This is a genomic window from Streptomyces sp. NPDC037126, assembly GCF_055605965.1.
In genome coordinates this window covers 270842-327354 of record NZ_JBVJTD010000008.1, presented here as the reverse complement: position 1 = coordinate 327354, position 56513 = coordinate 270842, and the positions used below count along the sequence as shown (strand labels likewise).

General features: G+C 73.5%; 52 protein-coding genes and 1 pseudogene (2 of these 53 running past the window's edge). 29 read left to right on the top strand and 24 right to left on the bottom strand.

Features of this window, described 5'->3' with window-relative positions; all coding sequences use genetic code 11:
* Nucleotides 1–517, top strand: partial view of a phosphotransferase enzyme family protein gene (locus tag ACZ7FF_RS20510; protein ID WP_470813654.1) — the 3' portion only. Its footprint begins 347 nt before the window's first position; 517 of the gene's 864 nt are visible here — the last part of the coding sequence; the start codon falls outside the window, past its left edge; its stop codon occupies nucleotides 515–517.
* Nucleotides 518–533: 16 nt separating this feature from the next.
* Here the strand turns inward: ACZ7FF_RS20510 and ACZ7FF_RS20505 are convergent, their stop codons facing one another.
* Nucleotides 534–1256, bottom strand: a complete 723-nt coding sequence (locus ACZ7FF_RS20505) for an exonuclease domain-containing protein (RefSeq protein WP_470813653.1) — start codon at nucleotides 1254–1256, stop codon at nucleotides 534–536.
* Nucleotides 1257–1356: 100 nt separating this feature from the next.
* Nucleotides 1357–2595, bottom strand: coding sequence for an SAV2148 family HEPN domain-containing protein (locus tag ACZ7FF_RS20500; protein ID WP_470813652.1), 1239 nt, complete (start codon nucleotides 2593–2595; stop codon nucleotides 1357–1359).
* Between the two features lie 359 nt (nucleotides 2596–2954).
* Between ACZ7FF_RS20500 and glgX the strand changes: the two genes are divergently transcribed.
* From glgX to ACZ7FF_RS20485, 3 genes are all read left to right on the top strand, one after another.
* A complete protein-coding gene (gene glgX, locus ACZ7FF_RS20495) occupies nucleotides 2955–5063 on the top strand; it encodes a glycogen debranching protein GlgX (protein WP_470813651.1) in 2109 nt (702 codons plus the stop codon).
* Nucleotides 5064–5280: 217 nt separating this feature from the next.
* Nucleotides 5281–7650 (top strand): malto-oligosyltrehalose synthase, encoded by a 2370-nt coding sequence (treY, locus tag ACZ7FF_RS20490; RefSeq protein WP_470813650.1) that lies wholly within the window; start codon nucleotides 5281–5283, stop codon nucleotides 7648–7650.
* Nucleotides 7651–7980: 330 nt separating this feature from the next.
* Nucleotides 7981–9231 (top strand): M14 family zinc carboxypeptidase, encoded by a 1251-nt coding sequence (locus ACZ7FF_RS20485; RefSeq protein WP_470813649.1) that lies wholly within the window; start codon nucleotides 7981–7983, stop codon nucleotides 9229–9231.
* A 15-nt stretch (nucleotides 9232–9246) separates the two neighbouring features.
* Here the strand turns inward: ACZ7FF_RS20485 and ACZ7FF_RS20480 are convergent, their stop codons facing one another.
* The gene (locus ACZ7FF_RS20480) at nucleotides 9247–9663 is read right to left on the bottom strand and encodes an SSI family serine proteinase inhibitor (RefSeq protein ID WP_470813648.1); all 417 of its coding nucleotides are present in this window, start codon (nucleotides 9661–9663) and stop codon (nucleotides 9247–9249) included.
* Between the two features lie 102 nt (nucleotides 9664–9765).
* A complete protein-coding gene (locus ACZ7FF_RS20475) occupies nucleotides 9766–10317 on the bottom strand; it encodes a DUF1707 and FHA domain-containing protein (RefSeq protein ID WP_470813647.1) in 552 nt (183 codons plus the stop codon).
* 199 nt (nucleotides 10318–10516) lie between these two features.
* Here ACZ7FF_RS20475 and treZ point away from each other — a divergent pair, with 199 nt between their 5' ends.
* A complete protein-coding gene (gene treZ / locus ACZ7FF_RS20470) occupies nucleotides 10517–12262 on the top strand; it encodes a malto-oligosyltrehalose trehalohydrolase (protein ID WP_470813646.1) in 1746 nt (581 codons plus the stop codon).
* Nucleotides 12263–12270: 8 nt separating this feature from the next.
* Here the strand turns inward: treZ and ACZ7FF_RS20465 are convergent, their stop codons facing one another.
* The 4 genes from ACZ7FF_RS20465 to cyc2 all read right to left on the bottom strand — a co-directional run bounded on the left by ACZ7FF_RS20465 (nucleotide 12271) and on the right by cyc2 (nucleotide 17564).
* Nucleotides 12271–13206: an aminoglycoside phosphotransferase family protein gene (locus tag ACZ7FF_RS20465; RefSeq protein ID WP_470813645.1), complete on the bottom strand. Its 936-nt coding sequence runs from the start codon at nucleotides 13204–13206 to the stop codon at nucleotides 12271–12273.
* A 53-nt stretch (nucleotides 13207–13259) separates the two neighbouring features.
* A complete protein-coding gene (locus ACZ7FF_RS20460) occupies nucleotides 13260–14387 on the bottom strand; it encodes a M24 family metallopeptidase (protein WP_470813644.1) in 1128 nt (375 codons plus the stop codon).
* 266 nt (nucleotides 14388–14653) lie between these two features.
* Nucleotides 14654–15217, bottom strand: coding sequence for a PDZ domain-containing protein (locus tag ACZ7FF_RS20455; RefSeq protein ID WP_470813643.1), 564 nt, complete (start codon nucleotides 15215–15217; stop codon nucleotides 14654–14656).
* A gap of 184 nt (nucleotides 15218–15401) precedes the next feature.
* Nucleotides 15402–17564, bottom strand: coding sequence for a germacradienol/geosmin synthase Cyc2 (cyc2, locus tag ACZ7FF_RS20450; RefSeq protein ID WP_470813642.1), 2163 nt, complete (start codon nucleotides 17562–17564; stop codon nucleotides 15402–15404).
* A gap of 134 nt (nucleotides 17565–17698) precedes the next feature.
* On the opposite strand from cyc2, the gene ACZ7FF_RS20445 reads away from it, so the two are divergent.
* Both ACZ7FF_RS20445 and ACZ7FF_RS20440 read left to right on the top strand, forming a co-directional pair.
* Nucleotides 17699–17845, top strand: coding sequence for a hypothetical protein (locus ACZ7FF_RS20445; RefSeq protein WP_470813641.1), 147 nt, complete (start codon nucleotides 17699–17701; stop codon nucleotides 17843–17845).
* Nucleotides 17842–19104, top strand: coding sequence for a cytochrome P450 (locus ACZ7FF_RS20440; protein WP_470813640.1), 1263 nt, complete (start codon nucleotides 17842–17844; stop codon nucleotides 19102–19104). Before ACZ7FF_RS20445 ends, ACZ7FF_RS20440 begins: the two co-directional genes overlap by 4 nt.
* Here ACZ7FF_RS20440 and ACZ7FF_RS20435 read toward each other — a convergent pair.
* A complete protein-coding gene (locus ACZ7FF_RS20435) occupies nucleotides 19081–20280 on the bottom strand; it encodes a damage-control phosphatase ARMT1 family protein (RefSeq protein WP_470813639.1) in 1200 nt (399 codons plus the stop codon). The genes ACZ7FF_RS20440 and ACZ7FF_RS20435 overlap by 24 nt on opposite strands.
* Before the next feature lie 22 nt (nucleotides 20281–20302).
* Nucleotides 20303–20947, bottom strand: coding sequence for a ScbR family autoregulator-binding transcription factor (locus ACZ7FF_RS20430; protein WP_470813638.1), 645 nt, complete (start codon nucleotides 20945–20947; stop codon nucleotides 20303–20305).
* A 379-nt stretch (nucleotides 20948–21326) separates the two neighbouring features.
* Between ACZ7FF_RS20430 and ACZ7FF_RS20425 the strand changes: the two genes are divergently transcribed.
* A complete protein-coding gene (locus tag ACZ7FF_RS20425) occupies nucleotides 21327–22148 on the top strand; it encodes a lytic polysaccharide monooxygenase (protein ID WP_470813637.1) in 822 nt (273 codons plus the stop codon).
* A gap of 18 nt (nucleotides 22149–22166) precedes the next feature.
* Here the strand turns inward: ACZ7FF_RS20425 and ACZ7FF_RS20420 are convergent, their stop codons facing one another.
* Nucleotides 22167–22820: a Tat pathway signal sequence domain protein gene (locus ACZ7FF_RS20420; protein WP_470813636.1), complete on the bottom strand. Its 654-nt coding sequence runs from the start codon at nucleotides 22818–22820 to the stop codon at nucleotides 22167–22169.
* Nucleotides 22821–23508: 688 nt separating this feature from the next.
* On the opposite strand from ACZ7FF_RS20420, the gene ACZ7FF_RS20415 reads away from it, so the two are divergent.
* The 3 genes from ACZ7FF_RS20415 to ACZ7FF_RS20405 all read left to right on the top strand — a co-directional run bounded on the left by ACZ7FF_RS20415 (nucleotide 23509) and on the right by ACZ7FF_RS20405 (nucleotide 25206).
* Nucleotides 23509–24192, top strand: coding sequence for a DUF6230 family protein (locus ACZ7FF_RS20415; RefSeq protein ID WP_470813635.1), 684 nt, complete (start codon nucleotides 23509–23511; stop codon nucleotides 24190–24192).
* 5 nt (nucleotides 24193–24197) lie between these two features.
* The gene (locus ACZ7FF_RS20410) at nucleotides 24198–24638 is read left to right on the top strand and encodes a DUF6114 domain-containing protein (RefSeq protein ID WP_470813634.1); all 441 of its coding nucleotides are present in this window, start codon (nucleotides 24198–24200) and stop codon (nucleotides 24636–24638) included.
* Between the two features lie 112 nt (nucleotides 24639–24750).
* The gene (locus ACZ7FF_RS20405) at nucleotides 24751–25206 is read left to right on the top strand and encodes a tellurite resistance TerB family protein (RefSeq protein ID WP_470813633.1); all 456 of its coding nucleotides are present in this window, start codon (nucleotides 24751–24753) and stop codon (nucleotides 25204–25206) included.
* A 129-nt stretch (nucleotides 25207–25335) separates the two neighbouring features.
* On the opposite strand, the gene ACZ7FF_RS20400 is transcribed toward ACZ7FF_RS20405, so the two are convergent.
* The 9 genes from ACZ7FF_RS20400 to ACZ7FF_RS20360 form a co-directional block, all read right to left on the bottom strand.
* Nucleotides 25336–26292 carry an ABC transporter substrate-binding protein gene (locus ACZ7FF_RS20400; protein WP_470813632.1) on the bottom strand — a complete coding sequence of 319 codons (957 nt, stop codon included), beginning with the start codon at nucleotides 26290–26292 and terminating at the stop codon, nucleotides 25336–25338.
* Nucleotides 26293–26370: 78 nt separating this feature from the next.
* Nucleotides 26371–27039 (bottom strand): ABC transporter permease, encoded by a 669-nt coding sequence (locus ACZ7FF_RS20395; protein ID WP_470813631.1) that lies wholly within the window; start codon nucleotides 27037–27039, stop codon nucleotides 26371–26373.
* Complete coding sequence (locus ACZ7FF_RS20390; RefSeq protein ID WP_470813630.1) at nucleotides 27036–27689, bottom strand: ABC transporter permease; 654 nt, start codon at nucleotides 27687–27689, stop codon at nucleotides 27036–27038. Before ACZ7FF_RS20390 ends, ACZ7FF_RS20395 begins: the two co-directional genes overlap by 4 nt.
* Nucleotides 27686–28816 (bottom strand): ABC transporter ATP-binding protein, encoded by a 1131-nt coding sequence (locus tag ACZ7FF_RS20385; RefSeq protein WP_470813629.1) that lies wholly within the window; start codon nucleotides 28814–28816, stop codon nucleotides 27686–27688. The genes ACZ7FF_RS20390 and ACZ7FF_RS20385 overlap by 4 nt, the downstream gene beginning before the upstream one ends.
* Before the next feature lie 158 nt (nucleotides 28817–28974).
* Nucleotides 28975–30246 carry a PP2C family protein-serine/threonine phosphatase gene (locus tag ACZ7FF_RS20380; protein ID WP_470813628.1) on the bottom strand — a complete coding sequence of 424 codons (1272 nt, stop codon included), beginning with the start codon at nucleotides 30244–30246 and terminating at the stop codon, nucleotides 28975–28977.
* Nucleotides 30247–30359: 113 nt separating this feature from the next.
* Nucleotides 30360–30767 (bottom strand): peptide-methionine (R)-S-oxide reductase MsrB, encoded by a 408-nt coding sequence (msrB, locus tag ACZ7FF_RS20375; RefSeq protein ID WP_470813627.1) that lies wholly within the window; start codon nucleotides 30765–30767, stop codon nucleotides 30360–30362.
* A gap of 13 nt (nucleotides 30768–30780) precedes the next feature.
* Nucleotides 30781–32169, bottom strand: a complete 1389-nt coding sequence (gene murC / locus ACZ7FF_RS20370; protein WP_470813626.1) for a UDP-N-acetylmuramate--L-alanine ligase — start codon at nucleotides 32167–32169, stop codon at nucleotides 30781–30783.
* 98 nt (nucleotides 32170–32267) lie between these two features.
* Nucleotides 32268–32741: an indole-3-glycerol phosphate synthase gene (locus tag ACZ7FF_RS20365; RefSeq protein ID WP_470813625.1), complete on the bottom strand. Its 474-nt coding sequence runs from the start codon at nucleotides 32739–32741 to the stop codon at nucleotides 32268–32270.
* 130 nt (nucleotides 32742–32871) lie between these two features.
* Nucleotides 32872–33732 carry a pyrimidine reductase family protein gene (locus ACZ7FF_RS20360; protein WP_470813624.1) on the bottom strand — a complete coding sequence of 287 codons (861 nt, stop codon included), beginning with the start codon at nucleotides 33730–33732 and terminating at the stop codon, nucleotides 32872–32874.
* Between the two features lie 37 nt (nucleotides 33733–33769).
* On the opposite strand from ACZ7FF_RS20360, the gene zapE reads away from it, so the two are divergent.
* The 12 genes from zapE to ACZ7FF_RS20300 all read left to right on the top strand — a co-directional run bounded on the left by zapE (nucleotide 33770) and on the right by ACZ7FF_RS20300 (nucleotide 47486).
* Nucleotides 33770–34876, top strand: a complete 1107-nt coding sequence (gene zapE, locus ACZ7FF_RS20355; protein WP_470813623.1) for a cell division protein ZapE — start codon at nucleotides 33770–33772, stop codon at nucleotides 34874–34876.
* A gap of 138 nt (nucleotides 34877–35014) precedes the next feature.
* Complete coding sequence (locus tag ACZ7FF_RS20350; RefSeq protein WP_470813622.1) at nucleotides 35015–35593, top strand: carbonic anhydrase; 579 nt, start codon at nucleotides 35015–35017, stop codon at nucleotides 35591–35593.
* Between the two features lie 137 nt (nucleotides 35594–35730).
* Nucleotides 35731–36684 (top strand): slipin family protein, encoded by a 954-nt coding sequence (locus ACZ7FF_RS20345; protein WP_470813621.1) that lies wholly within the window; start codon nucleotides 35731–35733, stop codon nucleotides 36682–36684.
* A 388-nt stretch (nucleotides 36685–37072) separates the two neighbouring features.
* Nucleotides 37073–37624: a YbhB/YbcL family Raf kinase inhibitor-like protein gene (locus ACZ7FF_RS20340; RefSeq protein ID WP_470813620.1), complete on the top strand. Its 552-nt coding sequence runs from the start codon at nucleotides 37073–37075 to the stop codon at nucleotides 37622–37624.
* Nucleotides 37625–37712: 88 nt separating this feature from the next.
* Nucleotides 37713–38567, top strand: a complete 855-nt coding sequence (locus ACZ7FF_RS20335; protein ID WP_470813619.1) for a PPK2 family polyphosphate kinase — start codon at nucleotides 37713–37715, stop codon at nucleotides 38565–38567.
* A gap of 28 nt (nucleotides 38568–38595) precedes the next feature.
* A complete protein-coding gene (locus ACZ7FF_RS20330) occupies nucleotides 38596–40122 on the top strand; it encodes an FAD-dependent oxidoreductase (protein ID WP_470813618.1) in 1527 nt (508 codons plus the stop codon).
* Nucleotides 40123–40214: 92 nt separating this feature from the next.
* Nucleotides 40215–41069 (top strand): polysaccharide deacetylase family protein, encoded by an 855-nt coding sequence (locus ACZ7FF_RS20325; RefSeq protein ID WP_470813617.1) that lies wholly within the window; start codon nucleotides 40215–40217, stop codon nucleotides 41067–41069.
* 408 nt (nucleotides 41070–41477) lie between these two features.
* A complete protein-coding gene (locus ACZ7FF_RS20320; protein WP_470813616.1) occupies nucleotides 41478–42191 on the top strand; it encodes a peptidyl-tRNA hydrolase in 714 nt (237 codons plus the stop codon).
* A gap of 128 nt (nucleotides 42192–42319) precedes the next feature.
* On the top strand, nucleotides 42320–43693 hold the full coding sequence (locus ACZ7FF_RS20315) for an MbnB/TglH/ChrH family RiPP precursor modification enzyme (RefSeq protein WP_470813615.1): 1374 nt from the start codon (nucleotides 42320–42322) through the stop codon (nucleotides 43691–43693).
* 312 nt (nucleotides 43694–44005) lie between these two features.
* Nucleotides 44006–44770 (top strand): DUF4142 domain-containing protein, encoded by a 765-nt coding sequence (locus ACZ7FF_RS20310; RefSeq protein WP_470813614.1) that lies wholly within the window; start codon nucleotides 44006–44008, stop codon nucleotides 44768–44770.
* Between the two features lie 125 nt (nucleotides 44771–44895).
* Nucleotides 44896–45675 (top strand): TIGR04222 domain-containing membrane protein, encoded by a 780-nt coding sequence (locus tag ACZ7FF_RS20305; protein WP_470813613.1) that lies wholly within the window; start codon nucleotides 44896–44898, stop codon nucleotides 45673–45675.
* 146 nt (nucleotides 45676–45821) lie between these two features.
* Nucleotides 45822–47486, top strand: a complete 1665-nt coding sequence (locus ACZ7FF_RS20300; protein WP_470813612.1) for an alpha/beta hydrolase — start codon at nucleotides 45822–45824, stop codon at nucleotides 47484–47486.
* Between the two features lie 3 nt (nucleotides 47487–47489).
* Here ACZ7FF_RS20300 and hemQ read toward each other — a convergent pair whose 3' ends face one another.
* Together hemQ and hemG are read right to left on the bottom strand one after the other, a co-directional pair.
* Nucleotides 47490–48221: a hydrogen peroxide-dependent heme synthase gene (hemQ, locus tag ACZ7FF_RS20295; protein WP_470813611.1), complete on the bottom strand. Its 732-nt coding sequence runs from the start codon at nucleotides 48219–48221 to the stop codon at nucleotides 47490–47492.
* 5 nt (nucleotides 48222–48226) lie between these two features.
* Nucleotides 48227–49711 (bottom strand): annotated as a pseudogene (gene hemG / locus ACZ7FF_RS20290) (protoporphyrinogen oxidase).
* Nucleotides 49712–49867: 156 nt separating this feature from the next.
* On the opposite strand from hemG, the gene ACZ7FF_RS20285 reads away from it, so the two are divergent.
* Both ACZ7FF_RS20285 and ACZ7FF_RS20280 read left to right on the top strand, forming a co-directional pair.
* On the top strand, nucleotides 49868–50842 hold the full coding sequence (locus ACZ7FF_RS20285; protein WP_470813610.1) for a DUF4349 domain-containing protein: 975 nt from the start codon (nucleotides 49868–49870) through the stop codon (nucleotides 50840–50842).
* Nucleotides 50843–50869: 27 nt separating this feature from the next.
* Nucleotides 50870–52258, top strand: coding sequence for an FAD-dependent oxidoreductase (locus ACZ7FF_RS20280; protein WP_470813609.1), 1389 nt, complete (start codon nucleotides 50870–50872; stop codon nucleotides 52256–52258).
* Here the strand turns inward: ACZ7FF_RS20280 and ACZ7FF_RS20275 are convergent.
* Entirely contained in the window at nucleotides 52255–52521 is a 267-nt protein-coding gene (locus tag ACZ7FF_RS20275) for a hypothetical protein (protein ID WP_470813608.1), read from the bottom strand. The genes ACZ7FF_RS20280 and ACZ7FF_RS20275 overlap by 4 nt on opposite strands.
* A gap of 92 nt (nucleotides 52522–52613) precedes the next feature.
* Between ACZ7FF_RS20275 and ACZ7FF_RS20270 the strand changes: the two genes are divergently transcribed.
* Entirely contained in the window at nucleotides 52614–53438 is an 825-nt protein-coding gene (locus ACZ7FF_RS20270) for a rhomboid family intramembrane serine protease (RefSeq protein WP_470813607.1), read from the top strand.
* A 1-nt stretch (nucleotide 53439) separates the two neighbouring features.
* Here the strand turns inward: ACZ7FF_RS20270 and hemE are convergent, their stop codons facing one another.
* Nucleotides 53440–54507 carry a uroporphyrinogen decarboxylase gene (gene hemE, locus ACZ7FF_RS20265; protein ID WP_470813606.1) on the bottom strand — a complete coding sequence of 356 codons (1068 nt, stop codon included), beginning with the start codon at nucleotides 54505–54507 and terminating at the stop codon, nucleotides 53440–53442.
* 109 nt (nucleotides 54508–54616) lie between these two features.
* Between hemE and ACZ7FF_RS20260 the strand changes: the two genes are divergently transcribed.
* The 3 genes from ACZ7FF_RS20260 to ACZ7FF_RS20250 all read left to right on the top strand — a co-directional run.
* The gene (locus ACZ7FF_RS20260) at nucleotides 54617–55294 is read left to right on the top strand and encodes a DUF3000 domain-containing protein (protein ID WP_470813605.1); all 678 of its coding nucleotides are present in this window, start codon (nucleotides 54617–54619) and stop codon (nucleotides 55292–55294) included.
* Nucleotides 55295–55577: 283 nt separating this feature from the next.
* The gene (locus ACZ7FF_RS20255; protein ID WP_387512466.1) at nucleotides 55578–56237 is read left to right on the top strand and encodes a helix-turn-helix transcriptional regulator; all 660 of its coding nucleotides are present in this window, start codon (nucleotides 55578–55580) and stop codon (nucleotides 56235–56237) included.
* Nucleotides 56238–56431: 194 nt separating this feature from the next.
* Nucleotides 56432–56513: the 5' portion of a ribonuclease D gene (locus tag ACZ7FF_RS20250; RefSeq protein WP_470813604.1), read on the top strand. 1214 nt of this gene lie beyond the right edge of the window; the window shows 82 of its 1296 coding nt (coding positions 1–82); the start codon lies at nucleotides 56432–56434; the stop codon falls past the right edge of the window.

Below are 56513 nucleotides of genomic sequence, written 5' to 3'. Positions count from 1 at the left end.
TCCCCCCTTCGCGCTGCCGCCCCGCGAACTGCTGGGCGGTGTGGAGCGCTGGCTGCGGCTCGCGGGCGACGCGATCGACCCGGCGGACGCGGACTACCTGCGCGAGCGCCGGGACGGCTTCGCGGCGGCCGCCGCCGCGCTGACGCCCCGTCTGGTCCCTGGCCCGATCCACGGCGACGCGCTGCCCCGCAACGTGCACGTCGGACCCGACGGACCGGTCCTGGTCGACCTGGAGACCTTCTCCGCCGACCTGCGCGAGCACGACCTGGTGGTGATGGCCCTCTCCCGCGACCGGTACGGGCTGCCGGCCGAGGCGTACGACTCCTTCACCGAGGCCTACGGCTGGGACGTGCGCGAGTGGGAGGGGTGCGCGGTGCTGCGGGGCGCCCGCGAGACGGCCAGCTGTGCCTGGGTGGCCCAGCACGCACCCGGCAACCCCGAGGCACTGGCCGAGTTCCGCCGCCGGGTGACGTCGCTGCGGGACGGGGACGAGTCGGTGCGCTGGTATCCCTTCTGAGCCGGACCCGTCCGGCTCACACCGTCTCGGCGGCGGGCTCCCGCAGCGGCCATGTGCCGTCCACCACGGCCGCCGGATCCCCCTTGCGGCGCAGGAACGCCTGGAAGTCCGCCGCCCACAGCGCGTACCACTCGATCTGGCTGCGGTGCAGCTCCGCCGGGCCGAGGGCGGCGATCTTGGGGTGACGGTCGGCTATCGCGGTGGCGAGACGGGCCGCGGCGAGGGCGTCCGCACCGGCGTCATGGGCCGCGCCGAGCACTATCCCGTATTCGGCGCACACCGCTTCGAGGTTCCGCTTGCCGCGGCGGTAGCGGTCCACCCAGCGGTCGATGGTGTACGGGTCGACGACCGGGGCGGGGGCGAGGCCGCCCAGGCGGTCGGCGAGGGACGGCAGGCCGTGGCGCCGCAGTTCGGCCGAGAGCAGGGTGAGGTCGAAGGCCGCGTTGTAGGCGACGACCGGGACGCCCGCCCTCCAGTAGGAGACCAGGACCTCCGCGATGGCGTCGGCCACCTGGTCGGCCGGTCTGCCCTCGGCCGCCGCGCGTTCGTTGCTGATGCCGTGCACGGCCACCGCGTCGGCCGGGATCTCCACGCCCGGATCGGCCAGCCATTCCCTGCGTCCCACGGGCTCGCCGGCCCTGACCTCTATCACGGCGCCCGTGACGATGCGCGCCTCGCGCGGATCCGTTCCGGTCGTCTCCAGGTCGAAGCCGATCAGCAGCTCCCGGTGCCAGCCCATGGCGGCCCCCCTTCTCGGTGGTGCTTTCCCCCAGTGCTCCTAACCCTCGCACGCGGCACTGACAATCCGGGGGCCGCGTTCCGCCTGCCCCCGGGACAGTTCAGGACACCGGGCGCGAATCCACCCATGTCAGCTCGAATTCCTCGCGGTATGTCGGGAAGAGTCCGGCCTCGACCACGTCGTCCGACTTGACCAGCCTGCTGCCGTTGCGCAGCACCAGGACCGGCGACTCCATCCCGCGCGCCCCGCGCAGATAGGACTGGACCACGGCGATGCCGTCGGCGTTGTCGCCGTCCACCAGATAGGCGGTGAAGCGGGGCGTCTCGTCGTAGACCTGGATCTCGAAGGCGCCCGGGTCCCGCAGCCGGGACCGCACCCGGCGCATGTGCAGGATGTTCATCTCGACGGAGCGGCTCAGTTCGCCCCGTTTCATCCCGAGTTCGCGCTCGCGGCGCTTGACCGAACTGGAGGCCGGGTTGAGGAAGAGCAGCCGCACCCGGCAGCCGGACTCGGCGAGCCGGACCAGGCGCCGCCCGGAGAAGTTCTGCACCAGCAGGTTGAGCCCGATGCCGATGGCGTCGAGCCGGCGGGCGCCGCCGAAGATGTCCTCGGCCGGGAACTGGCGCAGCAGCCGCACCCGGTCGGGATGGACGGCCACGACGTCGGCGTACCGGTCGCCGACCAGGTCCTCGACCGCGTCGACCGGCAGCCGGCGGGCGGAGGGCACGTCGCCGCCCGCGCCGAGCATCTCCAGGAGCCGGGCCGAGGCCCGCTCGGCCTGGTTCAGGACCGCCTCGGACAGGGCCCGGTTGCGGGAGACGACATTGCGGGTCACCTCCAGCTCGTCCAGGGCGAGTTCGAGGTCGCGGCGCTCGTCGAAGTACGGCTCGAAGCACGGCCAGTGCTGCACCATCAGCTCGCGCAGCTGCGGCAGGGTCAGGAAACTCAGCACGTTGTCGTCGGCCGGGTCCAGCAAGTAGCCCTTGCGGCGGCTGACTTCGCGGACGGCGACCGCGCGCTGCACCCACTCCTGCCCGGCCGGCCCGGCCGCGGCGACCACCCAGTCGTCGGCATGGACCGGCTCGTAGATGGGGCGCAGGACCGCGGCCACGACCGCACGCAGCCGCTGTTCGACGAGGTTCAGCCAGATGTAGGCCCGGCCCGCTCGCTGGGCGCGGGTGCGCACCTCGTGCCAGGCGTCGGCGTCCCAGTCCAGCTCCGGCCCGATGGAACCCGCGTCCATCGGCCGGGCCAGGGACACCGCGCCGGGCGGGACGTCCGCGGAGTTACCCTCGCGACCCTCGTCACCAGGGGGCAGCTCCAGCCCTCCCGAGCCCACCCGTGCACCGCCTTCCGCCCCCCGGGCCTACCCGTCTCAACGATCAAGGAAGGGTACTCCGGGAGCGCTGCGCGGTGCAGCCGGATGGACAGGTCGGTTTCCCAACTGCTTCCCTCAACTTACCGCTCTTTCATGCCCGTTCCGTGCAGCCTGTGCGCGGGGAGTGAGCGGTTTCATAACGCGGGCCGCCCGGCACGGTCCGCGGGGCCCGTCCCGCGGTCCCGATCGCGGTGCGGTGCCCCTCCCCGCGCCCCGCCGACCGCCGCGCCGGATCGTGATGCGGGGTCGCCCCACTTTTCGGGGAGACTCGACGGGGAACGCGACCCCAGTCGGGGTACACACCTGGGAGAGTCGTATCCATGCAGGTCTGGCCTGGAGAGGCGTATCCGCTCGGCGCCACGTACGACGGCGCGGGAACCAACTTCGCGGTCTTCACGGAGGCCGCGGACCGAGTAGAGCTGTGTCTGCTGCACGACGACGGCTCGGAGACGGCGGTGGAACTGCGCGAGAGCGACGCGTTCGTGCGGCACGCGTACGTGCCGGGGGTGATGCCGGGACAGCGGTACGGGTTCCGGATCCACGGCCCGTACGACCCCGGGCGCGGGCTTCGCTGCAACTCGGCGAAGCTGCTGCTCGACCCGTACGCGAAGGCGGTCAGCGGGTCGGTGCGGTGGGGCGAGGAGGTGTACGGCTACCACTTCGGCGCGCCCGACGAGCGCAACGACCTGGACTCGGCGCCGCACACCATGACCTCGGTGGTGATCAACCCGTACTTCGACTGGGGCGACGACCGTCCCCCGCGCACCGACTACCACCACACGGTGATCTACGAGGCCCACGTCAAGGGCCTGACCATGCGCCACCCGGGGCTGCCCGAGGAACTGCGCGGCACCTACGCCGGGCTCGCCCACCCCGCGGTCATCGAACACCTGACCAAGCTCGGGGTGACGGCCCTCGAACTGATGCCCGTGCACCAGTTCGTGAACGACCACCGGCTGGCCGACATGGGCCTGGGCAACTACTGGGGCTACAACACCATCGGCTTCTTCGCCCCGCACAACGCGTACGCCTCCTGGGGCGACCGCGGCCAGCAGGTGCTGGAGTTCAAGTCGGCGGTCCGCGCGCTGCACGAGGCCGGGATCGAGGTCATCCTGGACGTCGTCTACAACCACACCGCCGAGGGCAACCACCTCGGCCCGACGCTGTCCTTCAAGGGCATCGACAACCCGTCGTACTACCGGCTCACCGACGATCCGCGCTACTACATGGACACCACGGGCACCGGGAACTCGCTGCTCATGCGGTCGCCGCACGTGCTCCAGCTGATCATGGACTCGTTGCGGTACTGGGTCACCGAGATGCATGTCGACGGCTTCCGCTTCGACCTCGCGGCGACCTTGGCGCGGCAGTTCCACGAGGTGGACCGGCTGTCGTCGTTCTTCGACCTGGTGCAGCAGGACCCGGTGGTCTCCCAGGTGAAGCTGATCGCCGAGCCGTGGGACGTCGGCGAGGGCGGCTACCAGGTGGGCAACTTCCCGCCGCTGTGGACCGAGTGGAACGGCAAGTACCGCGACACGGTGCGGGACCTGTGGCGGGGCGAGCCTCGGGCGCTCGCGGAGTTCGCCTCCCGGCTGACCGGCTCCTCCGACCTCTACCAGGACGACGGCCGCCGCCCGCTCGCCTCGATCAACTTCGTCACCTGCCACGACGGCTTCACGCTGCACGACCTGGTGTCGTACAACGAGAAGCACAACACGGCCAACGGCGAGGACAACCGGGACGGGGAGAGCCACAACCGGTCCTGGAACTGCGGGGCCGAGGGCGAGACCGACGAGCCGGAGGTGCTCCGGCTGCGGGCCCGCCAGATGCGCAACTTCGTGGCCACGCTGATGCTGTCCCAGGGCGTGCCGATGATCAGCCACGGCGACGAGTTCGCGCGCAGCCAGCGCGGCAACAACAACGCCTACTGCCAGGACAACGAGCTGGCCTGGCTGAACTGGCCCGAGGACGGCGGAGAGCTGCTGGAGTTCACGCGCGCGATGGTGTGGCTGCGCCGCGACCACCCCGTCTTCCGCCGGCGCCGCTTCTTCCACGGCCGCCCGGTGGAGGGCACCCACGACGAGCTGTCCGACATCGCGTGGTTCACCCCGGAGGGCGCGGAGATGGCCCAGCGGGACTGGCATTCGGCGCAGGCGTCCGCGCTGACGGTGTTCCTCAACGGCAACGCGATCTCCGAGCCGGGGACGCGCGGGGAGCGCATCGCCGACGACTCGTTCCTGCTGATGTTCAACGCCTCCCCCGAGCCGCTGGACTTCCTGGTGCCGGTCGACCACGGGCGGCAGTGGCAGGTGGTGGTCGACACGGCCCGCCCGGACGGGGTGCCACCCGGCACCGGTCCGAAGGTCGACGCGGGCGACCGCCTCACCCTCCCGGACCGCAGCCTGACGGTCCTCCAGCGCCCCACGTAACGAACGGGGCCGGCCCTCGCGGGCGGGTCACTCCGCCGGGCGAGACCGCCGGCGGGGGCAGCCTCCGTCCGGGGCGGCCCCCGCCGGGCCGGTGACCCGGCGGGGGCCGCGCCCGCCCGTCGCCCTAAGCCCGGCACCGGCACCGGCACCGGCACCGGCACGAGCCCATCGTGGTGGTGGTGACACGAAACGGGGTGGGATGGGTACGTAGGTGTGCATGACTTCTGCGCGACCCGGACCGGAGGTGCCCACGGCCACCTACCGGCTGCAGCTTCAGCCCACGTTCCCGTTCGCCGCCGCGGCGGCGGCCGTACCGTACCTGGCCTCGCTCGGCGTCTCGCACCTGCACCTGTCGCCCGTCCTGGAGGCCGTCCCGGGATCCACCCATGGCTACGACGTCGTGGACCACGCGCGTGTGCGCGGGGAACTCGGCGGCGAGGAGGGGCTGCGGGCGCTGTCGCGGACCGCGCGGGAGCACGGTCTGGGCCTGATGGTGGACATCGTCCCGAACCACATGGCCATGGCCCCCCGGCACAACCACGCACTGTGGGAGGTGCTCCGCGAGGGGCCCGAGTCGCCGTACGCGCACTGGTTCGACATCGACTGGGAGGCGCAGGGCGGCCGGGTGCTGCTGCCGGTGCTGGGCAGCCCGGTCGGCACCGAGCTGGAGCACCTGACGGCCGACGGCGACGTACTGCGCTACCACGACCACGTCTTCCCGCTCCGGGCCGGCACCGGAGACCTGCCGCTGCCGCGGTTGCTGGACGCGCAGTGGTACCGCCCGGTGTGGTGGCGCCTGGCCCGCACCGAGCTGAACTACCGGCGCTTCTTCAGCATCTCGGAGCTGATCGGGCTGCGGGTGGAGGACCCCGAGGTCTTCGACGCCACCCACGCCAAGATCCTCCAGCTCCTCCACGAGGGCGTGGTCGACGGGCTGCGGATCGACCATCCCGACGGGCTCGCCGACCCCGACGGCTACCTCGCGCGGCTGCACGAGGCCACCGGCGGGCGCTGGACGGTGGTGGAGAAGATCCTCGCCGACGGCGAGGTCCTGCCGCCCTCCTGGCCCGTCGCGGGCACCACCGGCTACGACGCCCTGCGCCAGGTCGACGGCCTGTTCGCGGACCCGGACGGGGCCGCGGAACTGCTCGCGGAGTACCGGCGGTTCGCGGCCCCCCAGACCGACCGGGGCGGCGTGTGGGACGCCACGGTGCGACGGGCGGCCTACAAGGTGCTCACCCACGAGCTGGCCACCGAGACCGACCGGCTCACCCGGGTCGCCGCCCGGCTGTGCGCGGCGTCGCCGGACCTCGCGCTGCGCGACCGGGCGCCCTGGGCGCTGCGCACGGCCCTGGAGGAGCTGCTGGTGCGGATGCGGGTGTACCGGCCCTACGCCTCCACCGACGCGTCCGCCGCCGTCACCGAGGAGGCCGCCGAGGAGGCCCGGCTGGCCTTCGTCGTGCCCGAGGAGGCCGCCGCGGTGGACATCGTGCGCCGGCTGCTGGTCGAGCCGCCCGGTGACCCGGCCGCGCCGGACTACGGCGACCGGCTGGAGTTCCGCACCCGGTTCGCGCAGACGGCGTCGGCGCTGCGGGCCAAGTCGGTGGAGGACACGGCGTTCTACCGCTACGTGCCGCTGCTGTCGGCGACCGAGGTCGGCGGCGATCCCGGCAGGACGGGGGTTCCCCCGCGGGACTTCCACGCGTACTGCGCGCGCGTGCAGCGCGACTGGCCGCTCACCGGCACGGTCGTCTCGACGCACGACACCAAGCGCAGCGCCGACGTTCGCGCCGCGCTCGCCGTGCTCACCGAGTGCCCCGGCCGGTGGGCGGAGCTGCTGGCCGAGGTGACCCGCCCCGAGGAGGGCGCGCCGGACGGGCAGCTGGCCTGGGCGGCGTGGCAGACGGTGTTCGGGCTGGGCCCGGCCGAGGAGGAGCGGGTGCGGCAGGCGCTGCTGAAACACGTGCGCGAGGCGGGCATGTACACCAGCTGGACGGAGCAGGAGCCGCCGTACGAGGAGGCGGTGGCGGCCTTCGTCGCGGCGGGTCCGTGCGGGCCGCCCGGCGAGCGGGTGGCCGCGTTCCGCAAGGCCCTGGAGTCGCACGTCCGGGCCAACGTCCTCGGTACGGCCCTGGTCCATCTGACGATGCCGGGGGTACCGGACGTGTACCAGGGCACCGAGGGCGAGTACCGGGCGCTGGTGGACCCGGACAACCGGCGGCCGGTGCCGTTCCCGCCCACCGCGCCGGGCGAGAAGGACGCGCTGACGGCGGCCGCGCTGCGGCTGCGCGCCCGGCGGCCCGCCGCCTTCGGCGCGACAGCGTCGTACGAGCCGCTGGCCGCCGAGGGGCCCGCGGCGGAGCACTGTACGGCGTTCGCGCGCTCCGGTGAGGTCGTCACGGCGGTGACCCGGCTGTCGCTGCGGCTCGCGGAGGCGGGCGGCTGGCGCGGGACGCGGCTGCCGCTGCCCCCCGGGCGCTGGACGGACGCGCTCGCCCCGGGCCGCGAGTTCACCGGCCACGCGGACGCGGCGGACCTCTTCGACCGCCTCCCGGTGGCCCTGCTGGAGCGGGCGGCGGAGACCTGAGAGACCCGGACACCGCCGTCATGCCCGGCGCCGGGGCGGCCGGGCGGCCGGGTCGTCGGCCGGGCAGCCGGTCGTCGGCCGGGCGGCCGGGCCCTCGGACGCGGACCGGAAGGTGCCCACGCGTCCGGCGCCGACGGAGGCGGTGGAGGAGGTGCTCCTGACGCTCGTGGGACGCGGCCCGCACCAGCAGTGAGCCCACGGAACGCAGCGCCCGGGGCCCCGCCGGGCACTGCGCCCGGGCGCCCCCGGGAGCCTCCCCCGCCGCGTGCTTGACAGTTCACCCATCCCGTGCGGGACTGGGAGGGCGAAGCCGGGCGGACTAATTCGGGGGTGAGTCTCCTGCCGGAGCTGCGCTACCCCAGCGTTCCCGAACTGGTCGCCTCCGCTCAGGCGCTGGCTGCTCAGGAGCCCGGGCTGTGCACCCTGCGGCAGGTGGGCGTCTCGCGCGCGGGCAGACCCCTGCACCTGCTGTCGGTGGGGCACGCGCCGCGGGCGGTGCTGGTGGTCGCGGGCGCGCACGCCAACGAGCCGACGGGCGGCTCCACCCTGCGGGTGCTGGCGGAACGGGTCTCGGCGGAGCGCGAGCTGCGGGCGGGCACGTCCTGGCACTTCCTGCTGTGCGCGGACCCGGACGGGGCGAGCCTGCACGTCACCCCGGCGCCGCGCAGCCTGCTCGACTACCACCTCGGCTTCTACCGGCCGACCGGCGCGGAGCAGCCCGAGTGGTCGCCCTCGGTGCTGCCACCGGACCGGCTGCCGCCCGAGACGCGCGCGCTGACCGGGGTGATCGACGAGGTGCGCCCGTACCTCCAGGTGACCCTGCACGGCACCGATCTGGGCGGCAGCTGGGTGCAGTTGACCAAGGACGTGCCGGGCCTCGCGGAGCCCTTCGCCAAGTCCGCGGCGCAGCTGCACATCCCGGTGGAGACGGGCGCCTCGGACGCCGCGGGCTGGCCGGCCTCCGGTCCCGGGGTGCATGTGATGCCCGGCCCGGAGACGGGCGTGGCCTACCCGAGCATGCCCGACGACGCACGGCACAGCACCTGGTACCACGCGCACCGGTACGGCGGTCTGACGGCCGTGGTGGAGGTGCCGATGTGGGCCAGCGACCTGGTGGACGACCCGGCACCGCACCCCGCGCCCGCGGCGGCGATGCGGCGCCTCGCCCGGCGGCTGCTGCGGGACTCGCTGGAGGTGGAGGGCGTCCTCGTCGACGCGCTGCCCCGTCTCGACGGCGTGGACGGGCCGCTGCTGCGGGCCGCGCGGTGGGCGCTGGAGCTGATCCCGGGCCTGGCCGAGGACTGGGTGCACACCCCTCCCGCCGCCACGACGATGGCGTACGTGGGCAGTGTGGACGCCTTCGGGCGCCGGCTGCCGCTGCGGGCGGCGGCGATGCTGCTCCGGGTGCTGCGGGAGGCCGACGACCGGGCGGCGCCCGGGCTGGAGCAGCTGGTCGCCTCCTGGTGCGAGGCCTTCGCGCTGCGTTTCCGGGCCCGCTGGGTGCCGTTGGACCATCAGGTGGAGCACCAGTCCCGGACGGTGCTCCTGGCGGCGCAGCAGGCCCGGGAGCAGCTGCCGTGAGGCCGGGCCGCCCGGTCAGCCGTCCAGGGCGAAGACCGAACCGGTCCGCGCGTGCAGCACGCAGCTGTTGGAGTACGTCTCCCGGAAGGAGACCGGATGCCCGTTCCACCGCCCGAACGCGCGGGCGATGACCGGGGCGTAGATCATCGGGCAGAAGACGTTTCCGGCGGGGACGCGGTCGATGTCGCCGCCGGCGGCCTCCAGTTCGGCGCAGGCCTCGGCCGCGTGCGCGTGGCGGCCCCGCGGCGGGTCGCACAGCAGCAGGGTGCCGCCCGTGGCCCCGGCCGCGGTCTCCCCCTTGGTGACGGTCAGGTGGAGCCAGTCGCCCGGACGGGTGCCGTGGGGTGCCGCCTGGGCCGGGCCCGCGGCGAGGAGAGCGGCGGCCGTCAGTACGGCGCCGGCCACCGCTGTCGCTCTGGTGAGGTGTGTCATGCCCGTTGCATCGGCAGCGCGGACCGGGTTCCCCAGCCCGGCTCACCCGATCGGCGCGGCGGACGCCCGCGACTGCGCACCAGTTCGAGCCGGTGGGGTCGCTCAGCCGACGGCGAGCCGGAACGCCACCCTGCCGAAAGACACCATGTCGCCCTCCCGGACGACGATGGAGCCGATCACCCGGCGGCCGTTGACGGTGGTGCCGTTGGTGGAGCCGAGGTCCCTGAGGATCCACAGGCCGCCGTGGCGGCTGAGTTCGGCGTGCACGCGCGAGACCGTCTCGTGGTTCAGCCGCAGCCCGTTCGCCGGGTCGCGGCCGATGCGCAGCGGATGGGCGCGCTCCGGGTGCGGCAGCAGCAGCTTGGGCAGCCGCTCGGCCTGCCAGGCCCGGCGCAGCCGTACGGTGAAGCCGGAGACGGCCCCGACGGTGCCGAGGACCGCGCGCGAGAACCGGTTCTCACGGGGCAGGTCGGCGACGAGCGCGGCGAGTTCGTCGGTGCGGCGGGCGGCGAGCGCGAGCTCCATCCGGCGCACGAACGTGTCGTGCGACAGCCGACCCATGGCGACGCCGTCGCGCAGCACCTGCAGCGCCTTGTCACGCTCCGCGTCGGACAGCCGCGCGGGGTACGTGGGGAACTCGAAGGACGACGTCACGCTGGTGATTGTCGGTCAGCGGGCCCCGGGTGTCCAGAAAACGGGAATCGGCGCTCACGCGCGCGTACTTCCGCGCCACCTGCCGGGGAACGTTGCACGACACCTGGTGCGAAAGGCCGGATTCGAGAGCGGATTGATCGTCCGGGCGGCACGATGGAGACGCGGGACATCACGGTGAGCAGACGAAGGGGAACCGTCCGTGCAGTTCGAGGTGTGGGCACCGCAGGCAGACCGAGTGACGCTCCATTGCGAGGGCGGCACGCGCGCGTTGGCGCGCGATCCCGACCGCGCGGGCTGGTGGACGGGGGAGGCGGAGGCCGGCGACGGCACCCGCTACGGGTTCGCGCTGGACGACGGTCCCGTGCTGCCCGACCCGCGTTCGCGCCGCCAGCCCGACGGGCCCGACGGGCTGAGCGCGGTCGTGGACCACGGGCGCCACACGTGGCGTGCCCCGTGGGCGGGGCGCGAGCTGCCGGGCGCGGTGCTCTACGAGCTGCACGTGGGGACGTACACCCGCGAGGGCACCCTGGACGCGGCCGCCGACCGCCTCGGGCACCTGGTGGAACTGGGCGTGACACACGTCGAGTTGATGCCGCTGTGCCCGTTCCCCGGGCGGCACGGCTGGGGGTACGAGGGCGTGTCGCTGTGGGCCGTCCATGAGCCGTACGGCGGCCCGGAGGCGCTGAAACGGTTCGTGGACCGGGCGCACGGGCTGGGCCTGGGCGTGGTCCTCGACGTCGTGCACAACCACTTGGGTCCTTCCGGCAACCATCTGCCGCGGTTCGGGCCGTACTTCACGGACACGCACACCACGCCGTGGGGCTCGGCCGTGAACCTGGACGCGCCCGGCTCGGACGAGGTGCGCGCGTTCCTCGTCGGCAGCTCGCTGGCCTGGCTGCGGGACTACCGGATCGACGGACTGCGCCTGGACGCGGTGCACGCGCTGTACGACACGCGCGCACGCCACTTCCTGGAGGAGCTGTCGGCGGCCGTGGACACCCTCGCCGAGGAGCTGGACCGGCCGCTGTTCCTGGTCGCCGAGTCCGACATGAACAACCCGCGGTTCATCACCCCGCGCGCGGAGCACGGACTCGGGCTGCACGCGCAGTGGAACGACGACTTCCACCACTCCCTGCACACCGCGCTGACCGGCGAGTCCCAGGGCTACTACGCGGACTTCGCGCGTGATCCGTTCGCCGCGCTCGCCAAGACGCTCACCGGCGGCTACTTCCACGACGGCACGTACTCCGGCTTCCGCGGCCGGCACCACGGCCGGCCGCTGGACCGCGCGCGGGTGGCCGGGCACCGGCTGCTCGGCTACAGCCAGACCCACGACCAGGTCGGCAACCGGGCCCAGGGCGACCGGCTCGCCGCCCGCCTCACCCCGGGCCTGCTGGCCTGCGCGGCGACGCTCACGCTCACCGCGCCGTTCACCCCGATGCTGTTCATGGGCGAGGAGTGGGCGGCCGGCACGCCCTGGCAGTTCTTCACCGACCACACCGACCCCGAGCTGGCCGAGGCGGTACGGCGGGGCCGGCGGCGGGAGTTCGCGGCGCACGGATGGGCCGAGGAGGACGTGCCGGACCCGCAGGACCCGGCGACCCGGGAGCGGTCCTGCCTGGACTGGTCGGAGCCGGACCGCGAGCCCCACGCGCGCGTGCTGGACTGGTACCGGCGGCTGATCGCGCTGCGCCGCGAGCAGCCCGACCTCACCGATCCCGACCTGGCCGACACGAAGGTGGCGTACGACGCGGAGGCCCGCTGGCTGGCCTTCCGGCGCGGGGACGTGCGGGTCGCGGTGAACCTGGGCGAGCGGGCGGCGGCGATCCCGCTGGGCACCGGGCGGGTGGAGGTCCTCGCGGCCTGGGATCCGGTCGAGGCGCCCGGCCCGGACGGGCTGCTGCAGGTGCCCGGCGAGTCCTGCGTGGTGCTGGCGCAGCCCTGAGGGGGCCGCTACGGCTCCGGCTCCTCCTCCTTGAGCTCCGTGACCCGCTCCAGCAGGATCGGCTCCCAGACCCGCCGCAGCTGGGTCCGCAGCAGGACCGGGGAGCCGCCCCCGCGGCCGTCGAGGTGGTCGGTGAGGCGGATGACGGTGTCGCAGCGGGCGAGCCACAGGCCGCGCAGACAGGGGCGGGCGCCGTAGCCGGCGAGGGTCGCGGCGCGGACGGCCGCCGGGGAGCCGACGGCGACGGCGAGTCCTGCGATGTCCTCGGCGGGATCGCCGAGCGCCGCCCGGGTCCAGTCCAGGATGCCGCGGACCCGCCCGTCGGCGCTGACCACCACGTGCTCGCCGGTCAGGGCGTGGTGGGTGAGCACGGCGGTGCCGGGCTGCGCGGCGAGCTGGGCCGCGCCGGGCGGGGTGAGCTGGAGCAGCCGGGCGGCGTCGAACTCGTCGGCCGCGGCGAGCCGTTCGGCCGCGTGCACGGCCATGCGGCGCAGCGCCTCCAGGGAGCGCGGGGGTGTACGCGGCACGCCGAGCGTCTCGGCCTGCCGTGCGGGGACCGTGCGCAGCCCGGTGAGCAGTCCGGAGAGGTCGGCCTCGCCGACGGCGGACACGTCGTGCTCGTCGGCCGTGCCGCCGGGCAGCAGGGTGTCCAGGGTGTAGGCGAGGCCGGGCGCCCAGTCGCCGTGCGCGAGGCTGGCCGGGACGGCGACGGGCACGTGCGGGCGCACCAGGTCGCGCACGCGCAGCTCCCGGCGGCGGCGTACGGAGGCGTCCCGGTCGGGGGCGAGGCGCAGCACATGGCGGGTGCCGACCCACCAGGTGTGCGGGTCGTCCTCCCGGACGGGCCGGACGTCGGGTGCCCGCGTGCCGCCGGGGCCGTCCTCGAGCAGCGAACGGACCAGTCTGCGGACGCTGTCCGCGGTGGGTGTCGGTGCCTGGGTCATGGATCGCGCGTCGCCGTTCCGGATGTCGTCGAGGAGGGGTCTCCCTGGGTCTTTCAGTCCACTATGACCATCTCACGCGTGGTGTTGTTGAGTCGGCGGCCGCCGTCCTCCGTGACGGTGACGATGTCCTCGATGCGCACGCCGAAGCGGCCGGGCAGGTAGACGCCGGGCTCCACGGAGAAGCACATGCCGGGCACCAGGGGCTGTTCCTCGCCCTCGATCATGTACGGCGGCTCGTGCGTGGTGACGCCGATGCCGTGCCCGGTGCGGTGGATGAAGTACTCGCCGTACCCGGCGTCGGTGATCACCGCGCGGGCGGCCCGGTCGACCTCCTGGCAGGCCGCTCCCGGGCGCACGGCACGGACGCCGGCCTCCTGGGCGGCGCGGACGACGTCGTGGACGCGGCGCTCCTCCTCGGTGGGTTCGCCGACGTGCACCGTGCGGGTGGTGTCGGAGCCGTAGCCGTCCTTCAGGCCGCCGAAGTCGAGGACGACCATGTCGCCGTGCCGGATGACGCGGTCGCCGACCTCGTGGTGCGGGTTGGCGCCGTTGGGCCCGGAGCCGACGATGGTGAAGTCGACCTGGGAGTGGCCGAAGCGGCGCAGCAGCCCGGCGAGGTCGTGGCCGACGTCGGACTCGCGGCGGCCGGCGAAGGGAACCTTCCGGATCTCCTCGAACGCCGCGTCGGCGGCCGCGCCGGCGGCGGCGAGCAGTTCCACTTCGGCGGTGTCCTTGACCGCGCGCAGCATGGGCAGCGCGTCGGTGAGGGCGGCGTAGGAGCTGGTGGGCAGGGTCCGCTGCAGGCCGAGCAGGTGCATCGCCCAGGTGTTGTCGCTGATGCCGAACCGGCCGCGGTCGTCGAGGAGGGCGGCGGTGACGGCGTAGGGATCCTTGCCGTCGGTCCAGTCGCGCAGTGTCAGCGCGGTGGCGCCGACCGCCTTCTCGGCGTCCGGGGCCTCCAGGGTGGGCACGACGAGCACGGGGTCGCGGCCGGGGGCGAGGACCAGCATCGTGAGCCGTTCGGTGACGGCGGTGGGGGTGTAGCCGGTCAGCCACACCATGTCCGGTCCCGGCGCCATGAGCAGCCCCGCGAGGCCGGCGTCGGCCGCGGCGCGGGCGGCGCGCTCCATGCGGGCCTGGTGGTCGGCGGCGGTGAAGGGCGCGGGCGTACTACCGGTCATCCGGGCCTCCGAGCGCGGGTGAGGAGACGGGGCGGGGGCGTCCCGGGCAGCATCCTGCCCGCCCGGACAGGCCCACGCGAGCCGGTCGGGGCGGCCGGCCGCCGACGGCACGCGGAGCGGGACCCCGTGCCGGGCTCGTCCCGGCAGTCGGCAGGGGTCTCGGCATGCGGCCATCATGACGCGTCGACCGCCTGTCGACCAGCGGTTTCCGCCGAGGCAGGGCGCACGGCGCCGTGTGCCCGCGGGGCCGGAGCCGGGACGGCCGGTCACGTCACCACTCCGGGGACCACCGTCAACTGCTGGTAGCCCCCGCCGGTGTGCCGCACGGTGAGGAGGACGCCCTCCCCCGGACGGGCGTGGGCGACGGCCCGGGCGAGGTCGGCGGCGGTGTCGATGCGGGCGCCGCCGAACTGCAGCAGCACGTCCCCGCGGACGAGGCCGGCCGTGTAGCCGGGGCCGGGGACGTGCACGCCCACCACGAGCGCCCCCGGCTTCCCGTCGTCGACGGCCTCCACCCCGAGGGTCACCCCGGGCGCGGCCGGTGCGGTGCCGGGTCCGGCGGTGGGGCCGGCCGGGGCCGGGGAGCCCGGCGGCCGGGCCTGGTGCTGCAGCTCGGCCAGCCTGCTCATGCCGATCACCGCCGCGCCGACCGTGCCGATGCCGACGCCGGACAGCAGCAGCACGGTCCCGGTCAGCAGCCCGAACACCAGGGTCCGCAGCCGCCGTCCGCGCCGGCGCGCCGCGTGCGGGCGGACGGCGGTGTTCGGGGTGTCGCCCGCCCGGGGGTCCTGACCGGGCATCGGCTTGGGACGCAACGCAGTCTGTTCCATGGTTCGCTCGCCTCCGGCTGGTGCTCTACCCGGGCCACCGGGCCGCGACGAGACACGAACGAGTGAGACTGGCCGAAGGGTGGCGGAGGGTAGTCATGAAACGGTCCGGCGCCGGTGGCCGTGCGGGACGCCGTGGACGGGACCGCGGGGCCGCGGGCCGGTGGCCCGCGGCCCCCGCGCCCGGTCAGCGCAGGGCCGGCACCGGCACCGCGGGCGCGCGCCCGGGCAGGAAGCCGTGGGCGCGCCGGGCGAGCCACCCGGCCTTGTAGCGGTCGACCTCCCGGTGCCAGTGCAGGATGCCCGCGAGCCAGTTCTGCAGGTCGAGGACATAGCCGGCCACGGCCGCGCGCGCCTGGGCCGACAGGGCGAAGTCGTCGTACAGCACGGGGAGTTCGTGGGCGATCACATGCTGGAACTGTTCCATGCGCTGGGTCATCAGGTCGTGGACGACGCCGAGGGCGGTCGGGTAGTCGACGCCGAAGAAGTTCTGCACGACGAGGACGGAGTTGTGGATCTCCCCCTCGTACTCGATCTCCTTCTGGTACGAGAAGACGTCGTTGAGGAGGCACGCGTAGTCGATCGCCGCGTTCTCCAGCGCGCGCACGGGGCCGCTGCGGTACACCTCCGCCGGGATCGCCGGGCCCTGTCCCATCCGGCACAGGCTCAGAGTGAGGTCGGAGCCGAAGGTGCAGCGCCGCATCTCCAGGTAGTCGACCGGGTCGGGGACCCGGTTCTGCAGCTGGTTGGACAGCTCCCACACCCAGCTCTCGGTCATCGCGTCCACGGCGGCCCTGAGGGCGCGCCGCTGGTCGGCGGACATGCCCGCCGTCGTGCGCGTCCACAGGTCGATCAGGCCCCGTTCCATGGCGTTTCCGGGGGCGGGGGCGGCCTCCCCGTCGACGGGCATGCAGCGGGAGAGCCGGGCGGTGGTCAGACGGGCCGTGGCCAGGTCGCGGCGGTGCCCGAAGACCAGGGGGTAGTAGTCGTCGCCGTACGTCCCCCAGGCGAGCCACTGGGCGCTGAGGTCGAGGGCCTCGGGCGTGGCGTCCGGGTCCAGGCCGGCGGAGCACAGCGCGAGGTCGTACGCGGCGAGCTTGTCCTCGTCCCAGACCCCTTCCCGCAGGATGCCCGTGCGGAGCGACCAGTCCACGAGGTTGCGGCGGGCCAGGTCGAGGTGGGGGCTCAGTTCCAGCGCGAACGGCATGGGGAAGTCGGGCAGCCGGGACGGGCCGACCTTCTGGTACGGCACGTGGGCGTAGGCCCGCAGCCGCTCCTGGGCGGCGGCGGCCAGCAGCGCGGCGACGTCGGCGGCGGACGTCCCCGGCCCGCTCGGCGGCTGCCACGGCGAGTCGGTGCGGGCGCCCTTGTTCATGTACCGGCTGGAGCGCATGTGCCACTCGTGGCCGCCGGACTGCCAGTCCTGGAGTCCCTTGGTGTAGGCGGCGATCGCGGCGGTCTCGGCCGGGGTGAGGCCGTTCTCCAGGGCGACGGCGGGCACCTCGGTGAGCGCGGTGTGCTCGAACTGGTGCAGGCGTGAGGTGAGGATGTCGTTGACGGTCTCGGCGGCCTCCTGCGTGGTGCAGCCGAAGAACGTCTCCAGGACGAGGACGCCGTTGCTGTTCTCGCCCTCGTCCTCGACCTCGCGCTGATACGAGAAAAGGTCGTTGCGCAGGTGGACGGCGTCGGCGAAGGTCTCCATGAGCACGCGCAGCGGGCGGGTGCCGGCGACGGCGGCGGGCACCTCGGCGGTCGCGTACTCGACGAGCCCCGCCGACCAGGGCGCGCCGCCCACCTTGCGGCGCATCTCGATGTACTCGACGGGGTTGGCGATCCGCCCCTCGTTGATGTTGGACAGCTCCCACATCGACTCGTTGAGCAGGTGCTCGGTGGCGACGGAGAAGCGACGGCGCCAGTCCGGGGACATCGACGGCACCGTGCGCGCCCACAGGTCCTTCAGGCCCGCCTCGACCGGGTTCTCCGGCTCCGGCACGGGTGTCGCCGGGTCCAGCGGCATGAACAGCGGCAGGCGGTCGAGGTGGGCCTTGCCCGCGGCGCGGTCCTGGGTGCGCTTGAACATGTCCAGGAAGTGGTCGTCGAAGAAGAACACCCACACGTACCAGTCGGTGATCAGGGAGAGGGCGGGTCCGTCGCAGTCGGGGTGGGTGTAGGCGCACAGGAGGCCGTAGTCGTGTGCCTCCAGGTCGGCCTGGTCCCAGATCCCGGACCCCTCCAGCATCCCCATCTCGCGCGCCCACCCGGTCGAGTGGGCGCGCGCCTCGTCCAGGTGCGGGTTGAGGCGCGCGGGATACGGCATGTAGAAGTGCGGGAGTTCGAACGGCTGCGTCATGGCCGGGGCCCTACCCGTGCCTCCCAACCCCCATCCGCCGGGCCGCACATGATCACACCATCGCGTGAACCGCCCCTGGAGGGCGCCCCGTCGGTGCCCTTGCCGTGCTCCGGCACGCGGGCCACGGTAGGCGCATGACGTCCTTCGTGCTGCCCCATGAGGTGTCCGGCGACGGCGGTCACGAGGTGTCCGCCGTGCACGGCCGGTCCGCCCGCGCCGCCGTCCCGCCGGACCCGGACCGCACCGCGCTCACCCGGGAGGACGGGGGCGAGCCGGCGTGAGCGTGTGGGAGGCGGGTCCGGTGCCCGATGTGTTCGACCCGCGCCGGTACGCCGCGGGGGTGCCCCTCGACGACTACCGCGTGCTGCGCGACCGTCATCCGGTGGCCTGGCAGGAGGAGCCGGAGGTGCTGGGCTGGCCGGCCGGGCCCGGCTTCTGGGCGGTGACCCGGCACGCGGACGTGGTACGGGTCCTGAAGGACGCCACCACGTACTCGTCGCATATCGGCGCGACCCAGATCCGGGACCCGGACCCGGAGGACCTGCCGTTCATCCGGCGCATGATGCTGAACCAGGACCCGCCGCGGCACAACCGGCTGCGGCGGCTGGTGAGCCGGGCGTTCACGCCGGGCCGCGTCGACCGGTTCGCGGCGCTCGCCCGGGAGCGGGCGCGGACGCTGCTCGCGGGGGCGCTGGAGCGGGCCCGGGCGGGGGACGGCACGGTCGACCTGGTGGCGGCCGTCACCGACGACTACGCCCTGCTGAACCTGGCGGACCTGCTGGGCGTTCCCGGGCACGACCGGCGGCTGCTGCTGCGCTGGACCCAGCGGGTCATCGGCTACCAGGATCCGGACGAGGCGGGCCCCTCGGTCCTCGACCAGGCGGGCAAGCCGGTCGATCCGCGGTCCCCGGCGATGCTGCGGGACATGTTCGGCTACGCCCGGCAGCTGGCCGCGTACAAGCGCCGGTGTCCCGCGGACGACATCATGACGACGCTCGCCCATGACGCGGAACTCGCGGAGCCCGAGCTGGAGATGTTCTTCTTCCTCCTCACGGTCGCGGGCAACGACACCGTGCGCAGCGCGGCCCCCGGCGGGCTGCTGGCGCTCGTGGAGCACCCCGGGGCGTACGGACTGCTGCGCGCCGGGAGGGCGGAGCTGCGCCCCGCGGTGGAGGAGCTGCTGCGCTGGCACCCGCCCGTGCTGACCTTCCGGCGCACCGCGGCACGGGACACCGAGCTGGCGGGGCGGCCGATCCGGGCTGGTGACAAGGTCGTGGTGTTCCACGCTTCGGCCAACCGGGACGAGCGGGTCTTCGCCGGCCCGGACCGGCTCGACCTCGCCCGCTCCCCCAACCCGCACGTCTCGTTCGGGGACGGTCCGCACGTGTGCCTGGGCGCCCACTTCGCCCGGCTGCAGCTGCGGATCCTCTACGAGGAGGTGCTGCGGGCGCTGCCCGCGCCGCGGCTCGCGGGCCCGGCGGAGCGGCTGGTGTCCAACTTCATCAACGGGATCAAGTCACTGCCCCTGACCGTCGTCTGAGGCATCGACCTGGATCAGCGCGTGGGTGCCGCTGGTGCGCCAGCGCTGCTGCTCCGCCGCCACCAGGGTGGTCACGGTGTCGGCGGACAGGCCGGTGACCACGTCCGACTTCAGGGTGCGCAGCGCGGCCACCGGACCGGGGAAGCCGGCCGTCACCTGCGCGAAGGGCGTGGTGGGCGGCCACCGCCGGTCGCCCACCAGCCTGCGGTAGTTGAGGTCTCCCTTGAACACGGTCAGGGAGGCGGCGGCGAACTCGGCGCGCAGGTCGCCGGGCATCCGCTCGTACGGCAGGGGTGCGCAGGAGAAGGGGTGGGCGCGGACGGCGAGCCGGCCGTCGGCCATGGCCGTCCACAGCACGCGCGCGTGGTCGGCGGCCGTGCCCGGCGTCCGGCGCAGCCGCCGCAGGGCGTCGACCACGTCGGCGGTGGTGGCGTCGGAGACGTAGTACGGGTGCGGCTTGACGTGCAGGACCGCCCGCGCGGCCCGCCCCTCGGCGAGGAGGTGGGCGATCAGCAGCAGGTCGGGGACGAGTTCGCGGCCCGCGTTGTCCGCGACCAGGACGAGGGTGGCGGTGCCGCCGGGCGGCAGGAGCGCCCAGAGGGCCTCGCTGTCGTCGGCGACCAGCGCGGGGGCCGGCTCGCGGGTCTCGGCGCCCGCGGCGGAGAGCCGGAATCCGAGGTCGGCGCGGTTGCCCCACAGCGAGCCGTGCAGCAGGGCGTTCGCCCGGTCCGTCTCCGGCAGGTCCCGCAGGCCGTCCAGGGCGGCGAGTTCCTCGTCGGTCTCCGGCGCGTCGAGTTCGGCCCGCTTGAAGGGGCGGAAGGGGTCGACGCCCTGCCAGGCGCCGGTGCCGAAGTAGCCGACGGCGTCGAGCAGCCGGCGGTAGAAGTAGCTCTCGGACCACAGCCACGGCGCGTCGTACCAGGACCGTCCGGTGTGGTCGGCCAGATCCCACTCGTGCCACCGGTCCCGGTCCGGGGCGTCGGCGGGGAGCGGTTCGATCGTCCCCTCGGTACAGCTCTTCAGCAGGTCGTCCAGCGCCTGGTGCTGCCCCGGGCCGTAGGGGAGGGCGTCGCGCACCTGCCTGATGATCGCCGGGTGCCGCTCGGCCAGCACGCTGTGCGGGAACGAGCCGGGTTCGTTGCCGAGGATCACGGGTGCGAACGGGGTGTGGCGCATGTCCGTCACCGTACCGCGCGCCTCAGGCGGTTCTGATCTCCCGCTCCAGCTGCGTGGCGAGGCTGACGTAGCGGGGGCGGCGGTGCACCGGGACCAGGCCGCGGATGACCAGGTGCCACATCTCGGCGACCCTGCGCGGAAGCCGTCCCACCGGTTCGAAGCGGCCCGCGATCCGGGTGCCGACGAAGAAGCTGACGAGCGAGTGGGCGACGACGCCGACGTCGAGGTCGCCGTGCACGTCGGACTCCCTGACGGCCCCGGTGAACTTCCGCGTGGCGAACTCCAGCCATTCGGTGTACGGGTGGCGCAGCGGCGGGCGCAGCGCGATGTCCGCGGTGGCGAGCCGGAGTCCGGCGCGCGGCACGGGGTCCTCCACGGCGAGCCGGGCGATCCCGAACGTGGTCCGCATCAGAGCCTCCAGTGAGGTGTAGCCGTGGCTCTCGACGTCGGCTACGAGCTGCTGCGCGGCCATGGCCTGGAGTTCCAGGATGGCGTGGGCGAGGTCCTCCTTGGCGGCGAAGTGGAAGTACAGGGCGCCCTTGGTGACCTTCGCGTGTGCGACGATGTCGCTCAGACTGGTGGACTCGTAACCGTGCCGGTCGAACAGATCGGCGGCGGCCGTGATGATCGTTGCCCGGGTCTGTTCAGCGCGTAACTGCCTCGCCATCCTGGGACCCCTCCTCGCGACTCGAACGAACGGGACATGCGGTTTGTTTTTAACCCCTTGCATACGATAACTCACCGTTCGGCAACGGGAGTCCGCGCCCCGTCGCATCGCTCGACACGTGTCACCCTGCCCCGAAACCCGGGCTCCGGGCAGCGACGGGACGACAGGTGCCGCTGCCGTGATCGCCACGATACGAGGCGGCGCCCGGCTCCTCAACGGGTACTGCCGGCAGCCGCAGAACAGGCCAACCGGTCCATTATCGGCGGCCGTTGGACCACGGGGTAGGCGGCGCGCGGACGGACCCGGGTGAGCACGGCGGGCGTCACCGCCGTACCAGACGTCGCAGACTCGTTCCCGCGCCCGTCGAGGAGACTTCCGGATGACTCGGACGACCGCCCGCCCGGGCGCCCTGGCCGCCGCCGTGATGGCGGCACCGCTGCTGCTCCTGTCGCTCGCGGCGGGTTCCGCCGAGGCACACGGAGCCCCCACGCGTCCGGTCAGCCGGGTCTACGCCTGCTCCCCCGCGGGCGGCCGCGCCGCCGCGAGCGCGGCCTGCAAGGCGGCGGTCGCCGCGAACGGGGCCCCGTTCACCGCGTGGGACAACCTGCGCGTGGCGGGGGTGAACGGCCGTGACCGGCGGCTGATCCCGGACGGCAGGCTGTGCAGCGGGAACCTGCCCGCGTACCGGGGCCTGGACCTGGCCCGGCGGGACTGGCCCGCGACGCGGCTGGTGCCGGGGGCCCGGCTGACGATGACGTACGCCGCGCCGATCGCGCACACGGGCACGTTCGAGCTGTATCTGACCCGGCCCGGCTACGACCCGGCGAAGCCGCTGAAGTGGTCCGAGCTGCCGGAGCGGCCCTTCGCCGCGATCACGGACCCGCCGCTGACGAACGGGGCCTACCACCTCACGGCGAAGCTGCCGGCCGACCGGACGGGCCGTCAGCTGCTGTACACGGTCTGGCGGAACAGCAGCACGCCGGACACGTACTACTCGTGCTCCGACGTGGTGTTCGCGGCGGCCGGCCCGGGGAAGCCGCCGGGCGCGGCGGCGGCCCCGGCCGGCTCCCCCCGGCCCGTCGCGGCGCGGGGCGGGACGCGGTCCGGTGGCGTCCCGGCCCCCCTGCTGGCGGGCGGCGCCGCCGCGGTGCTGTTGCTCACCGGGGGCGCCGCCCTCGCGCTGCGGCTGCGGCGGCGCTGAAGCCGCCGCCCGGGCGGGTCAGTTGACGTAGACCTGGGCACCTCCGTCCGTCACCGGCGCGTACTTGGCGGTGAAGTAGCCGCTGGCGAAGCACAGCGAGGAGCCGGAGGTCTTGGTGAACTGCTGGTTGGTGAAGGTGATGCTGCCGTCGGCGTTGTCGGCCTTCCCGGTGAGCGTCGGCGCCTGGTAGACGCAGGTGATGCTGCCCAGCAGGGTGCGCAGCTTGACCGTGGTCTGGATGGTGGAGCCGCTGCCGGGCGAGACGGTCAGGGTGCCGTCGGAGGCGACCGTCGCCGAGTAGGGCAGGTTGTCGACGGTGATGCCGCTGACGCCGAGAACACCCGTGACGTTGCTGGTGCAGCTGCTGCTGCTGAAGGTGTGCGCGGTGACGGACTCGGTGGCGGTGCCGGGGGCGGTCGGGTTGCCGGTGACGGCGGCGGTGAACTGGGAGGACGTGCACTTCACACCGCTGGTGCCGGTCGCGCTGGAGTAGAGCGTGGCCGAGGTGCCGGAGGCGAGGGGCGCGGTGAGCGTGTCACCGACCGCCACGGCGGTGCCGCCGGCGCCGCCCGTGGTGAGCACGGCGCCGCCGTCGGCCGAGGCGGGAGGGGCCGCCGCGAGGGCGAGCACGGTGGCGGTGCCGGCGAGGGCGAGGAGGGATCGCGTACGCATACAGGTGCCTCTTTTCCGGAGTGGGGGGTCGGACGAGGTGAGGTGGGGGGTGGCACGGTGGTGCGGGTGCTGCCGTCGGCGCGGGCCCCGCACGCCTTCTCCGTACGCGAGGGACCGGCGACGGCGGCGGGCCGGACACCGGCCGGAGGCCTCGGGGGAAGACCTCCGGCCGGGCCGGGCAGGTGGGCGGCCGGCACGGCCGAGGGGGAAGCGAACCGCGCCGCGGCCGCGTGGACGCGGAGCTATTGGTGTGCGCGCGTCATGGAGCGATGGATGTGCACGTGCGGGGGTCGGTCGCCGTGCGGGACATGCGGAGCGGTTGCCTCGAAAGGGCCGGGAACGCGGCCGGCGCCCCCGTGGGACGCGGTCGCTGCCGCTCGGCGGATCCGGCGCCACGGATCCGTGGAAACAGGGGAAGTTGTAGACCTGATCAACCATCAACGTCAAGTATTCATAAGGGAGTTGGCACCCGCAGGCAGGAGTCGCGCACATCCGACACCCTTTTTTCACATCTCCCTTGACCCCTTGAAGTAACCGGCGGTAACTTCGCCGGAGGCTACCGCCGCGTAACGAGAAAGCCCTTGCGCCCGCCGGGAGTGCGAGGAGGCGTCCGCGGCGGCCGCTGTCCGCGCCAGGACACGTGCCACTGAAGCCCAGCCCGCATTGATCCATGCCCATGGGAGCAGACATGGCCTCGTCCCCGGACATCGAGTCCGCCGGCAACACCCCCGAGAACCCGGGAAGCGGTTCACCGTCCGAACCACCGAGCGCCGGCGGCGAGCGGCGGGGTCGCGTGCGGGCCCGCCGGGCCGCGGTGATGGCGGTGCCCGCCACCCTCGTGGCCGCCGGCCTCGCGGTCCTCACCGCGCAGGGGGCGCTGGGCGTGCAGTTCGCGATCTCCGGCATGCCGTTCACGGTCACGGCGACGGAGCTCAGCGGCACCGGCTTCGAGCAGTTCGGGGCCCTGGACAACATGGCGGACGGCAGCCCGAACGCCGGGGACACCGGCGGTCAGGAGCTGGTCGTCACCTCGGCCATCAAGGACGCCACGCTCACCAAGCTGTGCCAGAGCGTCGACCTCGGCGGCACCAACCTGCTCATCACCGCGGGCAGCGGTGCCGACAAGGTGACGGCGAGCGACCTCACCACCGACTCCACCCTGCTGTCGGGCAACGCGGAGTTCAACAACATCGAGATCGGCAACGACGCCAGCACGCTCACCAAGGCGGGCGTGAAGGGACCGATCGGCGTCTTCAGCCAGCAGGCCGACACCGTACGCATCGCCAACCTGCGGCAGACCAACTACGCGACCACGGCCGGTGTGTTCAAGCTGCCCGGCCTGAAGCTCCGCTTCAGCGGCTCGGGTTGCTGATCACCGTGACGGACCGTCCGCACCGGGGAGCGAGAGCCACCTTCCGCGGGTGGCGGGCCCGCCGGCCCTTCTGGGGCGGGCTGCTGCTCGCCCTGGGCGGCGGCGAGATCCTGCTCACCGAGAAGGCCTCGATGAAGGTCGTCATGCACATCGGCATGCAGGGTCTGGCCGGCTATCTGCTGCCGGGACTGATGGTGTTGCTGGGCCTGTTGGTCCTCTTCAACCCCGCCCAGCGGCTCTTCTACTCGATCACCGGCATCCTGGTCTCCCTGGGCACCTGGCTGACCTCCAACCTCGGCGGCTTCTTCATCGGCCTCCTGCTCGGCGCCACCGGATGCTGCCTCGCCTTCGGCTGGCTGCCGGACCAGGAACCCCGCGTCAGCCGCCGCAGACGCCGTCACCAGGAGCGGGCGGCGGCGCGCACGCAGGTCCCCGCCACGAAATGAATCCGGTCCCGCGGTCCGGAACTTTCGGGCCGCACCGGCAGTTTCTGCGGTGTTGTAGAAGTTGCCGGCGGTGTGCCGCACAGGCACCCGGCCGATGATACGAGGAGTGCCTATGGCGCTGTGGGACCGCATCAAGGAGTCGGCGTCGCAGATGCAGACGCAGTTGGTGGCGACGAAGAACGATCTGAAGAGCGGGGCGTTCCGGGACGCGAGCATGGCGATGTGCGCGCTCGTGGCCGCCGCCGACGGCACCGTGGACCCCTCGGAGCGGCAGCGGGTGGCCCAGCTGATCGCCACGAACGAGGTGCTGCAGAACTTCCCGGCGGACGACCTGCGGCGCCGCTTCGAGGAGAACCTGAACAAGCTGACCACGGACTTCGCCTTCGGCAAGGTGAGCGTGCTGCAGGAGATCGCCAAGGCGAAGAAGAAGCCCGCCGAGGCTCGGGCCGTCATCCAGATCGGCATCGTGATCGGCGGTGCCGACGGCGACTTCGACAAGACCGAGCAGGCCGTGGTCCGCGAGGCGTGCTACACGCTGGACCTCCCCCCGCACGAGTTCGACCTCTGAACCTCTGAACTCCGGCCGAGGACGGGGGCGCGCTCGGCGTGAGAGCCGTGCCGTCGAGGACGACGCGGGTGTCCCCGCCTTCCGGGGCACCCGCGTCGTCGCGTCCACGGCCGTGCGGCCGTACGGGACTCAGCCGAGACCGGCGGAGGCCAGCCAGGCCTTGGCGACGTCCAGCGGGTCCTTGTTCTGCGACTGCACCTGCGTGTCCAGGTCCAGCAGGGCCGCGGTGTCGAGCTTGGCCGAGACCGCGTTGAGCGCGTCCACGCCCTTCTTGGACACCGCGCTCTTGTGGACGAGCGGCTGGACGTTCTCGAAGCCGAAGAGGTTCTTCGGGTCCTGAAGGACGACGAACTTCTCCTTGGAGATGGTCGGGTCCGTGGTGAAGAGGTCACCGACCTGCACGGCGTTCTTCTGCAGCGCCGCCTGGGTGAGCGGGCCGCCGGCGTCCAGCGCCTTGAAGGACTTGAACTGCAGGCCGTAGACGGACTTCAGGCCCACCAGGCCCTGCTGCCGGGTCTGGAACTCCGGCGAGGCCCCGATGACCAGGTCCTTCGCGATGTCCTTCAGATCGCTGACGGAGGACTGCGCGGTGAGGTGGTACTTCTTCGCGGTGTCCGCGTTGACCGTCACCGAGTCCTTGTCCTGCGCCGCCGAGGGCTCGAGCAGGGTCAGCTTGGCGTCCAGCTTGGCCTCGATGGCCGACGTGGTCGCCTCGGCGGTCTTCGGCGTCGCCTTGGGGTCGAGGTAGGCCAGCAGCGCGCCGTTGTACTCGGGCAGGACGGATATGGCGCCGTTCTTGAGGAGGCCGTAGGTGGTCTCGCGGCTGCCGATGTTCGGCTTGTAGGTGACCTTGATGCCCTTGGCCTTGAGGGCCTCGCCGTAGATGTCGGCGAGCAGGATGCTCTCGGGGAAGTTGTTGGAGCCGACGACGACGCTGTCGCCGCTCGCCTTGCCGCCCGACAGCGGGTCGGACGTGTCGTTGCCGGAGGAACAGCCCGCCAGCAGGGCCGTTGCCGCCGCGAGGGCGACCGCCGCCGCGCCTCGGTTCCTCCGGATGGACCTGTTGGTGTGGGTTGTGTAAGTCACCCACTGATCCAATCCAGCCACTTCTCGTCGAGTCAAGGCCGCCCCTGCAACGTGTTCGTGATGTGACATGACGGATCGTCAGCTGCTCCTGCGTACACCGGGCGAGACCGCGAGCCGGAAGACGGCCCAGAAGACCGCGAGCGTCGCCAGGGCGAGGCCCGCGACGAGGACCGCTCCACCCACGACCTTCTCGTAGTTGCGCTGGTAGAGGCCGTCGATGATGTAGCGGCCCAGACCGCCGAGGCTGACGTACGCGGCGATGGTGGCCGTGGAGACGATCTGGATGGCCGCCGTGCGCAGACCGCTCAGGATCAGCGGGAGCGCGACCGGCACCTCCACCTGGAGCAGGACGCGCGCCTCGGACATCCCCATGCCCCGGGCGGCGTCCACCGGGGACGGGTCGACGGAGCGGACGGCCTCGTAGGTGGTGACCAGGATCGGCGGTACGGCGAGCACGACCAGCGGGATCATCACCGGCAGCAGACCGAAGCCGATCCAGATGAACATCAGCACCAGCAGGCCGAAGCTGGGCAGTGCCCGTCCGGCGGTGGCGATGAGCGCCAGCGCGTTGCCGCCCCGGCCGAAGTGCCCGGTGACCAGCCCGACGGGCAGTCCGATCACGGTGGCGTACGCGAGGGCTTCCAGCGAGTACCTGATGTGCTCGGACAGCCGGGTGGGGATGCCGTCGTAGCCGTGCCAGTGGGAGCCGTCGCTGAAGAAGGCGTGCACGAAGTTCAGTACGTTCACCGGGTGGCACCCTTCCTCGGCATCCAGGGGGTGAGGAGGAGGCGGACGAGGACCAGCAGGGCGTCGGCGAGGATGCCGAGCACCGCGGTGGTCAGCACCGAGTTCACGGCGAGGGCGGGCCGGTGGTAGGTGTTCGCGTCGTAGAGCATGTTGCCGAGGGCGCCCTGGTTGCCGATGAGCATGCCGACGCTGACCAGGGAGATGCTGGACACGGTCGCCACCCGCAGGCCCGCGATGATCGCGGGTACGGCGATGGGGAGCTGGACCTGGAGGTAGCGGCGCACCGGTCCGAAGCCCATGGCCTGGGCGGCCGCCAGGGTCTCCTGCGGGACCGAGCGGACCCCGTCCACGATCGCCGGGACCAGCACCACCAGGCTGTACACGGCCAGGGGGATCATCACGGTCGTCTCGCTCTGGCCGGTGTAGTCGATGAGCACGACGAAGAAGGCGAGCGACGGCACGGCGTAGAGCACGGTGGTGAGGCCGAGGACGGGCGGGTAGATCCAGCGGAACCGCACGCACAGCTGGGCGACGGGCAGCGACACGACCAGTCCGGCCAGCACCGGCAGCAGGGCCTCGCGCAGGTGCAGCCCGACGAGGCCGAGGTAGCTGTGCTGGAGGTCGCTCGGCAGGTCGAAGAAGCCGTTCATCGCGCGGCCTTCACGCCGGCGTCCTCGGCCACCCTGCTGTGGGCGGCGCGGATGGCCTCGCCGATGACCTGCTGGGAGACGACGCCGACGGCGCGTCCCTCGCCGTCGACCGCGACGGCCCAGCCGGTCGGTGAGAGCACGGCGCCGTCGAGCGCGGTGCGCAGCGAGTCGGTGCCGGGCACGAACGGCCGCCCGAAGGGCAGCAGTTGGTCCGCCTCGATCGCACCGGCGGTGAGGCGGTCCGGCTCGCCCCAGCCGAGCGGCCTGCCGTCGGCGTCGGTGACGAGGAGGTATGGGGCCTCGGCCCCGGGGACGAGTTGCCCGGCCTCCGCGTCGACCGGGACGACCGGGGCGGTCTGCAACGGGAGTTCCGTGGACGGGAAGAAGGACAGCCGTCGGATGCCCCGGTCGGCGCCGAGGAAGTCCTCCACGAAGGCGTCGGCGGGCGCGCTGAGCAGCTCGGCGGGCGGCGCGAACTGGGCGAGCCGGCCGCCGGTGCGCAGCACGGCGACCATCGTGCCCAGCTTGATCGCCTCGTCGATGTCGTGCGTGACGAAGACGATGGTCTTGCCCAACTCGTCCTGTATTCGGAGCAGTTCGTCCTGCAGTCCCTTGCGCACCACGGGGTCGACGGCGGAGAACGGCTCGTCCATCAGCAGCACCGGCGGGTCGGCGGCGAGCGCGCGGGCCACGCCGACGCGCTGCTGCTGGCCGCCGGAGAGCTGGTACGGGTAGCGCTTGGCCAGCGTCGTGTCCAGCCCGACCCGTTCCATCAGCTCCGCGGCCCGCTCGCGCGCCTTCTGCTTGCTCCAGCCGAGCAGGCGGGGCACGGTGGCGATGTTGTCGAGGATGGTGCGGTGCTGGAAGAGGCCGGCGTTCTGGATGACGTAACCCATGGAGCGGCGCAGGGTGTTGACGGGCTGCTGCCGGATGTCCGTGCCGTCCAGGAGGATGCTGCCCTCGCTGGGTTCCACCATCCGGTTGATCATCCGCAGGGTCGTCGTCTTGCCGCAGCCGGAGGGCCCGACGAGGACCGTGATCGCGCGGTCCGGTATGTCCAGCGACAGCCGGTCGACCGCGACCGTGCCGTCCGGGTACCGCTTGGTTACTGAGTCTATCCGTATCAAAACGCCGAATACCCTTCGGGTTTGCCAGATGTCGGCCCGCTCTCGGCCGGGCTCCCTTGCGCCGGCCGTTGCGGGGAGAGTCTAGACCGCGAGTGTTTCGGCACCTTGGCGGAAGACGTGCGGCTTCACCGTGTCCGATGCGCGGGGCGGCGGGCGGCTCAGCCGGTCGCCGGGTCCTGGAAGGCTCCCTGGCGCAGGTGCGGGCGGGCCGCGAGGACGGCGACGTCGTCCTCCGCGTGGTGGGCGTCGAGCCGCCCGAGGATGCTCTCCACGACGTCGTCGAGCCCGGAGCCGCGGGTGAAGTGGAGCGCGGAGAGCCGGGCGAGGGAACGGTCGATGTCCTCCTCGCGGTGCTCCACGAGTCCGTCGGTGAACAGCACCAGGGTCTGGCCCTGTTCCAGGGTGTGGGTGGCGGACTCGTAACCGCCGAAGCCGGTGCCGAGCGGCGGTCCGACGGGTACGGGCAGCACCGTGGTCGCACCGTCCGAGCCGATGAGCGCGGGCGGCAGATGACCGGCGCTGGCCAGGGTGACCTGGCCCCGGCCGGGGTCGACGCGGGCCAGCAGGCAGGTGGCGGGCCGGCGGTCCGCCTCCCCGGAGGCGATCTCGTCCATCTGCCGCAGCACCCGGTGCGGGGGCAGGTCGGCGGCGGCGATGTAGCGCAGGGAGGACCGGTAGGCGCTCATGTCCACGGCCGCCTCCAGGCCGTGGCCCATGACGTCGCCGACGACCAGCAGGGTCCGCCCGAAGTGCAGCCGGACGGTCTCGCACCAGTCGCCGCCGACCAGCACGCCGCCGCCGACCGGGAGGTAGCGGATGGCGACGTCCAGGTTGGGGTGCGGGCGGCCGGGCTCGGACAGCAGCGCGCGCTGCAGGTCGCCCGCGGTGCGGCTGACGAGCTCGTAGGAGCGGGCGTGCCGGATGTGGGAGGCGGCCCGCTCGGCGAGCAGGGCGAGCAGTTCGGCCTCCGGGCGGGTGGAGCGACCGGCCGCACGCGCCCACACGAGGACGCCGTACACGTCCTCCCCGCTGGTCAGCGGCACGCAGAGGGCGGGGCGGGCACCGCTCACGTGCTCCAGCCAGGGCTCCGTGACGGTGCCGACGGCCGGCACGCTCACCTCGCGGGCCACGGCGGTGGCCCAGCGGGCGTCGGGCAGCACGGCGGGCTCCCCGGTGATCGCCTCGTACCCGGTCACGGCCTCCCCGGTGCGGCGCAGCACGGCGGCCGCTCCCCCGGCCAGACCCACGGCGGCCCGGGTCAGCTCGGCGCAGGTGGTGGTCTCCTCCAGCGTGGTGCCTATCCCGGCCAGGGCGTCACGCAGGCCGGGCAGCCCCGCGGCCGCGTCCCCGGCCTCGCCGGGACCGCGGTCCGCACGCAGGCCGCCGTCGACGGGGACGGGTCTGCGACGGGACTGGATCCAGCGCGCCACACCCAACACCCTCACAGAATCTCAAACCGGAGCGAGCCGGGCACCAGTCCCACCGGCCCCCGCGGCCCCACGCGGCCCCACGCGGGGGCCGCGGGGGCCCTCGGGCCGCCCCCTCAGTCCTCGGCGGGCGTCAGCCGCAGGGAGATGGAGTTGATGCAGTACCGCTGGTCGGTGGGGGTCGAATACCCCTCACCCTCGAACACATGACCGAGGTGTGAGCCGCAGCGGGCACACCGGACCTCGGTCCGCACCATCCCGTGGGAGCGGTCCTCCACCAGTTCCACGGCGTCGGTGTCCTTCGGATCATAGAAGGACGGCCAGCCGCAGTGCGAGGCGAACTTCGTTCCGGATGTGAACAGTTCGGCACCACAAGCGCGGCAGGAATAGACACCGACGGTCTTGGTGTCGGTGTACTCACCGGTGAACGCGGGCTCGGTGCCCGCCTGGCGCAGCACGGCGTACTCGGCCGGCGTCAGCTCCGCGCGCCACTCCTCGTCCGGCTTCTCGACGTCGTACGACATGAGCCTCAGCCCCTTACTGCGACAGGCGGTCCAGGATCAGCGGGCCCAGGTCCGTCACGTCACCCGCGCCCATGGTGAGAACGAGATCACCGGGCTTCGCCATTCCCGCGATCACGGCCGGGATCGCCGCCTTGTCGTGTGCGGCGGCGACGTCGGCGCCGGCGGTCCGCGCGGCCTCGATGATCAGCTCGCTGGTCACGCCCGGGATCGGGTCCTCGCGGGCCGGGTAGATGTCCAGGACCACCGAGGCGTCGGCGAGGGCCAGCGCCGCGCCCATCTCCTCGCCCAGCTCCTGGGTGCGGGAGAACAGGTGCGGCTGGAAGGCGACGAGGATGCGGGCATCGCCGGCGGCGGCCCGCATGGCCTCCAGGTCGGCGGTCATCTCGGTGGGGTGGTGGGCGTAGGAGTCGATCACCTGCACGCCGGCGGCCTCGCCCTTGAGCTGCAGGCGCCGCTTGACCCCGGTGTACGCGGCGATCGCGGGCGCCAGCTCCGCCGCCGGGACGCCGAGGGCGGCCCCGGCGGTGAGCGCGGCGACGGCGTTGAGGGCGTAGTGGCGGCCGGGCACGGAGACCGCGAAGGTCAGCTCCTCGCCGTCGATCACCGCGGTGACCAGGCTCTTCAGCCCCTGCGGCACGATGGAGGGCACCCGTACGTCGGCGTCCGGTGCCTCGCCGTACGTCACCGTCCGCACGGATCCGGCGAGGCGCCGGGTGAGTTCGCGCGCGCCCTCGTGGTCGGCGGAGATCACCAGGGTGCCGCCGGGCACGATCTTCCGGGCGAAGATCTCGAAGGACTCGTAGATCTCGTCCATCGAGGCGTAGTTCGCGTGGTGGTCCAGCTCGACGTTGAGGACGATGGCGACCTCGGGCGCGTACGTGTGGAAGCTGCGGTCCGACTCGTCGGCCTCGGCGACGAAGATGTCGCCCTCGCCGTGCAGCGCGTTGGAGCCGGGCGCGTCCAGGTCGCCGCCGATGGCGTACGAGGGCTTCAGGCCCAGTTCGCCGAGGGAGACCGCCAGCATGGAGGTGGTGGTGGTCTTGCCGTGGGTGCCGGCCACGGCGATCGGGCGCAGCCCCGTCATCAGCGCGGCCAGTGCGTCCGACCGGTGCACGACGGGAATCCCCAGCTCGGCGGCGCGGGCCAGCTCGGGGTTGTCCTGGCGGATCGCCGAGGAGACGACGACACAGCTGGCGTCGTCGGCGAGGTGCTCCGTGGCGTGCCCGATGTGCACGGTGACACCGAGCGCCCGCAGCGCCTCGGCGGTCGCCGAGTCCTTGGCGTCGCTCCCGGCCACCTTCGCCCCGCGCTGGGCGAGGATCTTGGCGATGCCCGACATCCCGGCGCCGCCGATGCCGATGAAGTGCGGTCGGTCCATGGCGGCAGGAAGGCCGGGTGCCATGTGGTTCTCCCCAGAGACGGTACGAGCGGAAGCAGGCCTAGCCTATGCGCTCGGGCACCGGGCCCCTCGCGGCGAGGGGCACCGGCCCGGCGGAGGGTTCACGCCTTGCTGTGCGAGAACAGCTTGAGCACGGGCACGCCCACCTTGTGCCGGGCCCGGGACGCCCAGTCGCGGTGGAAGAACTCCTCCACGTAGTGCGGATCGGTCAGCACGATCACCTCGTCGGCGGACACCTCGGCGACGAGCCCCTTCAGCGCGTCCAGCGGATGTTCCTCGACCAGCCGCCCCTCGGCCCGGCTGCCCGCGGCGCGCAACGCCTGCAGGGACACGTCCAGCGCCTGCTGCCCGACGCTCCTGGCGTCGTCGCCCTCGGGGGTCTCGTTCTCGCGCACCGCCTCGTCGAGTTCGCCAAGCGCGACGTCGTCGATGGCCCGCAGCAGGCGGTCCGCCTGGTCTCCGCGCGGCTGGAGCAGCACGTGGAAGGCGACCGGCTCGTCCCCGTGCAAGGTGGTGACGAACTCCACGTCGGCGGACGTCAGGGCCTTCTCGATCATCAGAACGCTTGTGAACACCAGACGCCTCTTCTCCTCCGTGGGCCCTGGCAAGGCCCCTGCCGAAACCATCCTTCCCCGTGATCGCACGGGTACTGCCCGACTAAGTCTGCCCGGCCGAAACAAACCGGAACGGCATATTCCGCCGATTTCAGGAGCGGCGGTAACGACCGAACAGAAATCCGTCGTCCTCCAGCAGGGACACCAGCGCGAACCGGCTCGGGACGGAGACCGACGGGCCCCCGGCGATGCGCTGCGCGTCCCCCGCTGTGAGGGTAGGCGAGACGGTCAGGCACAGCTCGTCCAGCACCTGCGCGGCGATCAGCTGGCCGAGCAGCCGGGGCCCGCCCTCGGTGAGCAGCCGGGTGTGGCCGAGGCCGGCGAGGGCGCGCACCGCGCGCTCCGGGTCCACGCCCATGCCCTCCCCGGCGACGACCACCCGGGCCCCGGCCTTCTCGGCGGCGGCGACACGGTCGGGCGCGGCGGCGGCTCCGGTCAGCACCAGCGTGGGCACCAGGGGCGAGGTGAACAGCGGGAGCGAGAAGTCCAGGTCCAGGCTCGCGGTGACGACCGCGACGGCCGGCGCGGGCCCCTGTCCGGCGGCCGCCCGGGCCTCGGCGAACTCGGCACGCGCGCGGGCGGGCCGGTACCCCTCCTGCCGTACCGTCTCGGCGCCCACGACGACCACGTCCGCGAGGGCCCGCAGGGTGCCGAAGATCCGCATGTCGGCGGCGCTGGAGATGGGCTGGGAGTGCCCCTCGTGCTGGGCGGCCCCGTCGAGGGAGGAGACCATGTTGGCCCGCAGCCAGGTCCGCGGGGCGCCCGCGGTGGGCTCGGGGTAGGCGTAGGCGGCGCCCAGCTCGGCGAGGCTCCATTCGCGGTCGACGGCGGCCGCGCCGCCCGCCCGGCCGTCCTTCCGGGCCCCTCCGGCACCGAGGGCACCACCGGTACCTCCGCTCCCCCCGGAGGCCTGGGCTGCTGTTTCGTCGGTCACAGGGAACAGGCGTCGCATGTCGTGCAGTGTGACACGGCGCTTAGCATGGATAACCGTGTCGTCCTCCACCACCGCCCCCGGATCCGGCCCCCTGACCGAAGCGGGCCCCGTCTCCCTGTGCGCCCGCGAGCCGCGCGTCCCCGCCGACCGGCTCGTCGCCGAGATGGTGCCGCCTCCACGCTTCGACTCGGTCCGCTTCTCGACGTACATACCGGACCCGAACCAGCCCAGCCAGACCGAGGCCGTGCGGGTCCTGGAGGGCTTCGCGGCCGGACTCGGCGGGGCGCACGCCTCCGGCGCCGGCAGGCGCGGCTTCTTCGGGTTCGGCAAGGCCAGGGCGCCCAAGGCCCCGGCGGGCCCCCGCGGGGTGTACCTGGACGGCGGCTACGGCGTCGGCAAGACCCATCTGCTCGCCTCCCTGTGGCACGCCACCCCCGCCGAGCCCTCCCGCAAGGCGTTCGGCACCTTCGTGGAGCTGACCAACCTGGTCGGCGCCCTCGGCTTCCAGCAGACCGTGCAGACCCTGTCCGGGCACAGCCTGCTGTGCATCGACGAGTTCGAGCTGGACGACCCGGGCGACACGGTGCTCGTCTCGACGCTGCTCGGCAAGCTGGTCGAGGCCGGCGTGGCACTCGCCGCCACTTCCAACACGCTGCCCGGCAAGCTGGGCGAGGGCCGGTTCGCCGCGGCCGACTTCCTGCGCGAGATCCAGGGCCTGTCCGCCCACTTCCGCGCCCTGCGCATCGACGGCGAGGACTACCGCCACCGCGGCCTGCCCGAGGCACCGGCGCCGTTCACCGACGAAGAGGTGACGAAGGCGGCGTACGCCACCGAGGGCGCCTCGCTGGACGACTTCCCCCACCTGCTGGACCACCTGGCCAAGGTGCACCCGAGCCGGTACGGCGCGCTGACCGACGGGCTGCGGGCGGTGTGCCTCACCGGCGTGCAGCCGGTTCCGGACCAGTCGACGGCGCTGCGCCTGGTGGTGCTCGCGGACCGGCTCTACGACCGCGAGGTCCCGGTGCTGGCCTCGGGCCTGCCCTTCGACAGGCTGTTCAGCGAGGAGATGCTGAACGGCGGCTACCGCAAGAAGTACTTCCGTGCGATATCCCGGCTCACCGCGCTGGCCCGGGACGCGAAGGGACTCGTCCAGGGCGCCTAGCCGGGGCCGTGCGCCCCGCCTCCCCCACCCCTTCCCGTGCATGCTCGCGGTGTTGACCCCGCGGAGGGCCGCGCGGGGGCTAACCTCTTCCTTGACCAGCCATTGACCATCGCTTGGTCCGGGAGAGGAACCACGCGCATGCAGCCCCTCATCGACAACGCCCGCACCTTCGGACAGCGCCCCGAGGAGTTCGCCGGGCTCGCCGAAGGCCAGTCCCCGCAGGTCCTGTTCATCACCTGCTCCGACTCCCGGGTCGTCCCGGCCCTGATCACGGGCGCCCGACCCGGTGAGCTGTTCGAACTGCGCACCGCGGGCAACATCGTCCCGCCCCACGCCTGCGCGCACCCCACCGGCGAGGCGGCCACCATCGAGTACGCCGTGGAGGTGCTCGGCGTCCGCGACATCGTCGTCTGCGGCCACTCGCACTGCGGCGCCGTCGGCGCGCTGGTGCGCGGCGACGACCTGACCGCCGTACCCGCCGTGCGCGACTGGCTGGCCCACGCGACCCCGCGCCCGTCCGGCGCGGCCGAGGACCCCGAGGTCGCCGAGGGCGTGCAGGCCCATGTACTGACCCAGCTGCTGCGGCTGCGCTCGTACCCGTGCGTCGAACGGCGGCTGGCGCAGGGCCGGCTCGGTCTGCACGCCTGGTACTACGAGGTGCACACCGGTGCCGTACGGGCGCACCGGCCGGAGACCGACACCTTCGAGTCCCTGTGACCGCACGGTGACCGGCCTCCCGGCGGGACGAGCCCGGCTCGGCCGGCCGGGAAGCCCACCCGTCCGGCCCGGTCGGCCGAGAAGTGGCATATCGTTGCATCAACAGACGAAACAGACCTCTGTGCGAGGAGGTCATCATGGTCCAGGAACTGGCGGGGGCGCTCGTCGGAGTGGGCTGCGCCGGAATCGTGTACCTGGGGATGGCGGCCCGGGTGGTCAAGCAGTACGAACGGGGTGTGCTGTTCCGGCTCGGACGGCTCGCCGGTGACGTACGGGCGCCGGGTTTCACGCTGATCATCCCCTTCGTGGACCGGCTGCAGAAGATCAACATGCAGATCGTGACGCTGCCGATCCCCGCCCAGGAGGGCATCACCCGCGACAACGTCACCGTCCGCGTGGACGCGGTCGTCTACTTCCGGGTGGTCGACGCGGCGAGCGCGCTGGTGAAGGTCGAGGACTACCGGTTCGCCGTCTCGCAGATGGCCCAGACCTCGCTGCGGTCGATCATCGGCAAGAGCGACCTGGACGATCTGCTCTCCAACCGCGAGAAGCTGAACCAGGGTCTGGAGCTGATGATCGACAGCCCGGCCGTGGGCTGGGGCATCCAGGTCGACCGGGTCGAGATCAAGGACGTCTCGCTGCCCGACACGATGAAGCGGTCCATGGCCCGCCAGGCCGAGGCGGACCGTGAGCGCCGGGCGCGGATCATCAACGCCGACGCCGAGCTGCAGGCGTCCAAGAAGCTCGCCGAGGCCGCCCAGCAGATGTCCGGCACCCCGGCCGCGCTCCAGCTGCGCCTGCTCCAGACGGTGATGGCGGTGGCGGCCGAGAAGAACTCCACGCTGGTCCTGCCGATCCCGGTGGAACTGCTGCACTTCCTCGAAAGGGGCCAGCAGCAGAACACCCCGAACGCCGACGAGACCGCCGCCGCGCTGCCCGCGGCGGGCCTGCAGCGGAGCGCGCCCGGCGGGGAGCAGCAGAGCCCGCCGAACAGCGGGCCCGGCGCCGCCACGCTCCCCGGAGTGAGCCACAAGGCCGCCGCCCCGAACGGCGCCGGAGCACCCCGCCCGGAGCAGCACACCGAACACTGACGGAGGCCGGCGTTCGGCGGGCCCGCCGAACGCCGGCCGAGGACCACAGCCCACGCCCGGGCCGGGGCTCCCGGGCAGGTCGGCCGAACGCTGACCTCGCCCCCAGAGCCGCACGGCCGATGGTGACCGAGGACCACACCCCCCGGACGGGACGGCGGACCCGCGACCGAGGGCCACAGCATCGGACGAGACGACCGACCCGCGACCGACCACCACACCCCTGGAAGAGGCGGCCGACCCGCGACCGAGGGCCCCCGGACGGGACGGTCGACCCGTGCCCGAGGACCACACCCCCGGACCGGGCGGCCGACGCGTGACCGACGACCGTCTTCTTCTGGGCGGCGTGCCGGGCGGCGACGGAGGGGCGTGGCCGGGCTAGCGTGCGGGCATGCGCAAGACCTCGGCGGCCTTGGTGGCCGCGCTGGCCGCCGTCGCGGGGTGCGGGGACGCGCGGGGCCACGGCGACGGCGCCCCCTCCCCCACCGCGGCCCACCGGATCACGGTGACCAGCCCGGCCTACGCCGACGGCGGGACCGTACCGCGCCGCTACACCTGCGACGGCGAGAACGTCTCGCCGCCGCTCGCCTTCTTGGGCGTGCCCGCGCGCACGGCGTCCCTGGCCCTGCTCCTGCGGGACCTCGACGCCCCGCACGGCACGTTCACGCACTGGCTGGTGTGGGACCTCGGTCCCCGCACCGGCGGTCTGTCCGCCGGGGAGCGTCCGCCGGGGGCGACCGAGGGCCGCAACGACTTCGGGAGGACCGGCTACGGCGGCCCCTGCCCACCGCACGGCGACCGCCCGCACCGCTACGTCCTCACCCTCTACGCCACCGACCGGAGCCCCCGCCTCGGCGCCGGCGCCGGCCCCGCCGGCCTCCTGCGGGCCCTGTCCGGGCACACCCTCGCCACCGGCACCCTGACCGGCCGCTACGGCCGCTGAGGCGCCGGACGCCGCCCCGGTGGAAGCTCCGCCGGCGGGTACCGGATCACCGGACGCACCATCGAAGGATTCCGTGGAAGGGGTGGCCGTGGGCAAGAACGACAAGGAGCTGCGGGAACTGCTGCGTCTCCCGCCGGGCGAGGGCGTCGAGCTGACGGCGCACGACCCGGGGGCCACCCCGGGAGCGCCCGGCGGCAAGAAGGCCGGGCTCGCGGACACCGACCGGATGACCAAGCGGCTGGCCCGGCTCCAGGAACGGCTGTGGGCGGCGGGCACCGCGGGCGACCGGCGGCGGCTGCTGCTGGTGCTCCAGGGCATGGACACCAGCGGCAAGGGCGGCACGGTCAAGCACGTGATCGGCCACTTCAACCCGTCCGGCTGCCGCATCCACTCGTTCAAGGCGCCCACCGAGGAGGAGCTGCGGCACGACTTCCTGTGGCGCGTACGGCGGGCCCTGCCGGAGCCCGGCGAGATCGGCATCTTCGACCGCTCGCACTACGAGGACGTGCTGATCGCCCGCGTCCGGCACCTCGTCCCGGCCTCCACCGTCGGCAGCCGCTACGGCCTGATCGACGACTTCGAGCGCTCCCTCACCGAGGACGGCGTGACCGTGGTCAAGTGCTTCCTGCACATCTCGTACGAGGAGCAGAAGCGCCGTCTGCTGCGCCGTCTCGACCGCCCGGACAAGCACTGGAAGTTCGACCCCGGCGACATCGCCGAGCGCGCCCTGTGGCCCGACTACCAGGAGGCTTACGAGCTGGCCCTGGAGCACTGCTCCACCCCGCAGGCTCCCTGGTACCTGGTCCCGGCCGACCACAGGTGGTACCGGAACTGGGCGGTCAGCCGGCTGCTGCTGGAGCACCTGCGCGAGCTGGACCCGCATTACCCGGCGGGCGACTTCGACGCTGCCCGGGCCAGGGAGCAGTTGCTGAGCCGGCCGTGAGCCGGGCGGCCCGGGGTACCCGGCGGGCATGCGCGAACAGCGGAAGGTCACCGAATCGTACTGGCTGCGGACCGCCCCCCGGCCGCACCACCCGGCCCTCGACGGGGACCTCGACGTCGACGTGGCCGTCGTCGGCGCGGGCATCGCCGGGCTCAGCACCGCCCACGAGCTGACCCGGGCGGGACTGCGGGTGGCGGTGCTGGAGGCCGACCGGGTGGCGGCCGGGGTCACCGGCTGCACCACGGCCAAGCTGACCGCCCAGCACACCCTGGTCTACGACGGGCTGCGGCGCACCCGCGGGCCCGAGGCCGCGCGGCTGTACGCCCGCTCCCAGTCGGAGGCGATCGAGCACGCGGCCCGGCTGGTGGCCCGCCTCGGCATCGACTGCGAGTGGGAGACCCGGGACGCGTACACCTACGTCCGGGACCCCGGCCGCGCCGACGAGGTGCGGGCCGAGGCGCGGGCCGCCCGCGAGGCGGGGCTCGACGCCTCGTTCACGACGGAGACCGGGCTGCCGTTCCCGGTGGCGGGCGCGGTCCGGGTCACCGGGCAGGCGCAGTTCCACCCGGTCAGGTACCTGCTGGCGCTCACCGGCGACCTCCTCGCGCGGGGCGGCCTGGTGTACGAGGGGACACGCGTCGTCGGGCTGCAGGAGGGCGGCGAGCCCTGCCGGCTGACGACCGAGTCGGGCCACACGGTGACCGCCCGGGACGTCGTGGTCGCCACCCACTACCCGATCTTCGACCGGGCCGTGCTGTTCCCCCGGCTGTCCCCGCGGCGCGAACTGGTCGTCGCCGGCCCGCTGAACCGTGGCCCGGACCCCGGGGGCATGTACATCACGCCCGAGGAGAACACCCGCTCGGTGCGCACCGCGCCGTACGGTGACGACGGGCAGCGGCTGCTCGTCGTCACCGGGGAGCACTTCACGCCCGGTACCGGTGATCCGCAGGCCGGGTTCGACGGGCTCGCCGCCTGGGCCGAGCAGCACTTCCCCGGGGTGGCCCTGGACCACGCCTGGGCCACGCAGGACAACGACTCCACCGACACCGTGCCGATGGTCGGCCCGCTGCACCCGGGCGCCCGGCACTCCTACGTGGCCACCGGCTTCGGCGGCTGGGGCCTGAGCGGCGGCATCATGGCCGGGCTGCTGCTGACCGCGCTGATCACCGGCGGGGACTGCGCCTGGCGGGAACTGTACGACCCGCGCCGGCTGAAGTCGGTGGTGCGCGAGGCGCCGTCGCTGCTGAGGACGCAGCTGGAGGTGGCCCGGCACCTGGTCGGCGACCGGCTGCGGAAACCGGCCTCGGTGGAGGACCTCGCGCTCGGCGACGGCGCGCTGGTCCGGTCGGGCGGCGAGCGGCTGGCCGTGCACCGCGACGAGGCGGGCGAACTGCACGCCGTCTCGGCCCGCTGCACCCACCTGGGCTGCCTGGTCGCCTTCAACCGGGCCGAACGGGCCTGGGAGTGCCCCTGTCACGGCTCCCGGTTCGACGTCGACGGCCGGGTGCTCCAGGGTCCGGCGGTGCGTCCGCTGGAGCGGCGGGAGCCCGGGTGAGCGGGGAGGCCCGCCCGCCGCGCGGGTGACCGTACCGCCACGCCGCGAACTATATCGACATATAACCGTGCAATTAGTCCTACGTTCATACGGTGATCCCACTAGCACGCCGAATCGCCGCCGTCTGCGCCCTGGGTGCGGCTCTCGCCGCCTGCGGGACCGCGGGCTCCACGGGCACCAGCCGCCCGGGCCCGGATAGGTCCTCCGTCTCCGCCTCTCCGTCCGCCTCGCGTCCGCCCGTGCTCGCGCCGGGCCCGGGCGGTGTCACCCCGGTCTTCGAACACGGCCCGCGCACCCTGGGCAAGACCGTGGCGTTCACCTTCGACGCCGACATGACCGCCGACGAGGGGCCCCGCGCCGCCTCCGGCGAGCACTTCGACAACCCCGAACTCATCGGCATCCTGCGCACGCTGAAGGTGCCGGCGACCATCTTCATGACCGGCCGGTGGGCCGACCAGTACCCGGTCGAGGCCCGGAGCCTCGGCAGCGACCCGCAGTTCGAGGTCGCCAACCACTCCTACAGCCACTACGCGTTCACCGCCGACTGCTACGGCCTGCCGACGATCCCCGCCGACAAGATGCGCTCGGACGTCGAACGGGCACAGGCCGCCTTCCGCAGGGCGGGCCTGCGCAACACGATGCCGTACTTCCGCTTCCCGGGCGGCTGCTACGACCGCCAGACACTGCGCACGCTCGGCGGGCTCGGGATGACCGCCGTGCAGTGGGACGTGGTGAGCGGCGACGCCTTCGCCACGGACGCCGACGCGGTGGCTCGGCAGGTGCTGGACGGGGTGAAGCCCGGGTCGGTGGTGATCATGCACTGCACCCGCAGCGCCGCCCCGACCACCGAGCGGGTCGTGCGCGCGGTCGTGCCGGAGCTGCGCAAGCGCGGCTACCGCTTCGTGAAGGTCTCCCAGCTGATCGGCGAGACCGGCGGACACCGCTGAGCGTCCTGCGCTGGAAGCATGAGCGACGAGGACGACACGACGTACTGCACGATCGCCGACGCCCGCCGCCCGGCGAAGGCCGAGCGGCGGCCCACGGCGGTCGGGCGCAGGTCACCGTGCACGGGGGCCGTCCTTCGTCGACGAGACGGCCCCGGGCGCCCTCGGAGCGGCCCGCAACCCGGCCGCCACTGGCCCGAAGCCCGCGGCGACCCCGCCCCAGCCCCTCTCCCCGGAGGCGGCGCGGGCCTTCGAGGCGTCGTCGCCGACATCGAGGTACCGCACTCGTTCCGCCCCCGGCCGATCGCCACGGGCCCAGCGTGCCCAGCCGCGTCGCTCCGGTCGTCGACATCGCGTCCGCGGGACCCGCACGTTGAGCGGCGGTCCGGCGGGTTCGTAGGGTGGGTTGCCGTGAGCCATGTTCCAGCCCCCGGTGAGAGTCCCTTCCAGGCCGAGCGCAGCACGCGCGACGAGGCCCCCCAGTTCGTGCTGCCGCTCGTCGTGCGGATCGAGCGGGACGCGCCGCCCGCCCGTACCGACGCGCTGGAGACGGCCGCCCGGGCCGTCCTCGTCCTGCTCGGCGACGACCGGGCGCACGGCGACGGCGAGTGGGCCGACGCCGTGCGGAACTGGGAGGACGCGCGGATCCGCAAGGTCGTCCGGCGGGCCAGGGGCGCCGAGTGGCGGCGCGCGGAGGCGCTGCCCGGGATCACCGTGACCGGCAAGTCCGCGCAGGTGCGGGTCTTCCCGCCGGTCCCGCTGGACGGCTGGCCCAAGGACCTGGCGAAGCTCCAGGTGTCCGGCACGGAGCTGGACGACCCCGAGCCGCCCGTCGAAGCCGACCGCGCCGAGCCCGTGCTGTGGCTGAACCCGGACCTCCGGATGTCGGCCGGCAAGACCATGGCCCAGGCCGGGCACGGCGCGCAGCTGGCCTGGTGGGCGCTGTCCGACGAGGCGCGCACCGTCTGGCGCGACGCCGGCTTCCCCCTCGCCGTCCGCACCGCCGCACCCGCCGAGTGGACCGAACTGACCGAAAGCGACCTGCCGTTGGTCCGCGACGCCGGCTTCACGGAGATCGCCCCGGGCTCCTGCACGATCGTCGCCGACCACCCGGCCCTGCACTGACACCTGCCCCCCGGGCCCGAACCTCAAATGTTGCTCTGAACGGGGCCTGCAGGGGGTTCGGGGTGGGGCGGTGGGGCCATACCCCCGTAGTTCGGCGCGGAAGCAGCGGTCGAGGAGGGGGACGGGACATGCGGCGACTGGGTACGGGGATCGGGTGGCGGCCGGAGATCGCGGACGCCGTGGAGCGCATGCCGGGCGTCGACTGGGTGGAGGTCGTGGCGGAGAACGTCTGCCCCGGCCATCTCCCCGAGTCGCTGCTGCGGTTGCGCGAACGCGGGGTGACCGTGGTGCCGCACGGCGTCTCCCTCGGGCTCGGCGGCGCGGACCGGCCGGACGGGGGACGCCTCGCCGCCCTCGCCGAACGCGCCGAGGCGCTGGGCGCGCCGTTGGTCACCGAGCACATCGCGTTCGTCCGGGCCGGCGGCGCGCTCACCGCCTCGCCGCTCCTGGAGGCGGGCCATCTGCTGCCCGTACCGCGCACCCGGGACGCGCTGGACGTGCTCTGCGAGAACGTGCGGATCGCCCAGGACGCGCTGCCGGTGCCGCTCGCCCTGGAGAACATCGCCGCGCTGTTCTCCTGGCCGGACGAGGAACTCACCGAGGGGCAGTTCCTCGCCGAACTGGTCGAACGCACCGGCGTACGGCTCCTCATCGACGTGGCCAATCTCCACACCAACCGCGTCAACCGCGGCGAGGACCCCGCCGAGGCGCTCGCCGCGCTGCCCCTGGAGGCCCTCGCGTACGTCCATGTCGCGGGCGGCTTCGAACGCGACGGCGTCTGGCACGACAGCCACGCGCACCCCGTGCCGCGGCCGGTGCTGGACATCCTGACCGACCTCGTCTCCCGGGTCACCCCGCCCGGTGTGCTGCTGGAACGCGACGAGAACTTCCCCGAACCGAAGGAAATGGAAGGGGAGTTGGCCGCCATCCGGGAGATCGTGGAGGCCGGCGGCGGCCGTACGGACAGGCGTGGGGGCACGACGGCCGGTGCCACCGGTGCCACGTCCGACGGAGACGGAGAGGCAGACACTGACGCAGACGGAGACGGAAGTGTCGCCGTGCTGACGCGTCCGGCCACCGAGGTCCGCACCCGGCAGCGGCTCGGGGTCGCGCAGGCCGCCCTCCTGTCCTCGCTGGTCGCGGGGACGCCGGTGCCCGAGGGGTTCGACCGGGTGCGCATGGGGGTGCAGGCGCGGGCGCTCGCCTCGAAGCGGGCGGACGTGGTCGCCAAGGTGGCACCCGAGCTGCCGGTGATCCTCGGGGACGGCTACCGGGAGGCGTTCCTGTCGTACGCCCGGGAGCGGCCGATGAGCGACGGCTACCGCCGGGACGCGCTGAACTTCGCGGGCCACCTGCTGCGAGGAACCCGGCCCGTCCCCCCGGACACCCGGCGGGCCCTGCGCGCATGGTGGCTGAACCGCTCGGGCCCCACCCCCCGCTCCCACCGCCCGGCGGTGCGGGCGGCCCAGGTGGCCCGGAGGGTGCTCCTGCGGAAGCCTTGAGGCCACAGCGTCAAAACAAGGGGCGCGCGGGACCGCGAGCACCAGCACGGAGTTACGGCGCCTCGACGGGCGACGGAGCGGCAACCCGCCTCAGGGATCCGGGCAACTCCGCGCCAGGCCACGACGCACCCGTGGCCACCCACGGCACACGGCTCTGAGGCGCCGCGCACACCCCCGCCGGAGCACCCCCGCGGCCGACCGCTGCGCACAGCCCCGAGGCGGCGCCACGGGCCCCAGGTACTCGCAGTAATATGCCAGCCCGGCACCCGCCCCACTCGCACCCCGGCGTGCGGTGCCGTATCAGGAGGCACCATGCGACCGCGACCCCCCATCAAGGGCCGAGGCATGTTCAGCGGCACCGGGTTCATCATCCTGGCCCTCGCGGCGACGGCCACCGCTCTGCTCTACCCGCTGTGGTCCTACGCCGACCGGCCGCAGCCGGTCGGCGCGGACGTGCTGAGCGCGACGACCGTGACCACCCCGTACGGCCCGCTGTCCGCGCAGGACAGGGACTTCGTCACCAAGGTACGGCTGGCCGGCCTGTGGGGGGCGGCCGCCGGCGAGATGGCGGAGCGCAAGGGCACCACGGCCGCCGTCCGCACCGCGGGCCGGCACCTCGTCGACGGGCACACCTCCCTCGACGCGCATGTGCGGACCGTCGCCACCCAGCTCGGCCTCCCGCTGCCGAACCAGCCGAACGCGCAGCAGAAGCAGTGGCTCGCCACGCTGACGGCGGCCCAGGGCCAGGACTTCGACCGCCAGTTCGCGCAGCTCCTGCGGCTCGCCCACGGACGGGTGTTCGCGCTGGCCGGCCAGGTCCGCGCCGGCACCCAGAACTCCCTGGTCCGCGATCTCGCCGACGACGCCGACGCGACCGTGCTGGACCACATCAAGGCCCTGGAGGCCACGGGGTACGTCGACTTCGGCGCGCTGGCCCGGGATCTCGCCGCCTCCCCGTCACCGGTGGCGACCCCGCCGGAGTCCGACCCGGGTGCGGCCGTCGCGGTCACGCCGTCGCCGGGCGAGACGTACTCCCTGCCGCCCGCGGCCTCCAGCCCGCCGCCGGACGGTCCCTGACACCCCGGCGGGCACTCCGCCGCACCCACCTGCAGGTGAAACGGAACGTCACATCCCGGCGACACTCCGTCCGTATGATGAACAGGGCATGGCGCCCGCCCAGGCCCCTGGCATAGAAAAACGTCATGTTCTGGGTCCTTCTCCTGCTCCTGGCCTGGGCGTTCGCCGGTACGGCGTGCACCCGGCTGTGTCTGGCCGCCGTCCGCGCGGCGGCCGCCGACAGCGGTGTCGTCGCCCCGGGCGGGGGCCGCGATCTGACGCTGTACGAGGCGGCGTTCCTCTCCGGCGGCCCCGCCCGGGTCGCCGACGTCACCCTGATCTCCATGGCCAGGCAGCGGCGGCTGCTGCTCGCGCACACCGGCTGGGCCACGGTCGTGGACCCGCGGGGGCGGGACGACATGGAGCGGTCGGTCATAGGGGCGATCGGGCCCGAGGGGCAGTCGCGGATAGCGCCGGTGCGGGCGCGGGCGGCGGGGGCCGAGGCCGTGCGCCGGCTGGCCGACGGACTGGTGCGGGCGGGGCTCGCGGTGCCGGACGGCTCGGGGTCCACGGTGGGGGCCGCCGTCCGCCGGGTGCGGGCCGCCGCGCTCGCCGTGGCGGCGCTCGGGGTGACCGCGCTGCTGCTGCCCGTCCAGACCGGGACGCCGCGCGTGCTGATCGGGGCGTGGTTCGCGCTCCCGCTCGCGCTGTCGCTGAGCTGCCTGGTCATCACCCGGTTCGAGGTGCACCCGTACTCGCGCTGGGCCTCCCCGGCCGGGCAGCGGCTGCTGGGCGCGCTGGTGCGCCGGCCGGCCGGTGACGAGCGGTCGTTCCTCACCTCGGTGGCCGTGCGGGGCATCCGCGCGATCGGCGAGCCGCAGCTGCGGGCCGCCTTCACCCACCGCGACCAGCCGTGGCGGGAGTAGCGGCGGCGCGGGGGGCGCATCGGGGGCATTGAGCCGACACCGGGCGGACGGTGCTTGCCTTCACCGAGGGCCGAACGAAATATCCCTTTTGTTGTCGCCGGGCCGTGGCAGTCGTGCCATCGCCGCCGTGACCGAAGGGATGAGCGATGAGAGCTGCCGCGCTGGCCTCGGCCGCCGGGTCCTTGCTGCTGACCACCCTGGCCGCCGCCCCGGCGGGCGGCACGACCGGCGCGCCCGTCGCGCACGCCGTGCCGGGCGTGGCCGAGCTGCGCGGCACCGCGGTGGCCGCCGCCCGCGCCCGGGCGGCCGGGCCGCACTTCGGCAGGTGTGCCGCCGCCGACGTGCCGCACGCCCCGGCGGGCCTGGAGTGCGGCACCGTGACCGTCCCGCTGGACTACGCGCACCCCGACGGCGGGCAGATCAGGCTCACCGTCAGCCGCGCCGCGGCCACGCACAAGGACCCGCACAACAGCAAGCGGAGGGTCCCCCGGCTGGGCGCCCTGGTCTACGACCCGGGCGGCCCGGGCGCCTCCGGCATGTACTTCCCGCTGGTCGGCACGTTTCCCGAGTGGCAGCGGATCGCTTCCGCCTACGACCTGGTCGGCTACGCCCCGCGCGGGGTGGGCCGCTCGGCGCCGCTGTCCTGCGTGGACCCGAAACGGTTCGGCAGGACGCCCACCCAGTCACCGCCGCACCCCTCGGAGTCGTACAAGCGGGAGCGCATCGCCCGGGCGAAGGCCTACGCGCACGGCTGCGCCCAGCGCTCGGGCGGCGGGCTGCGCTTCTACAACTCCCTGAACAACGCCCGTGACCTGGACGTCCTGCGGGCCGCGCTGGGCGAGGACCGGCTGACGTTCATGGGCGCGTCGTACGGCACCTACTTCGGCGCGGTGTACGCGGCGATGTTCCCCTCGCACGTGCGGCGGATGGTGCTGGACTCGCCGGTGGACCCGGACCCGGCGAAGATCTGGTACCGCAGCAACCTGGACCAGTCGGCCGCGTTCGAGGAGCGCTGGGCGGACTTCCGCGACTGGATCGCCCGGCACGACGACGTGTACCGGCTCGGTGACACCCCGCAGAAGGTGCAGCGCAGCTACGACACCGCCCGGGACCGGCTGACCGCGAAGGCGGCGGACGGCAAGGTGGGGTCGGGCCAGCTGCAGAACGCGTTCCTGATGGCCGGGTACTACGACGACTTCTGGCCGAGCCGGGCCGCCGCCCTCTCCGCCTATCTGCACGGCGACCCCGGGCCGCTGGTCCGGCTGGCGGCGCCGGGGGCCGGGACGGCCACCGAGGCGGAGAACGGCAGCGCGGTGTACACGGCCGTGGAGTGCAACGACGCGCCCTGGCCCACGGACTGGAAGGTATGGGACCGGGACAACACCCGGCTGGCCCGGCAGGCGCCCTTCGAGACCTGGGACAACGCGTGGATGAACCTGCCGTGCGCCTACTGGCCGGCGCCCCGGCAGCAGCCGCCGGACCTGCGGACCGGGCCGGGCGAGCTGGCGCCGGTGCTGATCCTGGCGGCCGAACGGGACGCGGCGGCGCCGTACGCGGGCGCGCTGGAGATGAACCGGCGGCTGGCCGGCTCGGTGCTGGTGACCGAGCGGGACGCGGGCACGCACGGCATCGGGGGCGGCCCCAACAAGTGCGTCAACGGCTACCTCGACGGCTATCTGCTGGAGGGCCGCCTCCCGGCACGGCACACGTCCTGCGCGGCGCACCCGGAGCCGAAGCCCGACGCCCCGGCCGGCCGCACCCGTGGGCAGTCCGCGCGGGACGCCCTGAAGGGCAAGGCCGACCGGCGGTGACGGTCAGGCGAGGCCCGCGACCAGGTCGGCGACGTCCTTGCGGCGGCCCGTGTAGAACGGGATCTCCTCGCGGACGTGCCTGCGGGCCTCGGAGCCGCGCAGGTGGCGCATGAGGTCGACGATGCGGTGCAGCTCGTCGGCCTCGAAGGCCAGCACCCACTCGTAGTCGCCGAGGGAGAACGAGGCGACCGTGTTGGCGCGCACGTCCGGGTAGCCGCGGGCCATCTTGCCGTGGTCGGCGAGCATGCGGCGGCGGTCCTCGTCGGCCAGCAGGTACCACTCGTAGGAGCGCACGAAGGGGTAGACGCTCACGTAGTTGCGGGGCGTCTCGTCGGCGAGGAACGCCGGGATGTGCGAACGGTTGAACTCGGCCGGGCGGTGCAGCGCCATGTTCGACCACACCGGCTCCAGCGCGCGGCCGAGCCTGGTGCGGCGGAAGAGGTTGTACGCCTCCTGGAGCTGGTCGGCGGTCTCCGCGTGCCACCAGATCATGAGGTCGGCGTCGGCGCGCAGGCCGGACACGTCGTACGTGCCGCGGATCGTCACGTCCTTGGCGGCGAGCTGGTCGAACAGCTCCTGGACCTCGTCGGCGTAGCCCGCGCGGTCCTCCGGCAGCACGTCCTTCAGCTTGAAGACCGACCAGAGGGTGTAGCGGATGACCTCGTTGAGGTCCTTGGCCAGCTTGCCCTTGTTCGGGATCCTGCCGGGCTCGGTGGTGGGGGCGTCGTCACTCATAATCCCTATTCTCCCGCTCCTCCGTGCAGAGTCTGCACCGGGTTGGCCGTCGGCTGCGCCACTGTGCTCGCGTCTTAGCCGAGCTGGTCCACGGCCGCGTGGGCGCTCGCGATGCAGGCCGGGATGCCCACCCCGTCGTACTGGGCGCCGCACACCGCGAGGCCCGGCAGCTTGGCGACGTGCTCGCGGACGCGGGCCACGCGCGCGTGGTGCCCGACCGGGTACTGGGGCAGGCCGTCGGTCCAGCGGGTCACCCGGGTGCGCAGCGGTACGGCGTCCAGGCCGGTGGCCTCGCGCAGGTCGTGCCGGGAGACCTCGACCAGGTCGGCGTCCTCACGGCCGAGCACCTCGGTCTCACCGTACCGGCCGACGGAGGTGCGCAGGACGGCCACCCCGGGGTCCTCCTCGGCGATCCAGCCCCACTTCTGGGAGGCGAAGGTCGAGGCCTTGATGGTGCGCCCGTCGACGGGCGGCACGAGGAAGCCGCTGCCCTGCGGCAGGTCCAGGTCGGAGCGCCGGTAGGCGAGGGTGATCAGGGCCATCGAGGCGTACTCGACGGCGGCCAGCTCGGCCGCGGCGGCCGGGGCCTCGGCGCGCAGCAGTCCGGCGGCCGGGCCCGCGGGGACGGCGAGGACGACGGCGTCCGCGTGCAGCACGCGGTCACCGGCGACCACGCGCCAGGCCCCGCCGGTGCCCCCGGGGGTGTCCGCGTCACCCGTGCCGACGCGGCGCAGCTCCCGCGCCGGCGTGCCGGTCAGGATCTCCGCGCCGCGCGCGCGTACCGACTCGGCGACCGCGAGCGGGAGGCTGCCCACACCACCCGCGACACCCATGAACACGGGCCCGGTCCCCGCGCCCGCGGCGGCCTTCGCCTGGATGTCGCGGACGGCCTCGGTGAGGGAGGCGTGGGTGCGGGCCGCCTGGTAGAGCTGGGGGACGGCCGAGCGCATCGAGATGCGGTACGCGTCGCCCGCGTACACCCCGCCGAGCAGGGGCTCGACCAGCCGGTCGACGACCTCGCGGCCGAGCCGGGCCGCCACGTACTCCCCCACGGCCACGTCGTCGCCGACCTCGGTGGGGGGCAGGTCGGCGTCGCGCTCGATGCGGGCCAGGCCCTCGTCGGAGAGCACGCCGGACAGCGCGGCCGCGGTGCCGGGCACGCCCATCACATGGCCCTTGGGCATGGGGCGCAGGGTGCCGCGGGTCCAGATCGAGGCGGAGGCGGTGGCCGGCGCCTGCAGGCGGCCCGCGAGGCCGACCTCACGGGCGAGGGCCACGGCCTCGGGGCGGCGGGCGAGCATCGACTCGGCGCCCAGGTCGACCCGGACGCCCGCGATCTCGCCGGGCAGCAGCTTGCCGCCGACCCGGCCGGAGGCCTCCAGCACGGTCACCCGCGCGCCGCGCGCCAGCAGCCGGTGGGCGGCGGCGAGACCGGCGATACCGGCTCCGATGACGACGACGTGCCCCGTGCTCGTACCCGTTGCGCTCATGTCCCCACTCTCTCAGAGGCCACGGACACTCCCGCCGGGACCCGGTGTCCTGGCCGAGCCCGGACCGTGACCGCTTCGGGACCGGCACGCGCGAACGTCGCCGCCCGGCCCGGCGTCGCAGGAGCGACACAGGTCACCGATCCGGGGGTACCGCCCATGCGCACACCACGTACCGCACGGTCCGCACACTCAGCACGCCCCGGCCGGGCGCTCGCCGGGGTCCTGATCGCCGCCTCCCTGGCGCTCGCCGGATGCGGCGGCGCGGGCGATGCGGACGGCGGCGCGAAGTCCGCCGCGGACGGCAAGGCGCCGCGGGCCGCGGCCGGCGGCGAGGCGGCCGGCACCGGGTCCGCCCACCGGGCGCCCGCTCTCCCTTCGAACGCGATCATCCGCACCGCGTCCCTCACGGTCGAGGTCAAGGACGTGCCCAGGGCCCTGGAGGAGGCGCGGACCGCCGCCGAGGCCGCGGGCGGGTACGTCGGTCAGGAGTCCACGAGCCGGGACGGCGACGGCCACGAGCGCACCCGGGTGGTGCTGCGCGTGCCCACGGCGAGGTACGACGGGGTCCTCGCGGACCTCCAGGGCACGGGCAGGCTGGTCGACCGCACGGCCAAGGCGGTGGACGTCACCGACCAGGTGGTGGACGTCGCGAGCCGGGTCAAGTCGCAGCGGGCCAGCGTGGACCGGATCCGCGTGCTGATGAACCGGGCCACGAAGCTGAGCGATGTCGTCGCCCTGGAGGGCGAGTTGAGCAGCCGCCAGGCCGACCTGGAGGCGCTGCTGGCCCGGCAGGCGTCCCTGAAGGACCGCGCCGACCTGGCCACGATCACGCTGTCGCTGTCCGAGAGGCCCACCCGGGCGGCGGCCGCCGGCGGCCCGCCCGGCTTCGTGGACGCGCTGGCGGGCGGCTGGCACGCGTTCGCCGCGATGCTGCGCTGGATCGCCCTCGCGCTCGGCGCGGTCCTGCCGTTCGCGGCGCTCGCGGGACTGCTCGCGCTGCTGTGGGCCCGGGTCGTGCGGCCCCGCCTGCCGCGCCGGAGGGAGCCCGCGCCCGCGACGACGCCGCTCGGCCCGCTGCCGTCGGCGCGCCCCGCGCCGGAGGCGTCGCCGGGCGAGCCCGGCCGGGACTGAACCGGCCGCGCCCTCTAGCGTGTTCACATGACGATGAGCGGTGGCCGGGAACGGCTGGTGGTGATCGGCGGCGACGCCGCGGGCATGTCGGCGGCGTCGCAGGCACGCCGGCTGAAGGGGCCCGAGGAGCTGGAGATCGTGGCCTTCGAGCGGGGCCACTTCACGTCCTTCTCGGCGTGCGGCATCCCGTACTGGGTGGGCGGCGACGTCCCCGAGCGGGACGACCTGATCGCCCGCACGCCGCAGGAGCACCGCGCGCGGGGCATCGATCTGCGGCTGCGCACCGAGGTCACGGAGATCGACGTGGACCGCCGGCGGGTACGCGCGCGTGACGTCGATTCCGGGGCCGAGTCCTGGACGCCGTACGACGGGCTCGTGATCGCCACCGGCGCCCGGCCGGTCCGCCCGGACATGCCGGGCGCGGACGCCCCCGGGGTGCACGGGGTGCAGACCCTGGACGACGGGCAGACGCTGCTCGACACCCTGGAGCGCACGCGGGGCCGCCGCGCGGTGGTCGTGGGGGCCGGCTACATCGGCGTGGAGATGGCCGAGGCGCTGATCAACCGCGGTTTCGAGGTGACGGTCGTCAACCGGGGCAGGGAGCCCATGTCGACGCTCGATCCGGACATGGGCCGCCTGGTGCACCGGGCCATGGAGGGGCTCGGCATCACCATGGTGAACGACTCCGAGGTCACCAAGATCCTCACCGGGGAGGACGGCCGGGTCCGCGCGGTGGTCACGGAGGAGGCCGAGTACCCCGCGGACGTGGTGGTCCTCGGCATCGGGGTCCGGCCGGAGACCGCGCTCGCCCGCGCGGCCGGCCTCCCGCTGGGCGCCCACGGCGGTCTGCTCACCGACCTCGCGATGCGGGTGCGCGGCCACGAGGGCGTCTGGGCGGGCGGCGACTGCGTGGAGGTGCTGAACCTGGTCTCCGGCCAGGAGCAGTACGTTCCGCTCGGCACCCACGCCAACAAGCACGGCCAGGTCATCGGCACCAACGCCGGGGGCGGTTACGCCACCTTCCCGGGCGTGGTCGGCACCGCGGTCAGCAAGGTCTGCGACCTGGAGATCGCCCGCACCGGCCTGCGCGAGAAGGACGCCCTGCGGGTGGGCCTGCGCTACGAGACCGTCACCATCGAGTCCACGAGCCGCGCCGGCTACTACCCCGGCGCCTCCCCGATGACGGTCAAGATGCTCGCCGAGCGCCGCACGGGCCGGCTGCTGGGGGTGCAGATCGTCGGGCGAGAAGGCGCGGCGAAGCGGGTCGACATCGCCGCGGTGGCGCTGACCGCGCGGCTGACGGTGGAGCAGATGACGGCCCTGGACCTGGGCTACGCGCCGCCCTTCTCGCCGGTGTGGGACCCCGTGCTGGTGGCGGCCAGGAAGGCGGTGGCGAAGGTGGGTCAATACGGCTAGGCCGTGCCGCTGATCCGCGGCAGGGCGGACACGGCCGCGGGCTGCTCGCCCGCGGGCTTGGCGTGGGAGGCGGCCGGCCGGGCCGAGCGCAGCCGGTGGCTCACCGCCTCGTCGAGGGTCACGGGGCGCTGCATCTGGGAGGCGAGCCGTCCGGCCTCCTGGCCGAGCCGCGCGACGTCCTCCCAGGGGAGCCGCACGACCAGGGATATCTCGGCCTCGCCGTCGGGCAGGGCGTGCATCGGGGGAGCCACTCGCTCGTTCATCGCCTGATCCTCACGTCGGTTGAACACACATACGCACACCTGCCCGGCCGTGTTCACCGATTCGCGCGGGCCGTCGCGGGCAGTACTTCTGTGTGGTCATCCCCGTCCATGACGTGAACCCGGTGCGCCGCACCCCCTGGGTGACGTACGCCCTCATCGCCGCCAACGTCCTCGTGTTCCTGTCCATGCCGGGCATAGCCGGTTCCGTGGCCGGCGGCAGCGACCTGGCACAGCTGTGCCATCTGCAGGCCTTCATGGACCAGTACGCGGCGGTCCCGCGGGAACTGATCCACCATCAGCTGCCGCAGCTGGTGCCGACGGGCCAGGTGGGGGTGGACCCGCACGGTCCGGGCTGTGTCGTGGGGCCGCCCCGCTACCGGAAGTCGGCTCCGCTGTCGGTCCTCACGGCGATGTTCCTGCACGGCAGCTGGCTGCACCTGCTGGGCAACATGCTCTTCCTGCTGATCTTCGGCAACAACGTCGAGGACCGGATGGGCCACATCCGCTTCCTCGTCTTCTACGTCGTCTGCGGCTACGCGGCCGGCTACGGCTTCGCGCTGCTCAACGCCACGTCGAGCGAGCCGCTGATCGGCGCGTCGGGGGCGATCGCCGGTGTCCTCGGTGCCTACATCGTGCTGTGGCCAAGAGCGAGGGTCTGGGTCCTCGTCCCGTTCCTGATCTTCCTGCCGCTGCGACTGCCGGCCTGGCTGGTGCTGGGCTTCTGGTTCGTGCTGCAGGCGGTGTACTCGTCCGGGCGCGGTGTCTCCGGCGCAGGCTCGGTGGCGTACGCGGCACACGTGGTGGGCTTCGTGGCCGGCATGCTGCTCGCCTGGCCGCTCAAGCCCGGCACGCCTCCCCCGCCGGAGCCGCAGGGCCTGCTGTTCGGCAGGCGGGCGCGGCCCCGCTACACGTGGTGAGTCAGCGCGCGGTGGCGGTGTGGACGTACTCGGTGAGCCGGGTCAGGGCGTCCGGGTCGGTGCTCGGCATGACCCCGTGGCCGAGGTTGAAGATGTGCCCCTCCAGGCCCGCGGCGGCGTCGAGCACCTCCTGGGCCTTGGCCTCGACGGTGTCCTTGCCGGTGAACAGGACCGTGGGGTCGAGGTTGCCCTGGAGCGCCTTGCCGGGACCGACGCGGCGCCGGGCCTCGTCCAGCGGGACGCGCCAGTCGACGCCGACGACGTCCGCGCCTGCCTCGCCCATGAGCCCCAGCAGCTCGCCGGTGCCGACGCCGAAGTGGATGCGCGGGACGCCGTAGCCCGCGACCGCGTCGAAGACCTTCGCCGAGGCGGGCATGACCGAGTTCCGGTAGTCGGCGGGGGCGAGGGCGCCGGCCCAGGAGTCGAAGAGCTGGACGGCGGAGGCACCGGCCTCGATCTGGACCTCCAGGAAGGCGGCCGTGATGTCGGCGAGGCGGTCGAGCAGGTCGGCCCACAGCGCGGGGTCGCCGTACATCATCGCCTTGGCGTTCTCGTACGTGCGCGAGGGGCCGCCCTCGACGAGGTAGCTCGCGAGGGTGAAAGGCGCGCCCGCGAAACCGATCAGCGGGGTGGCGCCCAGCTCGCGGGTGAGCAGGCCGATCGCCTCGGTGACGTAGGAGACGTCCTCGGGGGTGAGGTCGCGCAGCCGGGCCAGGTCCTCGCGGGTGCGGATCGGCTGCTCGACGACCGGGCCGACGCCGGGCTTGATGTCGAGGTCGAGCCCGATGGCCTTGAGCGGTACGACGATGTCGCTGAAGTAGATCGCCGCGTCCACGTCGTGGCGGCGCACCGGCTGCAGGGTGATCTCGGTGACCAGCTCGGGCCGCATGCAGGACTCGAGCATCGGGACACCGTCGCGCACCTTGCGGTACTCGGGCAGGGAGCGGCCGGCCTGGCGCATGAACCACACGGGGGTGTGCGGCACGGGTTCACGCCTGCACGCCTTCAGGAAGGCGCTGTCGTACGTCGCGGTCGGCTGCTTGCCCGGCAGGGCGTCGTTGGCGGTCACGGGCCAAGTCTCGCACGTCACCGGGGCCCGAAGGCGCCCAGGCGGCGGCAGCGAACGGCGCGGGGTGTCTTGCCTGCACAAGGCCCCGCTTCCCCTTACTCTTCCCCGCATGGCTGCGGCTCACGGACGAATGTCGGACAGCGCTGATGGAATGGACGACGTGAAGGACAGCGACGAAGCGGACCGGCACTCCAGTACCTCGGGCCCGCCGGCTTTCCGGGCCGCGGTGGACGCCCTGCGCGGCAGCCGGCTTCGGCCGCAGATCGAGGTGGAGCCGACACCGGCGCCGCAGCGGCTCGCCCCGCACGCGTACGCGCTGGAGGCCGTGGTGGTCGACGGTGAGCAGGAGCTGGCCGACGGCCGGCTGGTGCTGCTGCACGACCCGGCCGGGCACGACGCCTGGCGGGGCACGTTCCGGCTGGTGACGCTGGTGCGCGCGGAGCTGGAGGCGGAGATGGCGGCCGATCCGCTGCTGCCGGAGGTGTGCTGGTCGTGGCTGACCGGGGCGCTGCAGGCACGCGGGCTCGGCTACGGGGAGCCGAGCGGCACGATCACGCGCGCGAGTTCGCACTACTTCGGCGGGCTGTCCGAGCGGCCGCCCGCCTCGCAGATCGAGATCCGGGCCTCCTGGACGCCCCGCGAGGGCCTCGGCGGGGTGCCGGACACGGGGGCCCACCTGGCCTCCTGGTGCGACCTGCTGGCCCAGGTCGGGGGACTGCCGCCGGCCGGTCCCGGCGACGCCTCGGTGGTGACGCTGCCGCAGCGGCGAGGTCCGCAGTCCCGGTGATGTGAGGGCCGGGCTCCGGCGGCTCGGCCCTCCAGGGCGGCCTGTTGACCATCTCTTTGTCGATACGGCCACATTGCGCACTCGAATCGCATCCGCTTGAACCGATTCGATCTTCGGATGATCGATCGCGTGTCCGAATTGCACAGATTGTTACTCACTAGATCGTGATCATTCTCTAAAGGCGGACGAGTTTGCTGCCGAAGACGACTGTGACCTTCAAAGCACGGTTCGTCCCGGCTTCATCCCCACAAGCCGGCCCCGTCCCCCCACCCCAGGAGGCCTGGTGTCCGTTCTCCTTGAGCAACCCGCAAGCCTGGTCGCCTACCGCCCGAACAAGCCGACCGCCATGGTGGTCGTGGCCGACCCGCGCGTGCGCTCGACCGTCACCCGCCACCTGTGGGCGCTCGGCGTGCGCGACGTCATCGAGGCCTCGTCCATCGCGGAGGCTCGTCCCCGCATCGGCAACCCCCGCGACATCTGCGTCGCCGACGTCCACCTGCCCGACGGCTCCGGCCTGACCCTGCTGTCCGAGACCCGCGCCGCCGGCTGGCCCAACGGTCTCGCCCTGTCCGCCGCCGACGACATCGGCGCGGTCCGCAACGCCCTGGCCGGCGGGGTCAAGGGCTACGTCGTCACCGGCACCCGCACCAACATCGGGCTCCCCACCCGACCGGGCGCCACTCCCCTCGGTGCCGCCGCCCGGATGCACCGCCGCCCCCCGGGTGCCCCGAGCCACCCGGGTGGCTACCGCGAGCTGTCCGGACGCGAGGTCGAGGTGCTCCGGCTGGTCGCGGAGGGCCAGTCGAACAAGGCGATCGGCGTCTCGATGGGCCTGTCCGCCCTGACCGTGAAGAGCCACCTCGCCCGGATCGCCCGCAAGCTGGGCACCGGCGACCGGGCCGGCATGGTGGCCGTGGCCCTGCGTACCGGAATCATCCACTGACCCCCTCCCCGCCCCTCTTCGAAGCCCCTCCCGAGCCTCTTCCGGTGCCCCTCCCCACTGCCCTCTTCCAAGGAGCGGCCGGTCACTCACGTGAACCGGCGGTTTCACCGGGCTGACTGGTTTACGACCCCCCGGCGCCCGTCGACGGAACGTTCCGGCGACGGGCGCCGTCCATACACGGATACCCTTGACAGGTGACCGACGCCCAAGACACCGCAGCAGACAGCTCCCTGCGCAGCAACGGAGGCACGCCTCCGGACGACGCCGGATCTTCTG

Bases quoted from the DNA above. Each gene is read 5' to 3' on its own strand.
- ACZ7FF_RS20305 (WP_470813613.1), top strand. From the start codon at position 44,896: ATGTTCTGGGTCCTTCTCCTGCTCCTGGCCTGGGCGTTCGCCGGTACG.
- ACZ7FF_RS20350 (WP_470813622.1), top strand. From the start codon at position 35,015: ATGCAGCCCCTCATCGACAACGCCCGCACCTTCGGACAGCGCCCCGAG.
- ACZ7FF_RS20300 (WP_470813612.1), top strand. From the start codon at position 45,822: ATGAGAGCTGCCGCGCTGGCCTCGGCCGCCGGGTCCTTGCTGCTGACC.
- ACZ7FF_RS20275 (WP_470813608.1), bottom strand. From the start codon at position 52,521: ATGAACGAGCGAGTGGCTCCCCCGATGCACGCCCTGCCCGACGGCGAG.
- ACZ7FF_RS20345 (WP_470813621.1), top strand. From the start codon at position 35,731: ATGGTCCAGGAACTGGCGGGGGCGCTCGTCGGAGTGGGCTGCGCCGGA.
- msrB (WP_470813627.1), bottom strand. From the start codon at position 30,767: ATGTCGTACGACGTCGAGAAGCCGGACGAGGAGTGGCGCGCGGAGCTG.
- ACZ7FF_RS20330 (WP_470813618.1), top strand. From the start codon at position 38,596: ATGCGCGAACAGCGGAAGGTCACCGAATCGTACTGGCTGCGGACCGCC.
- ACZ7FF_RS20460 (WP_470813644.1), bottom strand. From the start codon at position 14,387: ATGACCGGTAGTACGCCCGCGCCCTTCACCGCCGCCGACCACCAGGCC.
- glgX (WP_470813651.1), top strand. From the start codon at position 2,955: ATGCAGGTCTGGCCTGGAGAGGCGTATCCGCTCGGCGCCACGTACGAC.
- ACZ7FF_RS20480 (WP_470813648.1), bottom strand. From the start codon at position 9,663: ATGACACACCTCACCAGAGCGACAGCGGTGGCCGGCGCCGTACTGACG.
- ACZ7FF_RS20390 (WP_470813630.1), bottom strand. From the start codon at position 27,689: ATGAACGGCTTCTTCGACCTGCCGAGCGACCTCCAGCACAGCTACCTC.
- ACZ7FF_RS20405 (WP_470813633.1), top strand. From the start codon at position 24,751: ATGGCGCTGTGGGACCGCATCAAGGAGTCGGCGTCGCAGATGCAGACG.
- treY (WP_470813650.1), top strand. From the start codon at position 5,281: ATGACTTCTGCGCGACCCGGACCGGAGGTGCCCACGGCCACCTACCGG.
- ACZ7FF_RS20260 (WP_470813605.1), top strand. From the start codon at position 54,617: ATGGCTGCGGCTCACGGACGAATGTCGGACAGCGCTGATGGAATGGAC.
- hemQ (WP_470813611.1), bottom strand. From the start codon at position 48,221: ATGAGTGACGACGCCCCCACCACCGAGCCCGGCAGGATCCCGAACAAG.
- ACZ7FF_RS20455 (WP_470813643.1), bottom strand. From the start codon at position 15,217: ATGGAACAGACTGCGTTGCGTCCCAAGCCGATGCCCGGTCAGGACCCC.
- cyc2 (WP_470813642.1), bottom strand. From the start codon at position 17,564: ATGACGCAGCCGTTCGAACTCCCGCACTTCTACATGCCGTATCCCGCG.
- ACZ7FF_RS20285 (WP_470813610.1), top strand. From the start codon at position 49,868: ATGCGCACACCACGTACCGCACGGTCCGCACACTCAGCACGCCCCGGC.
- ACZ7FF_RS20505 (WP_470813653.1), bottom strand. From the start codon at position 1,256: ATGGGCTGGCACCGGGAGCTGCTGATCGGCTTCGACCTGGAGACGACC.
- ACZ7FF_RS20315 (WP_470813615.1), top strand. From the start codon at position 42,320: ATGCGGCGACTGGGTACGGGGATCGGGTGGCGGCCGGAGATCGCGGAC.
- ACZ7FF_RS20435 (WP_470813639.1), bottom strand. From the start codon at position 20,280: ATGCGCCACACCCCGTTCGCACCCGTGATCCTCGGCAACGAACCCGGC.
- ACZ7FF_RS20420 (WP_470813636.1), bottom strand. From the start codon at position 22,820: ATGCGTACGCGATCCCTCCTCGCCCTCGCCGGCACCGCCACCGTGCTC.
- ACZ7FF_RS20310 (WP_470813614.1), top strand. From the start codon at position 44,006: ATGCGACCGCGACCCCCCATCAAGGGCCGAGGCATGTTCAGCGGCACC.
- ACZ7FF_RS20445 (WP_470813641.1), top strand. From the start codon at position 17,699: ATGACGTCCTTCGTGCTGCCCCATGAGGTGTCCGGCGACGGCGGTCAC.
- ACZ7FF_RS20425 (WP_470813637.1), top strand. From the start codon at position 21,327: ATGACTCGGACGACCGCCCGCCCGGGCGCCCTGGCCGCCGCCGTGATG.
- ACZ7FF_RS20415 (WP_470813635.1), top strand. From the start codon at position 23,509: ATGGCCTCGTCCCCGGACATCGAGTCCGCCGGCAACACCCCCGAGAAC.
- ACZ7FF_RS20430 (WP_470813638.1), bottom strand. From the start codon at position 20,947: ATGGCGAGGCAGTTACGCGCTGAACAGACCCGGGCAACGATCATCACG.
- ACZ7FF_RS20280 (WP_470813609.1), top strand. From the start codon at position 50,870: ATGACGATGAGCGGTGGCCGGGAACGGCTGGTGGTGATCGGCGGCGAC.
- ACZ7FF_RS20465 (WP_470813645.1), bottom strand. From the start codon at position 13,206: ATGACCCAGGCACCGACACCCACCGCGGACAGCGTCCGCAGACTGGTC.
- murC (WP_470813626.1), bottom strand. From the start codon at position 32,169: ATGGCACCCGGCCTTCCTGCCGCCATGGACCGACCGCACTTCATCGGC.
- ACZ7FF_RS20340 (WP_470813620.1), top strand. From the start codon at position 37,073: ATGCGCAAGACCTCGGCGGCCTTGGTGGCCGCGCTGGCCGCCGTCGCG.
- ACZ7FF_RS20360 (WP_470813624.1), bottom strand. From the start codon at position 33,732: ATGCGACGCCTGTTCCCTGTGACCGACGAAACAGCAGCCCAGGCCTCC.